At 46.6% G+C, this 57,671-nt stretch carries 42 protein-coding genes (2 of these 42 running past the window's edge); 26 read left to right on the top strand and 16 right to left on the bottom strand.

Going from position 1 to position 57,671, the window contains the following annotated elements; genetic code table 11:
- The 11 genes from AAE250_RS16000 to AAE250_RS15950 form a co-directional block, all read left to right on the top strand.
- Nucleotides 1-488, top strand: partial view of a Fur family transcriptional regulator gene (locus AAE250_RS16000; RefSeq protein ID WP_294600428.1) — the 3' portion only. 1 nt of this gene lie to the left of the window's left edge; the window shows 488 of its 489 coding nt (coding positions 2-489); its start codon straddles the left edge of the window (only 2 of its three bases are visible, at nucleotides 1-2); its stop codon occupies nucleotides 486-488.
- Nucleotides 485-1,756, top strand: a complete 1,272-nt coding sequence (locus AAE250_RS15995; RefSeq protein WP_294600430.1) for an adenylosuccinate synthase — start codon at nucleotides 485-487, stop codon at nucleotides 1,754-1,756. The genes AAE250_RS16000 and AAE250_RS15995 overlap by 4 nt, the downstream gene beginning before the upstream one ends.
- Before the next feature lie 100 nt (nucleotides 1,757-1,856).
- Nucleotides 1,857-3,161, top strand: coding sequence for an alpha-L-fucosidase (locus tag AAE250_RS15990; protein WP_294600432.1), 1,305 nt, complete (start codon nucleotides 1,857-1,859; stop codon nucleotides 3,159-3,161).
- A gap of 134 nt (nucleotides 3,162-3,295) precedes the next feature.
- Entirely contained in the window at nucleotides 3,296-3,991 is a 696-nt protein-coding gene (locus tag AAE250_RS15985) for a zinc metallopeptidase (RefSeq protein ID WP_294600434.1), read from the top strand.
- Between the two features lie 118 nt (nucleotides 3,992-4,109).
- On the top strand, nucleotides 4,110-5,471 hold the full coding sequence (gene hisS, locus AAE250_RS15980) for a histidine--tRNA ligase (protein ID WP_294600436.1): 1,362 nt from the start codon (nucleotides 4,110-4,112) through the stop codon (nucleotides 5,469-5,471).
- Nucleotides 5,472-5,600: 129 nt separating this feature from the next.
- Complete coding sequence (locus tag AAE250_RS15975; protein WP_294600438.1) at nucleotides 5,601-5,759, top strand: hypothetical protein; 159 nt, start codon at nucleotides 5,601-5,603, stop codon at nucleotides 5,757-5,759.
- Nucleotides 5,760-5,777: 18 nt separating this feature from the next.
- A complete protein-coding gene (locus tag AAE250_RS15970; protein WP_294600440.1) occupies nucleotides 5,778-6,518 on the top strand; it encodes an EFR1 family ferrodoxin in 741 nt (246 codons plus the stop codon).
- A gap of 389 nt (nucleotides 6,519-6,907) precedes the next feature.
- On the top strand, nucleotides 6,908-7,180 hold the full coding sequence (locus tag AAE250_RS15965) for a co-chaperone GroES (protein WP_004290132.1): 273 nt from the start codon (nucleotides 6,908-6,910) through the stop codon (nucleotides 7,178-7,180).
- 41 nt (nucleotides 7,181-7,221) lie between these two features.
- A complete protein-coding gene (gene groL, locus AAE250_RS15960; RefSeq protein ID WP_294600464.1) occupies nucleotides 7,222-8,859 on the top strand; it encodes a chaperonin GroEL in 1,638 nt (545 codons plus the stop codon).
- Between the two features lie 265 nt (nucleotides 8,860-9,124).
- Nucleotides 9,125-9,343, top strand: coding sequence for a winged helix-turn-helix domain-containing protein (locus AAE250_RS15955; protein WP_294600466.1), 219 nt, complete (start codon nucleotides 9,125-9,127; stop codon nucleotides 9,341-9,343).
- 155 nt (nucleotides 9,344-9,498) lie between these two features.
- On the top strand, nucleotides 9,499-10,530 hold the full coding sequence (locus AAE250_RS15950) for a threonine aldolase family protein (RefSeq protein WP_294600468.1): 1,032 nt from the start codon (nucleotides 9,499-9,501) through the stop codon (nucleotides 10,528-10,530).
- Between the two features lie 166 nt (nucleotides 10,531-10,696).
- Here the strand turns inward: AAE250_RS15950 and AAE250_RS15945 are convergent, their stop codons facing one another.
- On the bottom strand, nucleotides 10,697-13,207 hold the full coding sequence (locus AAE250_RS15945) for a glycoside hydrolase family 9 protein (RefSeq protein WP_294600470.1): 2,511 nt from the start codon (nucleotides 13,205-13,207) through the stop codon (nucleotides 10,697-10,699).
- A 310-nt stretch (nucleotides 13,208-13,517) separates the two neighbouring features.
- Between AAE250_RS15945 and AAE250_RS15940 the strand changes: the two genes are divergently transcribed.
- Together AAE250_RS15940 and AAE250_RS15935 are read left to right on the top strand one after the other, a co-directional pair.
- The gene (locus tag AAE250_RS15940) at nucleotides 13,518-14,492 is read left to right on the top strand and encodes a J domain-containing protein (protein WP_294600472.1); all 975 of its coding nucleotides are present in this window, start codon (nucleotides 13,518-13,520) and stop codon (nucleotides 14,490-14,492) included.
- 13 nt (nucleotides 14,493-14,505) lie between these two features.
- Nucleotides 14,506-14,799, top strand: a complete 294-nt coding sequence (locus AAE250_RS15935; protein WP_294600474.1) for a chaperone modulator CbpM — start codon at nucleotides 14,506-14,508, stop codon at nucleotides 14,797-14,799.
- 71 nt (nucleotides 14,800-14,870) lie between these two features.
- On the opposite strand, the gene AAE250_RS15930 is transcribed toward AAE250_RS15935, so the two are convergent.
- From AAE250_RS15930 to AAE250_RS15915, 4 genes are all read right to left on the bottom strand, one after another.
- Complete coding sequence (locus tag AAE250_RS15930) at nucleotides 14,871-16,577, bottom strand: acyl-CoA dehydrogenase family protein (protein WP_294600475.1); 1,707 nt, start codon at nucleotides 16,575-16,577, stop codon at nucleotides 14,871-14,873.
- 7 nt (nucleotides 16,578-16,584) lie between these two features.
- Entirely contained in the window at nucleotides 16,585-17,604 is a 1,020-nt protein-coding gene (locus AAE250_RS15925; RefSeq protein WP_294600477.1) for an electron transfer flavoprotein subunit alpha/FixB family protein, read from the bottom strand.
- 4 nt (nucleotides 17,605-17,608) lie between these two features.
- A complete protein-coding gene (locus AAE250_RS15920) occupies nucleotides 17,609-18,502 on the bottom strand; it encodes an electron transfer flavoprotein subunit beta/FixA family protein (RefSeq protein ID WP_294600478.1) in 894 nt (297 codons plus the stop codon).
- A 248-nt stretch (nucleotides 18,503-18,750) separates the two neighbouring features.
- Nucleotides 18,751-19,935 (bottom strand): aminopeptidase C, encoded by a 1,185-nt coding sequence (locus AAE250_RS15915; protein ID WP_294600480.1) that lies wholly within the window; start codon nucleotides 19,933-19,935, stop codon nucleotides 18,751-18,753.
- Between the two features lie 95 nt (nucleotides 19,936-20,030).
- Here AAE250_RS15915 and AAE250_RS15910 point away from each other — a divergent pair, with 95 nt between their 5' ends.
- The 8 genes from AAE250_RS15910 to AAE250_RS15875 all read left to right on the top strand — a co-directional run bounded on the left by AAE250_RS15910 (nucleotide 20,031) and on the right by AAE250_RS15875 (nucleotide 33,157).
- The gene (locus AAE250_RS15910; protein WP_294600481.1) at nucleotides 20,031-20,879 is read left to right on the top strand and encodes a patatin-like phospholipase family protein; all 849 of its coding nucleotides are present in this window, start codon (nucleotides 20,031-20,033) and stop codon (nucleotides 20,877-20,879) included.
- Between the two features lie 103 nt (nucleotides 20,880-20,982).
- Nucleotides 20,983-22,107 (top strand): AAA family ATPase, encoded by a 1,125-nt coding sequence (locus AAE250_RS15905; RefSeq protein ID WP_294600483.1) that lies wholly within the window; start codon nucleotides 20,983-20,985, stop codon nucleotides 22,105-22,107.
- 421 nt (nucleotides 22,108-22,528) lie between these two features.
- A complete protein-coding gene (locus AAE250_RS15900; RefSeq protein WP_294600485.1) occupies nucleotides 22,529-25,600 on the top strand; it encodes a SusC/RagA family TonB-linked outer membrane protein in 3,072 nt (1,023 codons plus the stop codon).
- Nucleotides 25,601-25,620: 20 nt separating this feature from the next.
- Complete coding sequence (locus AAE250_RS15895; protein ID WP_294600486.1) at nucleotides 25,621-27,405, top strand: RagB/SusD family nutrient uptake outer membrane protein; 1,785 nt, start codon at nucleotides 25,621-25,623, stop codon at nucleotides 27,403-27,405.
- 56 nt (nucleotides 27,406-27,461) lie between these two features.
- Complete coding sequence (locus AAE250_RS15890) at nucleotides 27,462-28,949, top strand: glycoside hydrolase family 32 protein (protein WP_294600488.1); 1,488 nt, start codon at nucleotides 27,462-27,464, stop codon at nucleotides 28,947-28,949.
- Nucleotides 28,950-29,123: 174 nt separating this feature from the next.
- Entirely contained in the window at nucleotides 29,124-30,890 is a 1,767-nt protein-coding gene (locus tag AAE250_RS15885; RefSeq protein ID WP_294600489.1) for a GH32 C-terminal domain-containing protein, read from the top strand.
- Between the two features lie 23 nt (nucleotides 30,891-30,913).
- Complete coding sequence (locus AAE250_RS15880; protein WP_294600491.1) at nucleotides 30,914-32,086, top strand: MFS transporter; 1,173 nt, start codon at nucleotides 30,914-30,916, stop codon at nucleotides 32,084-32,086.
- A 183-nt stretch (nucleotides 32,087-32,269) separates the two neighbouring features.
- The gene (locus AAE250_RS15875; RefSeq protein ID WP_294600493.1) at nucleotides 32,270-33,157 is read left to right on the top strand and encodes a carbohydrate kinase family protein; all 888 of its coding nucleotides are present in this window, start codon (nucleotides 32,270-32,272) and stop codon (nucleotides 33,155-33,157) included.
- Between the two features lie 5 nt (nucleotides 33,158-33,162).
- On the opposite strand, the gene AAE250_RS15870 is transcribed toward AAE250_RS15875, so the two are convergent.
- Together AAE250_RS15870 and AAE250_RS15865 are read right to left on the bottom strand one after the other, a co-directional pair.
- Nucleotides 33,163-34,284 (bottom strand): clostripain-related cysteine peptidase, encoded by a 1,122-nt coding sequence (locus tag AAE250_RS15870; RefSeq protein ID WP_294600494.1) that lies wholly within the window; start codon nucleotides 34,282-34,284, stop codon nucleotides 33,163-33,165.
- Nucleotides 34,285-34,461: 177 nt separating this feature from the next.
- Nucleotides 34,462-36,069, bottom strand: coding sequence for a DUF6377 domain-containing protein (locus AAE250_RS15865; RefSeq protein ID WP_294600496.1), 1,608 nt, complete (start codon nucleotides 36,067-36,069; stop codon nucleotides 34,462-34,464).
- Between the two features lie 274 nt (nucleotides 36,070-36,343).
- Between AAE250_RS15865 and AAE250_RS15860 the strand changes: the two genes are divergently transcribed.
- The 3 genes from AAE250_RS15860 (at nucleotide 36,344) to AAE250_RS15850 (ending at nucleotide 43,774) form a co-directional block, all read left to right on the top strand.
- Nucleotides 36,344-38,632 (top strand): TonB-dependent receptor, encoded by a 2,289-nt coding sequence (locus AAE250_RS15860; RefSeq protein ID WP_294600497.1) that lies wholly within the window; start codon nucleotides 36,344-36,346, stop codon nucleotides 38,630-38,632.
- 42 nt (nucleotides 38,633-38,674) lie between these two features.
- Nucleotides 38,675-40,864 carry an alpha-galactosidase gene (locus AAE250_RS15855; protein WP_294600499.1) on the top strand — a complete coding sequence of 730 codons (2,190 nt, stop codon included), beginning with the start codon at nucleotides 38,675-38,677 and terminating at the stop codon, nucleotides 40,862-40,864.
- Nucleotides 40,865-41,014: 150 nt separating this feature from the next.
- Complete coding sequence (locus AAE250_RS15850) at nucleotides 41,015-43,774, top strand: substrate-binding domain-containing protein (protein WP_294600500.1); 2,760 nt, start codon at nucleotides 41,015-41,017, stop codon at nucleotides 43,772-43,774.
- A gap of 66 nt (nucleotides 43,775-43,840) precedes the next feature.
- Here AAE250_RS15850 and AAE250_RS15845 read toward each other — a convergent pair whose 3' ends face one another.
- Together AAE250_RS15845 and AAE250_RS15840 are read right to left on the bottom strand one after the other, a co-directional pair.
- Nucleotides 43,841-44,809, bottom strand: a complete 969-nt coding sequence (locus AAE250_RS15845; RefSeq protein WP_294600502.1) for a ketopantoate reductase family protein — start codon at nucleotides 44,807-44,809, stop codon at nucleotides 43,841-43,843.
- A 23-nt stretch (nucleotides 44,810-44,832) separates the two neighbouring features.
- Nucleotides 44,833-45,666 carry a helix-turn-helix domain-containing protein gene (locus tag AAE250_RS15840; protein ID WP_294600504.1) on the bottom strand — a complete coding sequence of 278 codons (834 nt, stop codon included), beginning with the start codon at nucleotides 45,664-45,666 and terminating at the stop codon, nucleotides 44,833-44,835.
- A gap of 412 nt (nucleotides 45,667-46,078) precedes the next feature.
- Between AAE250_RS15840 and AAE250_RS15835 the strand changes: the two genes are divergently transcribed.
- A complete protein-coding gene (locus tag AAE250_RS15835; protein ID WP_294600505.1) occupies nucleotides 46,079-46,597 on the top strand; it encodes an HU family DNA-binding protein in 519 nt (172 codons plus the stop codon).
- 67 nt (nucleotides 46,598-46,664) lie between these two features.
- On the opposite strand, the gene AAE250_RS15830 is transcribed toward AAE250_RS15835, so the two are convergent.
- The 6 genes from AAE250_RS15830 to AAE250_RS15805 all read right to left on the bottom strand — a co-directional run bounded on the left by AAE250_RS15830 (nucleotide 46,665) and on the right by AAE250_RS15805 (nucleotide 54,830).
- Entirely contained in the window at nucleotides 46,665-47,153 is a 489-nt protein-coding gene (locus AAE250_RS15830) for a DUF4625 domain-containing protein (protein ID WP_294600507.1), read from the bottom strand.
- On the bottom strand, nucleotides 47,150-49,309 hold the full coding sequence (locus AAE250_RS15825; protein WP_294600509.1) for a TonB-dependent receptor: 2,160 nt from the start codon (nucleotides 49,307-49,309) through the stop codon (nucleotides 47,150-47,152). The genes AAE250_RS15830 and AAE250_RS15825 overlap by 4 nt, the downstream gene beginning before the upstream one ends.
- Before the next feature lie 36 nt (nucleotides 49,310-49,345).
- Nucleotides 49,346-49,672 carry a hypothetical protein gene (locus tag AAE250_RS15820; protein WP_294600510.1) on the bottom strand — a complete coding sequence of 109 codons (327 nt, stop codon included), beginning with the start codon at nucleotides 49,670-49,672 and terminating at the stop codon, nucleotides 49,346-49,348.
- A gap of 104 nt (nucleotides 49,673-49,776) precedes the next feature.
- A complete protein-coding gene (locus AAE250_RS15815) occupies nucleotides 49,777-49,965 on the bottom strand; it encodes a hypothetical protein (RefSeq protein WP_294600512.1) in 189 nt (62 codons plus the stop codon).
- Between the two features lie 87 nt (nucleotides 49,966-50,052).
- Nucleotides 50,053-53,613, bottom strand: a complete 3,561-nt coding sequence (nifJ, locus tag AAE250_RS15810; protein WP_294600514.1) for a pyruvate:ferredoxin (flavodoxin) oxidoreductase — start codon at nucleotides 53,611-53,613, stop codon at nucleotides 50,053-50,055.
- A gap of 38 nt (nucleotides 53,614-53,651) precedes the next feature.
- On the bottom strand, nucleotides 53,652-54,830 hold the full coding sequence (locus AAE250_RS15805) for an ATP-binding protein (RefSeq protein WP_294600516.1): 1,179 nt from the start codon (nucleotides 54,828-54,830) through the stop codon (nucleotides 53,652-53,654).
- A gap of 162 nt (nucleotides 54,831-54,992) precedes the next feature.
- On the opposite strand from AAE250_RS15805, the gene AAE250_RS15800 reads away from it, so the two are divergent.
- On the top strand, nucleotides 54,993-56,207 hold the full coding sequence (locus tag AAE250_RS15800) for a hypothetical protein (RefSeq protein ID WP_294600517.1): 1,215 nt from the start codon (nucleotides 54,993-54,995) through the stop codon (nucleotides 56,205-56,207).
- A gap of 81 nt (nucleotides 56,208-56,288) precedes the next feature.
- Here the strand turns inward: AAE250_RS15800 and AAE250_RS15795 are convergent, their stop codons facing one another.
- On the bottom strand, nucleotides 56,289-57,671 hold the 3' portion of the coding sequence (locus tag AAE250_RS15795) for a glycoside hydrolase family 10 protein (protein ID WP_294600519.1). Its footprint extends 78 nt past the window's final position; the window shows 1,383 of its 1,461 coding nt (coding positions 79-1,461); its start codon lies off the right edge, out of view; its stop codon occupies nucleotides 56,289-56,291.

The raw sequence follows: 57,671 nt of genomic DNA, 5'->3' as shown, positions 1-57,671 counted from the left end.
TGGAAAGTCAGAATGTGAAAGATACGGTTAGGCAGATATTCACTGAATATCTGAATGCGAACGGGCATCGCAAGACTCCCGAACGCTATGCTATACTCGACACTATTTACTCCATTGACGGGCATTTCGATATAGACACGCTTTACTCGCTGATGGCCGATCAGGAAAATTTCCGTGTCAGCCGTGCGACGCTTTACAATACCATCATTTTACTTATCAATGCACACCTGGTCATCAAGCACCAGTTCGGCAACTCTTCCCAATACGAAAAATCCTATAATCGCGATACGCATCATCATCAGATCTGCACGCAGTGCGGAAAGGTGACCGAGTTTCAGAACGAGGAGTTGCAGCATGCTATTGAAAATACCAAGTTGAGCCGCTTTAATCTGACACATTATTCCTTATATATGTATGGATTGTGCAGTAAGTGTGACCGCGCTAATAAACGGAAGAAAAAAAATAATAACCATAAGAAAGAAAAATGAAAGTAGACGTACTATTAGGATTACAATGGGGCGACGAAGGCAAAGGCAAAGTCGTTGATGTGTTAACTCCGAGATACGATGTCGTAGCCCGTTTCCAGGGCGGACCGAATGCCGGACATACACTTGAGTTCGAAGGGCAGAAATATGTGCTCCGTTCTATTCCCTCGGGAATATTCCAAGGTGACAAGGTGAATATCATCGGAAATGGTGTCGTACTCGACCCGGCTCTTTTCAAGGCAGAAGCTGAAGCATTGGAAGCATCCGGCCATAATTTGAAGGAACGCTTGCACATTTCCAAGAAAGCACACCTCATCCTGCCTACCCACCGCATATTGGATGCAGCTTATGAAGCAGCCAAGGGTGATGCAAAGGTAGGGACTACCGGTAAGGGTATCGGCCCGACTTATACAGACAAGATAAGCCGTAACGGTGTACGTGTGGGAGACATCCTGCATGGCTTTGATGAGAAGTATGCTGCCGCCAAGGCACGTCATGAACAGATATTGAAGAGCTTGAATTATGCTTATGACCTTACGGAACTGGAAAAAGCATGGTTCGAGGGCATTGAGTACCTGAAGCAATTCCAGTTGGTGGATAGCGAACACGAGATGAACAGCCTGCTGGCTTCCGGCAAGTCCGTTTTGTGCGAGGGTGCACAAGGAACGATGTTGGATATCGACTTCGGTTCTTATCCGTTCGTTACTTCTTCCAATACAGTCTGTGCAGGTGCTTGCACCGGCCTGGGCATAGCTCCTAATAAGATTGGCGAAGTGTATGGTATCTTTAAAGCATATTGTACGCGTGTAGGTGCCGGTCCGTTCCCCACGGAATTGTTCGACAAGACCGGTGACCAGATCTGTACTTTGGGACATGAGTTCGGTTCGGTTACAGGACGCAAGCGCCGTTGTGGCTGGATTGACCTGGTAGCTTTGAAATATGCCATTATGATAGATGGTGTTACCAAACTGATTATGATGAAGAGCGATGTGCTTGACTCTTTTGAAACGATCAAGGTCTGCGTTGCTTATAAGGTGAATGGCGAAGAGATTGATTACTTCCCGTTTGACATCGATGAAAGCATTGAGCCCGTTTACGTAGAATTACCCGGTTGGGAAACAGATATGACGAGGATGCAGAGCGAGGATGAATTCCCCGAAGAGTTCAACGCTTATCTGGCATTCCTGGAAGATCAGCTTGGTGTACCTATCAAGATCGTGTCTGTAGGTCCTGACCGTGAGCAGACTATCGAGCGTTATACTGAAGAATAAAATATACCGATAACCTTCAGGCACGAATTACACGGATTTCGCGGTTTCATCATAAGAATCGTAGGCATCCGAATAATTCGTGCCTTTTTTATTTATTGCCATGAAAACACAACTTATCTCTTTTTTATTGCTATTCCTTTTCTTGTCTTCCGCAAGGTCGCAAACCTATCAGCCGACGGAAGAGAATCTGAAGTCCCGCCAGGAATTCAGAGATAACCGTTTCGGCATCTTCCTGCATTGGGGGCTGTACAGCATGCTGGCAACCGGAGAATGGACGATGACGAACAAGGATCTGAACTATAAAGAATACGCCAAACTGGCCGGTGGTTTCTATCCCTCAAAGTTCGATGCGGCCAAGTGGGTGGCTGCTATTAAGGCATCCGGTGCGAAGTACATCTGCTTCACCTCCCGTCATCACGAAGGTTTTTCCATGTTCCACACCCGCTATTCCGATTACAACATAGTGGATGCTACTCCTTTCAAGCGTGATATTCTGAAAGAATTGGCAGATGAATGCCATAAACAGGGCATCCGGTTGCATCTGTACTATTCGCATATCGACTGGTATCGCGAAGATGCTCCGTGGGGACGTACCGGCCGTGGAACAGGACGTCCGAACCCAAAAGGCGATTGGAACAGTTACTATAAATTTATGAATAACCAGTTGACCGAGTTGCTTACCAACTATGGAGAAATCGGTGCTATCTGGTTTGACGGTTGGTGGGACCAGGATCAGAATCCGGGTTTCGACTGGCAACTGCCCGAACAATATGCCATGATACATCGTCTGCAACCTGCTTGCCTGGTCGGCAACAACCATCATCAAGTGCCTTTTGCGGGCGAAGATATTCAAATCTTTGAGCGGGACTTGCCGGGCGAGAACAATGCCGGACTTTCCGGACAGAATATCAGCGCCTTGCCGCTGGAGACTTGCGAAACCATGAATGGCATGTGGGGATATAAAATTACCGATCAGGACTACAAATCCCCTAAAACATTGATTCATTATCTGGTGAAAGCAGCCGGCAAGGATGCCAACCTGTTGATGAATATCGGCCCGCAGCCCGACGGAGAACTCCCTGCAATAGCTCTGGAGCGATTGGCTGAAGTAGGGGAATGGATGAAAGTATATGGTGAAACCATCTACGGTACTCGTGGCGGTTGCATTGCTCCCCACCCTTGGGGCGTGACTACGCAAAGAGGAAATAAACTGTATGTACACATCCTCGATTTGCAGGACAAAGCACTCTTCCTGCCTTTGCAGGGAAAGAAAGTGAAGAAAGCAGTCGGTTATGCCGACCGTCTTCCGCTGAAGGTTCAGAAGTGCGAGGGCGGTGTGATGTTGTATCTTCCTGAAGTACCGGCTGATATTGATAAAGTGGTAGAAATGGAGATTAGTGATTAATCACTATTTCTTTAATTCTTCCTAAAAGATAAGGGAAACTGTAGCAATGCTCATGGTTTCCCTTTATTTTTGGCAAACTATTTGCTCTACAATAAGAAACGACATAATTATTCATTAAAAAAGAGAAGAAGACTATGACTACAGGAATGATAGGAATACAGTGGATTATTTTTATCGGTATCGCCGTTATCAGTTGGCTGGTACAGATGAACCTTCAGAGTAAGTTCAAGAAATACTCTAAAATCCCTACCGGCAACGGAATGACGGGTCGGGATGTTGCATTGAAGATGTTGCATGACAATGGCATATACGATGTTACCGTAACACATACTCCGGGCCATCTGACAGACCATTATAATCCTGCCAATAAGACAGTGAACCTGAGTGAAAGCGTATATGCAAGTAACAGCATCATGGCTGCTGCCGTTGCTGCCCACGAGTGTGGTCATGCCGTACAGCATGCACGTGCATACGCTCCGCTGACGATGCGCAGCAAACTGGTGCCGGTGGTATCTTTCGCTTCGCAATGGATGACGTGGTTGCTGTTGGCTGGTATCTTGCTGCTGAACTCTTTCCCGCAACTGTTGCTGGCAGGCATCATCTTATTCGCTTTGACTACCTTGTTCAGCTTCATCACCTTGCCGGTAGAAATCAATGCAAGTAAGCGTGCACTGGTATGGCTGAACAACTCCGGTATTACGAATTCGTACAATCATGCACAAGCCGAAGATGCACTTCGCTCCGCTGCATATACGTATGTAGTAGCCGCTCTCGGTTCTCTTGCCACTTTGATTTATTACATTATGATATTCTTGGGACGCAGAGACTGATTTGGTTCTTGATATACAGAAAATGCCTTCTCCATCTGAATTGGAGAAGGCATTTTTTTTTCTTATCAATAAAATACCGTAACTTTGCCGTCCGATTTTAAAAGTAATTGATACGATTATGGCAGCAAAACCCAGTATTCCGAAAGGAACCCGTGACTTCTCGCCCGTAGAAATGGCGAAGCGTAACTATATATTCAATACCATTCGTGATGTATACCACCTTTATGGTTTCCAGCAGATAGAAACCCCTTCCATGGAAATGCTTTCCACACTGATGGGAAAGTACGGTGAAGAAGGTGACAAACTTCTGTTCAAGATACAGAATTCCGGCGATTACTTCTCCGGCCTGACCGATGAGGAGTTGCTGAGTCGCAACGCTGCCAAACTTGCCAGCAAGTTCTGCGAGAAAGGTTTGCGTTACGACCTCACCGTACCTTTTGCCCGCTACGTGGTGATGCACCGCGATGAAATCACTTTCCCCTTCAAACGTTATCAGATACAACCCGTCTGGCGTGCCGACCGTCCGCAGAAGGGACGTTACCGCGAGTTCTATCAGTGCGATGCCGACGTGGTGGGTAGCGACTCCTTGCTGAACGAAGTGGAACTGATGCAGATTGTCGATACCGTGTTTACCCGCTTCAACATCCGCGTTTGTATCAAAATCAATAACCGCAAGATATTGAGTGGTATTGCCGAGATTATCGGTGAAGCCGATAAGATTGTGGACATCACGGTTGCCATCGACAAACTGGATAAGATTGGTCTGGACAACGTCAATGCCGAACTCAAAGAAAAAGGCATCAGCGATGAGGCCATTGCCAAACTGCAACCCATCATCTTGCTGAGTGGTAGCAATGAAGAGAAACTGTCAACGCTGAAAGAAGTGCTTGCCGCCAGCGAAGTAGGCCTGAAAGGAGTGGAAGAAAGCGAATTCATCTTGAAAACCCTTTCCGCTCTCGGCTTGAAGAACGAAATAGAACTTGACCTGACGCTGGCCCGCGGCTTGAATTACTATACTGGTGCCATCTTCGAAGTGAAAGCCCTTGATGTGCAAATAGGCAGTATCACCGGTGGCGGACGTTATGACAACTTGACCGGCGTATTCGGCATGGCGGGTGTATCAGGTGTAGGCATTTCTTTCGGTGCCGACCGCATCTTCGACGTGCTGAACCAGCTCGACCTTTATCCGAAAGAAGCCGTAAACAGTACCCAATTGCTGTTCATCAACTTTGGCGAAGCGGAGGCTGCTTTCTCTATCAACGTATTGGCGCAGGTACGTGCTGTCGGTATTCGTGCCGAAATCTTCCCGGATGCCAGCAAGATGAAGAAACAGATGAGTTATGCCAACTCCAAAGCGATCCCGTTTGTTGCCTTGGTGGGTGAAAATGAGATGAATGAGGGTAAAGTAACTCTGAAGAATATGGAAACCGGAGAACAGAAACTTGTGTCTCCCCAAGAACTGATTAGCGAATTGAGTTAATAAAAACTGAAATACATTTAAAAAGGAGCACTGAATTGCTCCTTTTTTGTTATATTTGTCATAAGAGTGTAGGGGAAATGAAATATTCGGCCTCTACCTTTGCAATGACAATAAAAAAGGAGGTTTTTTATGGTTTCCATTGAATTCGGACAAGAAAAGCACAATGCTCTCGTCAGTTTTTTGATGATTGTCATAGCGGTGTTGTTTCTGCTCTATATGGGCAGTTCGTTGGTACATTCTACTAAGGCGTTCTGGGAAAGCTGTTCCATAGAGGAATTGCTGGAGTAGAAGCAGATATAATAATATATGATACTCTATTTTACCGGAACCGGAAATTCTCGTTGGGTTGCAGAACGGCTTGCAGAGGCTACGCATGATACAACCCTTAATATTGCTGATTATCTGAAAAACGATAGTGTACCCGAAGAGCTTGCCAATGCAGACAGAGTTGGTCTCGTTTTTCCGGTACATGCTTGGTATGCACCGCGCGTAGTGGTGCATTTTTTGTTACGACTCCGGTTGCCGCATTGCAAGTACCGTTACGCTGTGTGCACTTGTGGTGACGATATGGGTAAGGGAATGAATCGTTTGGCAAAACGTTTTCCTTTGGATGCAGCCTGGTCTGTAGCTATGCCCAATACTTATATCCCTATGTTCGATTTGGACGACGACGCGCTCTGCCATCAGAAGATAGCAGATGTAAGGCACGCCATTGCCTCGATTGCCGAAGATGTGCTTCAGCAAAAAAAGGTGTGGGCGGTGCACGAGGGCGGTGCACCGTGGCTGAAGACATACGTTCTGAATCCTCTGTTTGTGCGTTTCATCATTACTTCCAAAGGTTTCCATGTGGATGAAGGCTGCATTTCTTGCGCCAAATGCAGCAAGGCGTGTCCGGTGGAAAATATACAGATGGTCGATGGTCATCCGGTTTGGGAGACACATTGCATCCATTGCATGGCTTGCCTGCACATCTGTCCGCAGAAGGTGATACAATACAAGAAGACTTCCCAGAAGAAGGGACGATATCACTTGGCCGACTATTTATAGCCTGTATTTCCTATACATTTTCCTTTAATAAGCTAAAATCATTGTTGCGGATGATTAGTGTCCTTATCTATTAATACTAATTCATTTCTTTATAGGGAAATATTCATACCACTACAGTGGTACAAATATTTCCCTATGGAGGAACGAATATTTCTTTGTAGAGGAATGAATAAATGATAGGAACGATTTTCTTTAGTGACTGCATTGCCGTTTCTCCTTTATAGCTGCTTTCCTGATAAAGGTTTTTCTGCTTATTGTCATTTTGTCAGTTCTTCCCTGTCAAACGAACAGTTTTTCCCTTTGGCACGGTTTTCGTAAGTTCTTTATCGCTTGCTTAAAGCAAAATTACTACTATAATAAATGTATAACATATTAAATTAAAAAGAACTATGAACATTAAACCATTAGCAGACAGAGTGCTGATACTCCCTGCACCTGCAGAAGAGAAGACAATTGGCGGTATCATTATTCCTGATACAGCGAAAGAGAAACCTTTGAAAGGTGAAGTAATTGCGGTAGGCAACGGAACAAAAGACGAAGAAATGGTGTTGAAGGTTGGTGACACAGTGCTGTATGGCAAGTATGCCGGTACCGAACTGGAAGTTGAAGGAACCAAGTACCTCATCATGCGTCAAAGCGACGTACTCGCTGTATTGGGATAATTAATTAGTAATTAGTAAACCGTAAAATAGTAAATAACATTATGGCAAAAGAAATATTATTCAATATCGATGCCCGCGACCAATTGAAGAAAGGTATCGATACACTGGCAAATGCAGTAAAAGTAACTCTCGGCCCCAAAGGTCGTAACGTTATCATCGAAAAGAAGTTCGGCGCTCCCCACATCACTAAAGATGGTGTGACAGTAGCAAAAGAAGTAGAACTGGCAGACGCTTACCAGAATACCGGTGCACAGCTGGTGAAGGAAGTTGCTTCCAAGACCGGTGATGACGCAGGTGACGGTACAACAACTGCAACGGTTCTGGCACAAGCCATCGTAGCCGAAGGACTGAAAAACGTAACTGCCGGTGCAAGCCCCATGGATATCAAACGCGGTATCGACAAGGCTGTTGCCAAAGTGGTAGAATCTATTAAGAGCCAGGCCGAAAAGGTGGGCGACAACTATGACAAGATTGAACAAGTAGCTTCTGTTTCTGCCAATAACGACCCTGTTATCGGTAAGCTGATTGCCGATGCTATGCGTAAGGTTTCCAAGGATGGTGTTATCACGATCGAAGAAGCTAAGGGCACGGATACTACTATCGGTGTAGTAGAAGGTATGCAGTTCGATCGCGGTTATCTCTCTGCTTACTTCGTTACCAATACGGAGAAGATGGAATGCGAAATGGAGAAACCGTATATCCTGATCTACGACAAGAAGATTTCCAATCTGAAAGATTTCCTGCCCATCCTCGAACCAGCTGTACAGACAGGCCGTCCTCTGTTGGTTATCGCAGAAGACGTGGATAGCGAAGCTTTGACTACGCTGGTTGTAAACCGTCTGCGTTCTCAGTTGAAGATTTGTGCTGTAAAGGCTCCGGGCTTCGGCGACCGTCGTAAAGAAATGCTGGAAGACATCGCTATCCTGACCGGTGGTGTAGTTATCAGCGAAGAAAAAGGCTTGAAACTGGAACAGGCTACCATCGAAATGCTGGGTACTGCCGACAAGGTAACTGTTTCTAAAGACAATACAACCATCGTAAACGGTGCCGGCGACAAAGATGGCATCAAGGAACGTTGCGAACAAATCAAGGCTCAGATTGCTGCTACCAAGTCCGACTATGACAAGGAAAAATTGCAGGAACGTCTGGCTAAGTTGTCCGGTGGTGTAGCTGTGCTCTATGTAGGTGCTGCTTCCGAAGTTGAAATGAAGGAAAAGAAAGACCGTGTAGACGATGCTCTGCGTGCAACCCGTGCTGCCATCGAAGAAGGTATCGTTCCGGGTGGTGGTGTAGCTTACATCCGTGCGCTCGAAGCTCTGAACGGTTTCAAAGGCGACAATGCCGACGAGACTACCGGTGTGGACATCATCAAGCGTGCCATCGAAGAGCCGCTGCGTCAGATCGTTGCCAATGCAGGCAAGGAAGGTGCAGTTGTTGTACAGAAAGTGCTCGAAGGTAAGGGAGACTTTGGTTACAATGCCCGTACCGATGTGTACGAGAATCTGCATGCTGCCGGTGTGGTAGACCCTGCTAAGGTGACTCGTGTAGCTCTTGAGAATGCTGCTTCCATCGCAGGTATGTTCCTGACTACCGAATGTGTAATCGTAGAAAAGAAAGAAGATAAGCCCGAAATGCCGATGGGCGCTCCCGGAATGGGAGGTATGGGCGGAATGATGTAAAGAATATCATCATTTTTTCCCTGATTTCTTGATTCAATAGATGTGGCTGCGGTGTCTTCGCAAGAAGATGCCGCAGCTTTTTGTTCTGTATTTCTTTATCTTTGTCTTTTTCTACCGTATAATATTACAAAACTGTTGCAAAAGTGATTAATTTTTATGACTTTTGTCTGCAAAGAAATGTTTTTTAAATAAAAAATGATACCTTTACCTCCGTAAAGATAACCTAATCAACAATAAACTATTAACCTATTAACTTAAAGAGAAAATGAACAAAAGCGAAATTGGACTTAATGCAGGCAAGGTTTGGCAGTTACTTAGCGACCATGCCAGCTGGAGTTTTAACTCTCTGAAGAGAAAGTCCGGATTGAAAGACAAAGAACTGGGAGCAGCCATAGGCTGGCTTGCCCGTGAGGACAAGATTGAAGTGTACCAGGAGGAAGATGAAATTTATGTTTCATTGGGGGTAAATGTTTATATCGGATAAAAAGAGCCGATTGAATTTACAGATTAAGAAGCACCGATTTTGCAATGTGGAAAGGATTTCCGCGAAGTTGTGAAATCTGTGCTTCTTTGTTTTTTCATGTTGCGGAATATTCTTTCCTTTGCATATTCTTTTTTAATAAACAAAATAATATAGCTATGAGAAGCTTTGCATCAGACAATAATTCCGGTGTGCATCCTTTGGTTATGGAAGCGCTGAACCGGGCAAATCAGGACCATGCCGTAGGGTACGGGGACGATCCGTGGACAGAGGAAGCTGTTCGGAGAATAAGGGAAGTGTTTACTCCCGATTGTGAGCCGTTGTTCGTATTCAATGGAACGGGCAGTAATGCAGTGGCACTGCAACTTTGCACGCGTCCCTATAACTCGATTATTTGTGCAGAGACGGCACATATTTATGTAGACGAGTGTGGTTCGCCTGCCCGCATGACAGGTTGTCAGATACGTCCGGTGGCTACCCTTGACGGTAAGCTGACCCCCGATCTGATTCGTCCTTATCTCTGTCACTTCGGCGAGCAGCACCATTCCCAGCCCGGTGCCATTTATATCTCCCAATGCTCTGAACTGGGTACTATATATAAACCCGAGGAACTTCGTGCCCTTACGGAACTGGCCCACCGGCATGGCATGTACGTCCACATGGATGGTGCCCGCCTGGCAAATGCCTGTGCTGCCCTGAACCTCAGTTTCAAGGAATTGACGGTAGATTGCGGAATTGATGTCCTCAGCTTCGGCGGAACAAAGAACGGCTTGATGCTGGGTGAAAGTGTGATCGTGTTCAATCCGGCTTTGAAGAAAGAAGCTTATTTTGTGCGTAAGCAGTCGGCACAACTTGCTTCCAAGCTACGCTATCTCTCTTGTCAGTTCACGGCTTATCTGACGGACGATCTTTGGCTGAAGAATGCCATGCATGCCAACCGCATGGCAAAGATACTCTATGATGGATTGAAAGACTTGCCGGGTGTACGCTTTACGCAGCCCATGGAGAGCAACCAGCTTTTCCTGACGATGCCCCGTCCGGTAATCAATGAGCTTCTGAAAAGCTACTTCTTCTACTTTTGGGATGAATCGATCAACGAAATCCGCTTCGTGACGTCCTTTGATACTACCGAGAAGGATATCGAGGAGTTACTGCAATCGGTGAATACACTTCTGCAGAAGAGTTTGTAGAAAAGAAAAGCTCCTGACCTTCACAGGCTGGGAGCTTACTTTGAAACATTCCCCTCTTGGGGGTGAGGAGAATGTTTACTGAAAACAAACCGATTGAATATTTACCTTAATACCTTCGCATGATAACCTTTTTAACTAACCTTTTATAAACTTTTTGTTAGAGTATTTATATACCGGTCGCTTCACGGACCGGTACGAAAGTATATCCTTTCCGCTTCAGCGTCTTTATCATTTTGTCCAGATAGCCGTTATAGAATTTGTCCGTCCGGCGGTCGTCCGTTCCGAAGTGTATCAGCATCAGATGTCCGTTCAGACCTTCTTTCTTTTCTACTTCCATGATTTTGTCGTAGATGAACTGGCTGCTCCGATATTTCTTTCCCATGTCCGGCGTGGTGTAATCTGCGTTGCTCATGGTGCCGGGGGTGTAGTTGATGACCTGAATGCCCATGCTCTTTGCCCAGGCAGAGATTTCCTTGTTATAGTATTCGTAGGGAGGAATGTAGACCGGTGCATCCTTGTATTCGATACCTGCTTTGCGCAACGTTTCGTAACTTTTCAGCATGTCCTGCTCAAATTCCTCGCGGGTGACTAACAATGAATCGCGGTCTTCCCACGGCATGTACAACAGATGTCCGTAGCTGTGGCTGCCCACGTAGTGTCCTTCGGCGAGCAGGCGTTTCACTACTTCCGGGTAGAGTTCATAGAATTCGCCGGTAAAGAAGAAGCCGCCTTTGATGCCATGTTTCTTCAGGGTGCTGATGATGGCATCGGCACCGTCTGCTTTGTCGGCGGCAGTGAACACCAGTGTGATTTGCTTCTTCGATGGATCGGTGCGGATGATGCCGCCGTCTACGTATACGTTCTTGTCGTCCCGGATGTTGGCTTGCTTCATTCCTTCTTTCTGCATGGCAGAGAGATAGTAAGTGAGGCAGGCTGTTCCGTCCATGGTCGGTTCGTTGGTGGAATAGTCGTGGATGGCGTCATGGTAGACCATCTGGTCCGGTTGGAAGCGTTCGTAATCTTGACCGGGAGTACCGGGAATGCCCGTCATGTTTACGCCTCGCAGGCTTTCGAAGATGGTACGGTAAACGGGGCCGTCCACCAGTCCGCCGGTAGTATTGCCCACACCTGCATTCAGCAGGGAGGAGTGGGGCTGTGAGGGATAGTCGCCATAAAGCGGAAGTTCCACAATCATGCTGGTTCCCCAAGGGTTGCAGCCGAACAGCCAGTCGCGGAGGGCAGCCTCCATTTCTGCATAGGTGTTGTCGCCGGTTGTTTCGCGATAGAGGCGGCACTGGGTCAGCATGGCGGTAGTCAGGTTGTTGGAACACCATATATAAGGTATGCCGTGCAGGAAAGGAGTTTCCACTGCCTTTTCGTAAGTGCGTTCGATGCCCGTACGCATGTTGCGGATAAATTCTTTGCTGATGCGGTCGTTGCTTACTTGGGCAAGGTGGTAATGTCCCATGTTCATGAAGGGGTACCATTGGTAATGGCGTGCGCTGTCGGCGCCCATCCAGGGGGTGACCGGTTCGCGGCGTCCGTATTCAAGGGCTTGATCCAGGTATTTGCGGTCGCCGGTTGCTTTGTACAGTTCCATAGCGCCCAACTCCATGTCGTCCACCCAGTTGTCTTCTTCGTAGATGTAAGGAGACATGACGGAAGCGGTCTGGCATGCTCCCGGTTTTCTGACTCCTTCCTGATAGGCAGCATCTGCCTTTGCTTCTATTTCGGCTGCAAATTCGGGGTAGAAATCTTTCAGTATCTTGGCGCCCAAGGCAAAGCAGGAAGCAAACTTGCCGGCTGTACTGGCTACGCCGGTAGTGGTATTCTTGAACTCTCCGCGTACTTGCGGTTCGCCGCTGCAGAAGTAGACAGGGCGTCCTTTGCCCGGTCCGTATCCGTAATCTACCATATCTTTATTAGGAAGGCGCATGCCGGCATGGTCACGGTCATCGGCAATCTGGTTGTACAGTTCTCCCGGAGCGGGATTCATGCGGTTCAGCCAATCCAGTCCCCATTTTATTTCGTCCACAATGTCGGGGATGCCGTTAGCTCCCGGATGTCCGTTAGCATCGTATGCATCGCCGAATGATTCCGGATTCTCCTGATAGGCAAACATCATCTGATAGATGGCATTGGCGGAAGTGGTGGTATATTGCAGGTAGTCCGTTGCATCGTGCCAGCCGCCGCGCACGTCGATGTGCCGACCGGTTTTGGTGGGATGATATACGATATAGCCATCGTGTACGTGGCAGCTATCCTTTAAGAATGGATTATAGCCGCAACGTTGCTGGCGCATGTAGTTCAGCAGAAAATCTGCCGTACCGTTGTAGACGTGTGTATTGATGGGGAAGCGGGGAGAGATGGCTTTCCCGGCTTTCAGATAATAAGTGCCCGGTTCTGTGAAGTCACTGAAGTCCAGCCGGTAAGTACTTTTCATACCTCCCATTTTGCCGGTGGCTTTGGCTGCTGTGAAAGTACGTATATCCTTTCCGGTGAAGGCGTCTACCAATGTATAATTCTCTACATTCGTTCCTTCTTCACTCATGAATACAGCCACTTTGACGGATTGAGGCAGGTAGCCGAGTTGATTGATTCTGATCCACTCGTCCGCTTTGCCCGGCAAGGCGATGAAAGCTAATATTGCTGTTAATAGCCAATAATTATTCTTCATAAAGGGACTTCCTAATTTAAGGTTGGTATTTGATCTCTAAAAACAGGTTTTATCCTTTACAAATAAAGTAAATTCCATCTATTTTAGGAAGTTTTAGAATGAATAATTAGATTGTGTTATATGTCGTTTACAATATTTTAGTATTTCGTGGACGTGAAATGAACGATAGGCTAATTATAAGATGTTGTTTTTCATTTGTTTATCCTTATGTGTTATTCTTTTTAATTATCGTTTACATGTTTTAGTGATCAGGGAAACAAATTGGCGTGTTATTTGTTTTATGATATTTAGGATATAAAATTAGTAAACTATGGCTTATATTGATTATTATCAAGTCCTTGGAGTGGACAAAACGGCATCTCAGGCTGATATCAAGAAGGCGTACCGCAAACTGGCGCGTAAGTATCATCCTGACTTGAACCCGAATGACACTACAGCCAAGGATAAGTTTCAGGCTATCAACGAGGCAAACGAAGTGCTGAGTGATCCTGAGAAGCGAAAGAAATATGATGAATATGGCGAGCACTGGAAGCATGCCGATGAATTCGAGGCACAGAAACGGGCACAGCAACAGGCCGGTGCAGGAGGCTTCGGCGGATTTGGCGGTGGCGGTTTCGGTGGCTCCGGTGCAGGCTTTGGCACGGATGGAGGAGGTACCTATTGGTATTCTTCGGACGGGCAGGAGTTCTCGGGCAGTAATGCCGGAGGATTCTCTGATTTCTTTGAACAGATGTTCGGACATCGTACACGCGGTGGAGGCGGTGCTAATGCCGGTTTCCGCGGGCAGGATTTCCATGCGGACCTCAGTCTGTCGCTTCGTGATGCTGCGCAGACCCATAAGCAGATATTGACTGTGAATGGCAAGAATGTCCGCATTACGATCCCTGCCGGTGTGGCAAACGGTCAGGTTATCAAGTTGAAAGGCTATGGTGGCGAAGGTGTGAATGGTGGCCCTGCAGGCGACTTGTATATTACCTTTGTCATTGGAGAAGATGCTGTCTTTAAACGTCTGGGTGATGACTTGTATGTGGATGTTTCCATCGACCTGTATACGGCTCTCTTGGGTGGTGAACAGTTGGTAGATACGCTGGACGGTAAGGTGAAACTGAAAGTGAAACCCGAAACTCAGAGCGGGACTAAAGTACGCTTGAAAGGCAAGGGATTCCCCGTATATAAGAAGGAAGGGCAGTTTGGTGACCTCATTGTGACCTATTCCGTGAAGTTGCCGACGAACCTGACGGAGCAGCAGAAAGAGATGTTCCGCAAAATTCAAAGTATGAACTAAAAATGTCAGCACTATGCAGAACGAATTAATCATAGTAAGTGAATATTGCAGCAAGTGTCACATAGAACCTTCGTTTATAGACATGTTGCAGGAAGGTGGTCTGATAGATATTCAGACGGAGGAGGGGGAACGCTATCTGCTGTTTTCCCAGTTGCCGGATGTGGAGCGTTACAGTCGTATGTACTACGATTTATCCATCAATATGGAAGGTATCGATGCCATCCATCATTTGCTGGAACGACTGGAAGAGATGCAACAGGAAATACATTCTTTGCGTAGCAGGTTGAGGCTGTTTGGAGAATTTTGACTAAAGTAACCTATAAAAAAACGTTCCACCCGGTGAGGGTGGAACGTTTTTTATATAGTGAAACAGATTCGTTATTTGCGATAGCTTTCCAACTCTTCCGCTTTGAACTTGCGGATGAAGTTGAAGTGCTTTTCTACTTCAGCTTCTGCATAGTTTATGTAAACTACGGCGGACTTGGCGAACAGTTCAGGAGCTTTTGTTCCATCCTGGATAATGAGATGAGACATGATGCACACGGCAGCCATTTCGTAGAGGCGACGGGCAACGAAGTCAAGTAACTCCTGGCTTTGGGCTTCTTTCACGGCATTGGTACAAGCTTCGAACTTGTTGGTCATTTCCTTTACACGGTCCATCAGCGATTGCATTTCTGCACTGCATGGGATTGCTTCATAGTCGCGTAGGGTTGCTGCATACGAGCCGTTCGTTACATAACGGATGGCAGCTACGGTCTGCAACTGAGTGGTGCCTTCGTAAATGGAAGTGATGCGTGCATCGCGATAGATACGCTGGCAGGCATATTCCAGCATGAAGCCGGAACCACCGTGAATCTGGATGCTGTCGTAAGCGTTTTGGTTGGCGTACTCGGAGTTCATACCTTTTGCCAGCGGAGTAAAGGAGTCTGCCAACTTGGCATATTTCTTCTGTTCCTGGCGCTCTTCCGGAGTAAGTTTGCGCTCGCGGGCAATATCGTCCAATGCTTTGTAGATGTCTACATAACGGGAAGTCTGGTATAACAAGGCACGGCCTGCATCCAGTTTGGCCTTCATGATAGCCAGCATGTCATAAACAGCCGGGAATTCGATGATAGCTTTGCCGAACTGCTTGCGGTCTTTGGCGTATGCCAAGCCCTCATTGTAAGCAGCCTGCGAGAGACCTACCGACTGAGCGGCAATACCCAGGCGGGCGCCGTTCATCAAAGCCATTACGTATTTTATCAAACCGAGTTTGCGGTCACCGCAAAGTTCGGCTTTTGCATTCTTGTAAACCAGCTCGCAAGTAGGAGAACCATGAATACCGAGCTTGTTCTCGATGCGGCGTACGTTTACACCACCTTCGCGCTTGTCGTAGATGAACATGGAGAGACCACGGCCGTCTTTTGTCCCTTCTTCCGAACGGGCCAGCACGAGGTGAAGATCGGCATCACCGTTAGTGATGAAACGTTTCACACCATTCAGGCGCCAGCAGTTGTTGGCTTCGTCGAAGGTTGCTTTCAGCATGACGGATTGCAGGTCGGAGCCGGCATCCGGTTCGGTCAAGTCCATAGACATGGTTTCGCCCTGGCAGATGCGGGGGATGAAACGGCTGTGCTGGTCTTCGTTACCGAATTCGTACAGAGTTTCGATACAGTCCTGCAAAGACCAGATGTTTCCGAAGCCTGCATCGGCAGCAGCCACGATTTCGGCACACATGGTATAGGGAGTAATCGGGAAGTTCAGACCACCGAAGCGGCGCGGCATGGTCATACCGTTCAGGCCGGCTTTTACCATGGCGTCGAGGTTCTGCTTCGTTCCGCTGGCGTATTCCACGCGGCCGTTGGCGCAGTGGGGACCTTCTTCGTCCACGCCTTCTGCATTCGGTGCAATGATTTCGCCGGTAATCTCACCGGTGATTTCGAGCACCTTATCGTAAGAGTCCATTGCGTCCGCATAGTCCTGCGGGGCATAGTCATACTTGTCTTTGTCTTCGTAACCGCGTTCTTTCAGTTCGCAGATACGTTCCATCATCGGGTTGTCCAAGTGATACTTGAGTTCCGGTATATCTGTATAAAAATTAGCCATAGTTTTCTTACTTACTATTCTGTTTGTAATACTTAATCATCTTCGGGATAACCTCTTCCACTGTGCCATTGATAACATAGTCGGCAATCGTATTGATAGGAGCATTCTCATCGTTGTTTATGGAGATGATGATGCCACTTTCCTGCATACCGGCAATGTGCTGGATTTGTCCTGAGATACCACAAGCGATATACAACTTGGGACGCACCGTTACACCCGTCTGACCGATCTGGCGGTCATGGTCGGCATAGCCTGCATCGACGGCAGCCCGGCTGGCGCCTACTTCGGCGTGAAGTTCCTTGGCCAGTTCGAACAGCATGTTGAAGTTTTCTCTGCTGCCCATGCCGTAGCCACCGGCAACAACGATAGGAGCACCTTTCAAGTTGTGTTTTGCCTTTTCTACGTGGCGGTCGATGACCTTTACTACGTAGTCCGTTTCGGGAACGTACTTGGCAACGTCGTGGTTGATGACTTCACCTTTGTAGTTGGCATCGAGAATTTCTTTCTTCATCACACCCTCACGCACGGTAGCCATTTGCGGACGGTGTTCGGGATTTACAATCGTGGCAACGATGTTACCGCCGAAAGCGGGGCGTATCTGATACAACAGATTTTCGTAAACCTTGCCTTCTTTCTTATCTTCGTGGTCACCGATTTCAAGAGAAGTACAGTCGGCCGTCAGACCGCTGGTCAAAGCTGAAGAAACACGCGGGCCGAGGTCGCGGCCGATAACCGTAGCACCCATCAGGCAGATTTGCGGTTTCTCTTCCTTGAACAAGTTGATGAGGACGGAGGAGTGGGGAAGGGAAGTATAGGGAAACAAGCCCGGAGCGTCGAATACATGGAGTTTGTCTACGCCGAGAGGCAATACTTGCTTTTCAATGCCTGCCAGATTGCTACCGGCAGCAACAGCTTCCAGCTGGCAACCCAACTGATTAGCCAATTTACGACCTTTGGTCAAGAGTTCGAGACTGACGTCGGCAACTGTAGTGCCTTCTATCTCTAAATATACAAATACATTATTCATAATCTTATCCTATCGTATGGTTAGCTAACAGTTCAACAATCAAATCTTCTACATCCTTGTCACTGCCCGTCAGCGTCTTGCTTTCTTTGGCTTGGAACGAAATGTTCTGAATGGTCTTTACCTTCGTGGGCGAACCGCTCAGACCACATTGTGCGAGGTCACCGTTTACATCGGCCACGCTCCATTCCGTGATGTTGAGATAGGGATATTTCTCATAAAGGGCTGCGTAAGCCAGTTCGGCACCTTCTTTGGCGATGGCTGCTTTCTCCTGGGCGCCGAGGGCACGTTTGTATTTCTGCACCAGTTTGGCGTTGCGCGGGCGGCAGGGGGCTGCACTTCCGTTCACAGTGATGACGATAGGCAGGGGAGCTTCCACGGTTTCTACACCGCCGTCGATATGACGTTTCACGGTAATCTTTTTCGCAGCTTTGTCTACGTTCAGAATCTCTTCGGCATACGTCACCTGCGTCAATCCCAGTTTCTCGGCAACCTGCGGACCTACTTGTGCGGTGTCACCGTCGATGGCTTGGCGTCCGCCGATGATAACATCGCAGTCACCAATTTTTCGGATGGCAGTGGCAAGGGCATACGAAGTGGCGAGGGTATCTGCGCCGGCAAATGCGCGGTCGGTTAGCAGATAACCGTTGTCGGCACCACGGTAGAGTCCTTCACGAATGATTTCGGCTGCGCGTCCCGGTCCCATGGTAAGGATGGTTACAGTGGAACCCGGATATTCATCTTTCAGTCGAAGTGCTTGCTCAAGGGCATTCAGGTCTTCGGGGTTGAAGATGGCAGGGAGTGCCGCGCGGTTAATGGTTCCGTCGGCTTTCATGGCATCTTTCCCAACGTTGCGTGTGTCGGGAACTTGTTTTGCCAATACAACAATTTTCAAACTCATGCTATTAATTATTAGTATTAGTATTCTGTACGTCAGTGCCGGGAATAGGAGTAGTAGAATCCTGCTACTGAAATTATCCGGTTAACTATCAGCGTGCAAATTTACGGAAAGTGTTGGTTTTGACAAGTAAATGGAGCGAAAAATGCACAAGTTGGAGGTTTTTGCGCAAAAAAAGGCCGCTACGTAGCTCTGCGTAACGGCCTTTATTATGTGTTAACCACGCAACTTAATGGCGTAGTTCCTATATTTTATTTAATTCCCAGCTTGTTCAGGATTGCTTTGGGAACGGCATTTTTATGTACCAGGACGTTGATGGTCTTGTAGGCAACGAACGGTTTGGAAGCATACCAGGTACCTTTGTACGGGTTGTTTGTTCCCCAAGAGTTCTTTACCATATAGTATTCTTTACCATTCTGATCTTTGGCAATACCGTAGATAAGCATACCGTGGTCGTCAGTAGTTTGCCAGTTGTCGAATGCTTCCTGGCGCATTTCCTGTGTTACGGTGATTTCGGGCATCGGGCGGGAAGTCAGTTCTTTGCGCTTGTCTTCGGCTTTCAGTCCCAACCAGTGTGCCATATCCGAACCGGTAAGTTCGGCACCACGTGCTGCATCCGGCATTACGGCAATACCATCACGCGTGAATCCGTCTTCGCTTACATCGCTGCCCCAAGCTACGGTATAACCGTTGTTCACAGCATTTTCAATCACTGACATGAACTCCATCAGCGGCAGATTCCATGACAGGCCGTTACGCCAATTGTCCTGGATTTCGATGTTCATCTGAGTATAGAACGGGTGGTGAGTGAAAGAAGTCAATGAGATATAATCGTCCGGATTGATACCGAGGGATTCGCCAAAGCTCTTCGGAGTATATTCTTTACCTTTATAGGTGAACTTATCCGGACACTTGCCAAGATAGGTGTCATAGATGGCACAAACTCCCTTTTTCCATACCGGAGTCAATTTCTTAAAGTTGCCTTTGGCTATGGCTTTTACATAAGCGCCGGCTACAGCATCCAGCTCGTTATGCACGGGCAGAGTGTCGCCGTACATGATGCCAGGCATAGCTTCCTGCGGCACCATTCCATAATTGCGGAGGCAATACATCACATCGTAGAAGCTGCCGCCGGGGGAGAAAGAACTGTCACCGTGATAACGTACATAGTTCTGTGCGCGGTCTACCATTGTGTGGTGAACGACAAACATTTCAGAAAGGTCGTATTCACCTTTGCCCATGCGCAACAGTTCGCTTTCCAGGAAACCGATACTTGAGAAGCTCCAACATGTGGAGGAACGGTTCTGATTCTTTACGGAGGTAATGGGGTTTTCTTTTACAGTAGTAAAGACGAAACCCTCTTCTTTCGGAGTGTTTTGTGCCATCATGTTCAGGCTCAACAATCCCAGTGCTGCAATTAGTAGTGACTTTCTCATTATTATTAAAATGTTATTAAATTATAGTTGCAACCGCAAATATAGGTAGAATCTCGTAAACAAAAGCTATATTTGGGGTGTTAATTGTGCAACTTATGGAAAATATTATACGTATTGACGACCGTAGCGGTCTGGTTCTGGAAGGGGGCGGCATGCGCGGCGTCTTCACTTGTGGTGTGCTCGACAATTTTATGGACCGGGGCGTCCGATTTCCTTATTCAATCGGTGTCAGTGCGGGAGCATGCAACGGGCTTTCTTATATGTCCGGCCAGCGTGGCCGTGCCAAGTATAGTAATATTGACCTGCTGGAGAAGTACAATTACATCGGCTTGAAGCATCTGCTGAAGAAGCGTAATATCCTGGACTTCGACCTACTGTTCCAGGAATTCCCCGAACACATATTGCCTTATGATTACGAGGCTTACTCCCGTTGTCCCGAGCGTTTTGTCATGGTGACGACAAACTGCGAGACGGGTGAGGCGAACTATTTTGAGGAAAAGCAGAGTAAGGCACGTATCATCGACATTGTCCGTGCTTCGAGCAGCCTGCCTTTTGTTTGCCCCATTGCTTATGTAGACGGTGTTCCTATGCTCGACGGTGGCATTGTGGACAGTATTCCCGTGATGCGTGCGCGCCAGGATGGTTTTACTCATAATGTAGTGGTGCTGACCCGCAACCGTGGCTATCGAAAAGAAACAAAAGACATTAAGATACCTTCTTTCCTTTACCGGAAATATCCTAAAGTGCGCGAAGCGCTGAGTCGCCGTTGCCGTGCGTACAACGAACAACTAGAGTTGGTGGAACGCTTGGAAGATGCCGGGGAAATCATGGTTATCCGTCCGCAGAAGCCCGTAGTGGTAGACCGTATTGAACGGGATATCCGGAAGTTGACGGAATTTTATGAAGAAGGGTATCAGTGTGCGGCACAGTATACGATTGCCTGAAAGTGATTGCCAAATAATGATTGCTGTTTTATGGCAATCATTATTTGGCAATCACTTTCTTTATTCATATCTTTGTGAAATCTAACCATTAGAGGTGTTATTTATGCAAAATCCATTTGTTACTAACGGTTATGTTTCTCCCAAGTATTTCTGTGACCGCGAAGTGGAAACAGAAGATATCACTACGCTGCTGCTCAACGGAAACAATATAGCCTTGATCTCTCCCCGTCGTTACGGGAAGACAGATTTGATACGTCACTGCTTTTCGCAGCCTGACGTAGCGGAGCATTACTATACATTTATTGTCGATATCTATGCAACCCGTTCTTTGCGCGATTTGGTAAACAAGCTGGGTAAAACTATACTTGATGCATTGAAGCCCCGGGGGCGTAAAGTGTGGGAGATTTTTGTCAATGCTATCACTTCTTTGCAGGCAGGTATTACGTATGATATAGGAGGGGCTCCTACGTGGAATATCAGTTTGGGAGATATTAATAATCCGGCGGCTTCACTTGATGAGATCTTTCACTATCTTCAGCGGGCAGACCGTCCGTGCTTGTTAGCTATTGATGAGTTTCAGCAGATAGGGAAGTACCCTGAAGACACGATTGAGGCCACATTGCGTACTTATGTGCAATATTGCAGCAATGCCCGTTTTGTTTTTTCCGGTTCACAGCGACACTTGATGGGGAGCATCTTTACTTCACCCTCCCGTCCTTTTTATCAGAGTGTTACTATCATGAATCTTCCGCCCATTCCTCGGGAGAAATATACCGAATTTGCTGTTCGCCACTTCCGTGAGTCCGGCAAGACGTTGCGACCCGAAGTGATAGATATGCTTTATGATCGCTTTCGTGGTGGAACATTCTATTTGCAGAAAGTGATGAATATTCTTTTTCTCCGGACACCTGAAGGCGGTACGTGCGGACCGGAAATGATAGAGGGGGGTATCGACTACATTGTCAACTTTACGGCAGATACGTATGCCGAATTGCTCTATCAATTGCCCGATAAGCAGAAACAAGTACTCATTGCCATCAACCGTGAAGGGCAGGCGCGTAATGTTATCTCCGGTGCATTTTCTAAACGCTACGGGTTGGTATCTCCCAGTTCAGTACGCTCTGCATTGGCGGGTTTGCTTGATAAAGACTTCATAACAAAGGAGCGGGATTACTATCAGGTGTACGATCTCTTTTTTAGCATTTGGCTGGCGAGAGAGGAACATTGATAAGAAATAATCCAGCCTGTACTCTTCACTCTACCATAACTACTTCTGAGAGGGGGATCTCTTTGGCACCGAGGAAGACAAGGTTCCCCGGTGTGGGAAAGGGTGTTTCCCGGTGCCGAACTTTTCATTCCCCGGTGCTGGAGAAATTGGAAACTTACCTCATTCCTGAAACTGTAATGAATTAATTCTGCTAATGGAATTTGTTCTCATGCTTTTCTATTGATGGAAATCACAGCTAAAACAAAAGCTCATTTAGCAAAAAAAAACATGCCTAGAGTGCCTTTTAAGAGGAGATGTATCAAAAATACTACCTTTCGTAACATTTGTTATATGCCTGATAAATGCTTTGCCTTACTTTTGCCAGCACAAAACCCATTTAGGGCTCAATAATAGATTTTTTATTAACTTTAAACTAATAAGTATGTTGAAAGACATTAGTCTCAGGATTTGCACATTAATTGTGCTTCTCTTAGCGGGCATTACTTCATTTGCCCAGCAAATTCAGGTGAAAGGTACTGTTGTAGAGAAATCTACCGGTGAGTCGATTATCGGTGCTTCTGTATTGGAAATCGGCTCTGATAGCAACGGAGCGATAACGGATATTGATGGTAATTTTACCCTCTCTGTTGCTTCCGGTGCTACATTGTCTGTATCTTATATCGGGTACAAGACGGCTACGGTGAAAGCTCAACCAATCTTACGTATCGAGTTGGTAGAAGACTCGCAAATGATTGATGAGGTAGTGGTAACCGGTTATATGGCTGAAAAGAAAGCCAGTCTTACGGGTTCGGTTGCTGTTGTGAAGATGAAAGATGTTGCTGATATCCCGACCGGTAATGTTCTGTCGAGTTTGCAAGGGCGCGTAGCAGGTATGAACATTACCACCGATGGCACCCCGGGTGGTGGAAATACTTCTACGCTGGTTCGTGGAAAATCATCTTTCCGTGATGGTGCTAACTCTCCTCTTTATGTAATAGACGGTGTGATGACACGTGAAAACATCTCTTCCATTCTTTCTTCCAATGATGTGGAATCCATTCAGGTATTGAAAGATGCTGCTTCTGCTGCTATCTATGGTGCACAAGCTGCCAATGGTGTCATCATCATCACCACTAAACGTGCCAAGAAAGGAGAAACGCGTGTTGATTTTGATATGTCGTTGACAATGCAGACTTATCAATGTGGCTTTGATATGCTGAATGCTGATGAGTGGGGGCAGGTTTACTGGCAGGCCTATAAATACGCTAATAACGGTGCTACTCCGAGTAGTGAAATATATGGTAACGGTGCCACTCCCAAACTTCAGGATTATATTGGCCTGAATGGTGTAAAGGTACATGCTGTCGATACCGATTGGCGTGATGTAATTTACCGTACGGCTTTGATGCAGAACTATAGTGCTACACTTTCCAAAGGCTCTGACAATGGCTCTTTTTCGTTGGCTTTGAACTATCTCGACCACGATGGTCTGGTGAAGAATACTAATTTCCAGCGTATCAATACCCGTATCAGTTCTAACTATCATTACCTGAATAATCGTCTGCGTATCGGTGAGAATGTTGCCATCAATCGCTGGACACAAACGCTCAGTCCCGGTGGCGTGGATGAAAATGCCATCAAGCAACATCCGGCCAAGAGTGTTTACGATGAAAATGGTGGTTACAATGATGCAATCAACGATGTTTTGGGTGATGCTCCCAATATGGCCCGTCTGCTTGAAAACGAAAAGCAAAACAAGCATGAATATTGGCGTATTTTCGGTAATGCATTCCTTGAAATAGAGCCGATAAAGAATCTGGTGTTGCGTACAAACTTTGGCTTAAACTTTTACGACGAAACCAATAAGGTTTTTGAACCTGCTTGGGCGCGTGATGAAGTTAATAAACTGACTCAGGAATCTAAGAAGAACCTCGACTGGGTGTGGACGAATACTGCCACTTATACCACGTCGTTCGGTAAGAACAACATAACTGCATTACTTGCTACGGAAGCCAAGAAGAACCATTCGGAAACAATGTTCGGTTATGGTACAGGACTTGCGGTAGAAAATGAAGATTATATCTATCTTGATGCTGTGACAGCTGGTAAGAATGTGGGTGCAGGTGCTTCTAACTATGCTATGGTTTCTTACTTTGGTAAAGTGAATTATGATTATGAAGGACGCTATCTGGCATCCGTTACGGTTCGTCGCGATGCTTCTTCACGCTTGGCAAAAGGCAATAATGCGGATTATTTCCCCTCGGTTTCGGCAGGTTGGCGTATTTCGAGCGAGAGGTTTATGGAATCTACTCGGAATTGGCTGACGGATTTGAAACTTCGTGCTTCCTGGGGTATTAACGGCAATGATATCATTGATAACGAAGCTCCTTACACAAAGTATCTTATCAGCTTGAAAGATGCCAGTTATAATATGAATGGTGATGGCACTACTCTTGCTCCCGGTGGCTATAAGGTGAGGTCGACCAATCCTGATTTGAAATGGGAAAGTACGAGACAAACGAATGTTGGTATAGATGCTGCTTTTCTGAATGGACGTCTGAGTGCTTCTCTTGATTATTTTGATAAGAAGACAAGTGATATGCTTGTTGAGAAACCATATATTGCGGTAATCGGTGAAGGTGGTTACTGCTGGTATAATGGTGGTACGATGAGTAATAAAGGTTTTGAAATGTCTTTGAGTTGGAGAGATAAAATCAAGGACTTCCAATACAATGTGGACTTCAACCTTTCTTATTATAAGAATGAAGTTACTGAGCTGACCGAAGAAATCTACTATACTTATGGCGGTGGTAATGGCGTTGACAAGACATTGGTAGGCCAGCCTTTCGGTTCTTGGATGGGATTCAAGACAGACGGTGTATTCCGTACGCAAGAAGAAGTGGATGAATACAAGTCTAAGTATAATGTACAATTCGGTGCTCCTGCTGTAGGACGTATCAAGTATGTAGATGCCGATGGAAATGGTGATATCAATACGAACGATCGTGTATGGTTGGGATCTGATAATCCGAAAGTGATTGGCGGTCTTACTCTTGGTGCATCATGGAAAGGTTTCGATATGAATGTGTTCTTCAACGGCATGATTCGTGATGCTTACAATAATGCTAAATATTATACGGATTTATTCCAATGCTGGAGCGGTAACCACTCTACCCGCTTGCTCGAAGCGATGCATGCTTATCAGAATTTTGAGAAAACCGGTGTTTACAATAGCAATGTGCCTGCCTTGACTACTCTTAATAGCAACAATGAACATGAAGTATCGCAATTCTATATTGAAGACGGCTCATATATTAAGCTAAAAAGTCTTACATTGGGTTATTCACTTCCGAAGTCAGTTCTTGATAAGATGAAATTGCGCAATGCACGTGTTTATTTCCAGGCTCAGAACCTGTTTACAATTACCGGTTATACGGGTGCGGATCCTGAAGGTTTGGGTTATCCTTATCCTTTGCCCCGTTCGTTCTCTTTAGGATTATCATTTGGTTTCTAAACTTTAAAATCAATATTATCATGAAATTAAAATATATATGTATGTTTAGCGCTCTGGCGCTGATGACGGCAAGTTGTGATGAAGATAGTTTCTTGGACTTAAAGCCCCAAGGCAGCTTGAATGAAGATATTATGACATCGACTGAAGGTGCTGATCTGCTTGTAAATGCTGCATATGCAGCTTTGGGGGGGGCCGAAGGACAGACCTGGAGTGTGTGGTGCCATCCCACTTCTAATTGGACTTACGGTGAAGTACGCTCTGATAATGCCTATAAAGGTGGTGGCGGTGTAGGTGACCTGAATGAGGTGCATCGCATGGAAACGTTCGACATGGATGCAACTAATGGCTTTCTTGATAGCAAATGGTATCATTTGTATTGTAGTGTACAACGTTGTAACTCCGCTCTGCGCGTGTTGAATGCTGCTACGGACGAGCAAATCAGTGGGCGTACATCCCGTATTGCAGAAATGAAGGTGCTCCGTGCCCACTATTACTTTGAATTGAGCCGTCTTTTCAACAAGATCCCTTATTTTGATGAGAATGTTGAAATCTCTCAATATCCTAATATTTCCAATAATGAATTTACGCGTAATGAAATTCTGGATAAACTGGCACAAGAAATGCTTGATGCGGCAGCGCAGCTACCGACTTCTCAGCCTGAAGTAGGACGTATTCATAAGTATATCGCCTTGGCTTATGCTGCTAAAATAAAGTTATATCAGGCTTATGAGCAAGATGAAACGACTCATGCCGTGGTCAGCATCAATAAGGAGTTGCTTCGCGAAGTAGTATCACTCTGTGACCAGGTGACAGCCAGCAACCGCTATGGCTTGATCGATGATTTCCAGGGTTTGGATCTCATAGCAAACGAAAATGGTAAGGAGTCTGTTTTTGCTATCCAGTATTCCATGAACGATGGTACTGAAAGCGCCGGTCGTATTAATTGGAGCAACCTGTTGAACTCTCCGGGCGGTGGCAGTCCTTATGGTGGCGACGGTTTCTTCTTGCCGAGTCAGGACTTAATCAATGCTTATCAGACAGATGCAAATGGCCTGCCCGATTTTAGCTATCAAGTAAAGGCTGATTATAGCAAGGCAGTTTTATCTAACGGTGTTTATACTCTGGAAAACACAAATCCGAATGTGGACCCACGTCTTGATTTTGTTGTAGGACGTCCTAATATCACTTGGAAGACTTATACGGAGAAGCCTTGTGAAGGTTGGGTACGCGATAAGGAAACGTATGGTTACAATTGTGCAAAACGTTTCTGGGTCTCTCCCGAAAGCAGTGACATGTTTAAAGGCTGGCCTTGGGGTGCTTCTCAGTTGAACTGGCAAATTATCCGTTATGCTGATATTCTTCTCTGGAAGGCTGAGGCTCTTATTGAACTCAATGAAGGGGATGGCCTTGACATGGCTCGTGGCTTGATCAATGAAATTCGTAACCGTGCTAAGAATAGCCCTTATGTGAAGGATTTCAATGATAACTCCAAGTATGCCGCTCACTATCTCATTAATTCTTATCCTGCTGAAGGGTGGAATCAAGATTATGCCCGCAAGGCCCTTCGTTGGGAGACTCGTTTGGAAAAGGCATTGGAAGGAGAACGCTTCTTCGACTTGGTGCGTTGGGGTATTGCTGAAAACACAATGAACAATTATATTGCAGCAGAAAAAGATAATCGTATCTACTATGGTAATGCACAGTTCACTAAAGGAAAAGACGAATACTATCCGGTTCCGAACAACCAGTATGGTTTCTCCGGTGGTAAGTATGTGCAGAATCCGGGTTATCCTGCTTTCAATTAAATAAGAAAGGAAGGGTGGCATAAAACCATCCTTCCTTTAAATAAACTTCTATTACTATGAAATATTATCTCTACTCTTTACTGGGTGGTATTATAAACACTCTTTTATTGGCAGGAACATTGTCTGCCGGTGCCCAGAACAATACGGATAGCTTATATCGTGAACCGTATCGTCCTCAATATCATTTCAGCCCGCAGAAAGGTTGGATTGGCGACCCTTGCGGATTTATGTACTATCAGGGTAAATACCATATGTATTGGTGGGGCAAGGTAGAATCTTCCGATCTGGTACATTATCAGGAAATCACTCCTTATGCCATGACGGGAGCGGATGCTAATATCGGTTATTTCACCGGCTCTGCCGTAATAGATAAAAACAATACAGCGGGTTTTGGCAAGGATGCCTATATTGCTGCTTATACTGTTTTTGAGAAAGACTCAAAAAAGCAGGCTCAAGGTATTTCTTTTAGTCATGACGGGAAAACGTTTCATTATTATGAAGGAAACCCGGTCATTGATATTTGGAGTACAGAGTTCAGGGATCCTACTGTGTTTTGGTACGAACCGACTCAACAGTGGGTAATGGTGGTAGCTAAGGCTTTGGAGAAGAAAATAAAGTTTTATACATCTCCGGATCTGAAGAACTGGACGTGGGCTAGTGACTTCGGACCGGTAGGCGATAGCGAGAAATCTTGGGAATGCCCCGATCTGTTTCAATTGCCTGTTGATGGAAATTCCGATGAAAAGAAATGGGTGATGGTGGTATCGGTCAATTGGGCGCAAGAACAATATTTTATTGGAGACTTTGACGGGATTTCTTTTAAATTGGTGGAGAATCATCCAACAGAACCTCTATATGTTGATAAAGGATTGGACTTTTATGCATCCCGTACTTTCCGTGATTTTGATCATACGCTTGATTCTACCGTTTCTATGGGCTGGGTAGCAACGTGGGATTATGCCCAATTTGTCCCGTCAGAGTATGGCAAAGGCTTTTGGTCTGTCCCCCGTACCTTAGAACTGAAAACATACAAAGAAGGACTTCGGTTAATCCAACAACCCGTTGAACAGTTGAAAAAGCTCCGTTATCAGCCGGTTGCAGTAAACCGTTCTTTATCACCCGGAGTACAAAATATTCCGGGATTCGCTCCCGGGGAGAATATATATGAGCTCGACGCTTCTTTTTCGACAGATGTTTCCAATGTCTTTGGCTTTAATTTATGTGTAGGAGATGGACGTAAGGTTGTAGTCAGCTACGATACAGACTCACATAACTTGGTTATTGATCGTACTCATTGTGCCGCCGTATCTATTCCTAAATTCAGTCGTATGTCATATACCCGGGTTGAACCGATAGATAATAAGATTCGTTTGCATATCTTTGTGGATAAGTCGAGTGTAGAGATTTTCGCAAATGACGGAAAAGAAGTTTTTACCTTATTGACCTATCCGGGTGAATCCCAGACTGGCATTGAGGTTTTTGCACAACGAAAAGGCACCAGAATGGTACTGAATGCTTGGATGCTCCGTTCCATCTGGAAATAAAAATAAGCCGGATGTAACATTTGTAGTATAGTTTGAAACGAAAGAGATAGGCTCTGATACTCTAACGGCGTATCTTTGCAACGTTGTGAATATATAATCAATTTAAAAATCTTAATACCTAAAAACATGAGTTATTCAATGAATGGATGTATGATGTTTAAATTTCTATCTGTTATGCTTTTGAGTATTTGCTCTTCGATAATGTCTGCTCAGAACGCCGATACACATTTAAATATTAAGCATCTGGGAGATCGGCAGACAATTGTCCGCTCTGAAGAGAATCAGAAATATCTGTTATTGCCTATACAAGAGAAGGCACATGAGGCCCGTTTGTATATGATTGTCGATAATGACGTAGTGAAAACTATTAATGTCCGCCTGGCTGTAGATAGCATCGACTACTATGTACCTTTGGAACTGTCTGCCTATCAGGAAAAAGGTGTTGCCTTTAATATTCAGTTGGTCGATGACTCGGCAGTATGTTGGCAAACGATGAAGCTTTCGGACACATTCGATACTGCTAACCGTGAGGATTTTCGTCCGGTCTATCATTTTACTCCTGCTTACGGTTGGATGAACGATCCGAACGGAATGGTATATAAGGATGGAGAATACCATCTGTTTTATCAGTATAACCCTTATGGCTCGATGTGGGGAAATATGCATTGGGGGCATGCTGTCAGCAAGGACTTGTTGAAGTGGGAGCATCTGCCGGTTGCTATTGCTCCGGATGGTTTGGGTACTATCTTCAGTGGCTCTTGCGTGGTAGATAAGGATAATACTGCCGGTTTTGGTGCCGGTGCTATTGTAGCTTTCTATACTTCGGCCGGTGAACGCCAGTCGCAAAGTATGGCCTATAGCCTTGATAATGGGCGTACTTTCAAGAAATATCCACTCAATCCGATCATTACTTCCACGCTTCGCGATTTCCGCGATCCGAAAGTGTTCTGGTACGAAGATACTAAAAAGTGGGTGCTTATTTTGGCTGCCGGTCAAGAGATGCAGATCTACTCTTCGTCCGACTTGAAGGAATGGACGATGGAAAGCTCCTTCGGCCAAGGACAGGGAGTACACGATGGTGTTTGGGAATGCCCCGACTTGTTTGAACTCCCCGTAGAAGGAACGGAATTGAAGAAATGGGTATTGGTATGCAATATAAACCCCGGTGGGCCTTTCGGTGGTTCGGCCACACAGTACTTTGTCGGAACATTCGACGGAAAGAAGTTTGTAAATGAGTCTCCGGCTGCAACTAAATGGATGGATTTCGGTAAAGACCATTATGCCACTGTCACTTGGAGCAATGCTCCTGCCGGACGCTCCATTGCCTTGGCATGGATGAGCAACTGGCAGTATGCCAATGATGTTCCTACCCGGCAGTATCGCAGTGCCAACTCTGTTCCGCGTGACTTGAGCCTGTATACAGCTGATGGTGAGACTTATCTGAAGTGTACTCCCTCACCCGAATTGTTGAAGATGCGCGGGAAAGCAGTGAAAAAGCATGCTTTCAAGGTAGACCGTACCTATAACTTGCAGCAATTACTGAAAGATAACACGGGAACTTATGAGATAGAGATGACCATTAAAAACAGGAATGCGCAGGAGATCGGTTTCCAGTTGTATAATGCTGCGGGAGAAGAGGTGGACTTTACTTATGATCTTTCTGCCCGTACTTTTAAGATGGATCGTACAAAGAGTGGACTGACCATTTTCAACAAGGATTTCCCTGCTGTAACGGCAGCGCCGTTCGAGGCAAAAGATGAGTTAACGCTCCGCTTATTTGTCGATAAATCGAGTATCGAAGTCTTTGGTGACGACGGCAGATGGTGTATGACGAACCTGGTGTTCCCGTCGGAACCATATAATCGCATCAGCTTTTATGCCAAAGGTGGAACTTACAGTGTGTCGTCTTTCACCGTATATAAGTTAGCCTTCAACGAATAATCTAATATTAATGATATAGTAGTATGCAAAATTCGAATACTTCCGCTTCTCTTGCAAAGCTCTTCCCAGTCATGCTTTGCTTCTTCGCCATGGGCTTTGTAGACCTTGTAGGCATTGCCTCCAACTATGTAAAAGCCGATTTGGGCTTGACCGATTCGCAGGCAAACATTTTTCCTTCGCTCGTATTCTTCTGGTTTCTCATCTTCTCCGTACCCACGGGTATGCTGATGAACCGCATCGGGCGCAAGAAGACTGTCCTTCTCAGTTTGGTCATCACTTTTGCCTCCCTGCTTCTTCCGGTCTTTGGTGACGGGTATGTGCTGATGCTGCTGTCGTTCTCGTTGCTGGGCATCGGCAATGCATTGATGCAAACCTCTCTTAATCCGTTGCTTTCCAACATTGTGAGCGGCGAACGATTGGCAAGCTCACTCACCTTCGGACAGTTTGTCAAGGCGATTGCTTCGTTCTTGGCACCCTATATTGCCATGTGGGGCGCTACGCAGGCCATTCCTTCGCTGGGCATGGGCTGGCGCGTACTGTTTCCTGTTTATATGGTGGTGGCGGTTGCTGCTATCCTTTGGCTGAGCGGCACGTCCATCCGGGAAGAAAAGGAAGAGGGGCGTCCTTCTACCTTTGGCGAATGCCTTGCCTTGCTGGGCAAGCCGTTTATCTTGCTCTGCTTCCTGGGTATCATGTGCCATGTCGGTATCGACGTAGGTACCAATACCACTGCGCCTAAGATTTTGATGGAACGTTTGGGAATGACTTTGTCCGATGCCGGTTTTGCTACCAGCCTTTACTTCATCTTCCGTACGGCGGGTTGTTTCCTGGGAGCGTTCATCTTGCAGAAGATTGCTGCGCGAACCTTCTTTGGCATCAGCGTGTTGTGTATGCTGGTGGCTATGGTGGGACTGTTCATCTTCCAGGACAAGACAATGATTTATGTCTGCATCGCCCTTATCGGTTTCGGCAACTCGAATATCTTCCCTGTTATCTTCTCGCAGGCATTGCTGGCGATGCCGCAGAAGCAGAACGAGGTCAGTGGGCTGATGATTATGGGACTCTTCGGAGGAACGGTTTTTCCGTTGGCTATGGGCTTGGCAAGTGATGCTACCGGTGGGCAAAGTGGTGCCGTAGCAGTGATGACGGTAGGTGTGTTGTATTTATTTTTCTATATGACAAAGATAAAACGCTGACATCGGCTGAAGTGGCCCTACAGTACGTTCTGAGCGGGGGGTATCTCACTATACGACAGAGATACCCTAAGTATACGACAGAGGGTACCTCTGTATACGACTGAGACTACCTCACATAACGACAGAGACTATCACTATCAAGGAACGGTGTAAAATAATAGAATTTATTAAAATATAATTACCATGAATCAAATTATCGTAGGTATGGGCGAAGCACTTTGGGATGTGCTGCCCGAAGGAAAGAAAATAGGTGGTGCTCCGGCGAACTTTGCCTATCATGTATCACAGTTTGGTTTCGACAGTCGCGTGGTCAGCGCCGTAGGTGCCGATGCCGATGGAGACGAAATAATGGATGTGTTTGCACAGAAAGGGTTGCGTACGCAGATAGAGCGCGTGCCTTATCCTACGGGGACGGTGCAGGTGACGCTCGATGCCGTAGGTGTGCCTTGTTATGAAATAAAGGAAGGGGTTGCTTGGGATAACATCCCTTTCACGGACGAACTGAAACGTCTGGCCCTGAATACCCGTGCCGTATGCTTCGGTTCGCTGGCACAGCGCAATGAGGTGAGCCGTATTACTATCAACCGTTTTCTCGATACGATGCCTGACACGGGGGATGAACTGAAGATTTTTGATATCAACCTGCGCCAGGGATTCTATACACAAGAGATTCTCTGCGATTCGATGCACCGTTGCAATATTCTTAAGATCAACGACGAAGAGCTTGTTACCATTAGCCGTATCTTCGGTTATCCGGGCATTGACCTGCAGGATAAGTGTTGGATTCTTCTTGCCAAGTACAATCTGAAGATGTTGATCTTGACCTGCGGCACGAATGGCAGTTATGTATTTACGCCGGGAGTTGTTTCTTTCCAGGAGACTCCGAAGGTGCCCGTTGCCGATACGGTGGGGGCAGGTGACTCTTTCACTGCTGCTTTTACAGCTGCCATCCTTAGCGGAAAACCGGTACCGGAGGCTCATAAGCTTGCTGTAGAGGTGTCAGCCTTTGTGTGTACGCAAAGCGGTGCTATGCCGGAACTGCCGGAGATACTGAAGGAGAGACTGAAGTAAGTCTTTCAATGAGTGGCACTGTACCAGCCTGTATTTGTCTTACCATTGGTCAGGATGTTGGTGCTCGGGTCGGAAACGGTGATGCCGGAGAAAGTATTTATCTTATAATCAGTGTTCGTAAGTGCGGAGTAATAATATTCCGTATGTACATGGTGAGGAACAGTGCGTTGGAGCTGTTCCTCAAATTTTTTCAGTAGTTGCGGGTCGTCGCACAGATGTGCCACGTAGTCGCCAAAGTCGTAAAAGATAACGGGAAGATAACCGTCGAGGCGTTGCAGGGAAGGTCGTAAGGTGGTGTCGAATGTATATCGGGTGTTTATCTCTTTCATCACAGATGCCAAGGCATCTACCTCGGAGCAGTCCGTAACGCCCAGTGTGCCGCAAGGCTTCAGGGTATATGTGGAATAGAATGAGTAGAAGTCGTTGCAGATGGCTTCATAATCCGGTTCGCCCAGCAGATACTTCCCCATAGTGGCATAAGGCATGCCGTAGGCCATGATTTCGCTGGTACAGGCTATCAGGTAGCGGGTTACTTTCCGAAGGTCATAAGCTACTTCGATGTTGGACATGTAGCAGTCATCAAAAAGTAGATATTCCAGTTTCAATCCGGCACTTTCAAGACCTTCGGCCAGGGTGGTGATATCTGTCTGGTAACTGCTGCTGATCCCTCCGAAGTAACGGGTCTGTACTGTACCTTCACTGTCCCAATGGAACTTGAAGGAAGAGGCTGCTCTCGTCAACGTACTGCTGACGGGTATCCAACCCATGCCATGGCATCCGATAATCATGGAATAAACAGACGCCGGGGCATTGCTTTTGACATCATTCAGAATAGAGGCTATGCCATGGGCAGTAGTGAAGGGGGGATCGGTGTATTCTTTCAAGGTGGTGCGTTCGCATTTGCCCTTCTTGCAAGTTATCTCAAACAGAGTGGCTTCTCTCGGGGTAGTAGACAGGAACACGATGACACGCTGGTTCTTCAGGCCGTTCCGGCTGATGGAGGTTTCCAAGTCCACGAGATTCGTCTCAAAATTCTCGAGCAGGTTTGTCGACCAAGGCATATAGATGAATAAGGTCTTTTCGTTTTCGGAGTTCAGTTCCGGCTCATCTTTTTGGCAGGATGCCATAACGAGAGATAGGATTATCAGACAGCATGACAACTTTGTCAGCCTGCCAAATATGAGGTGTAACTTGTTCATCATTCTGTTGTTGCAGGTTATGTTCGAGGGGATAAAGATAATGCTTTTTCTCATACGGAATACTATGCAGTGGTTTTACTCTCGTTATTTGTAGGCAAAAGTTCGCTACATGACTGTGCAAAGTTCCTCTACCTGCTTCTCAAAACTATCCCTCATCTTCGCTCGGTTTTTTACTGCACTCCGGTGGTTGTAGATGGTTTGTGGAGAGTAGAATAGCAACGTGGCTATCTTGGAACTATCTTTGATTCCCATACGTATCAAAGCGAAGATACGCAATTCCGTATTTAGTATCTCACCTCTCTTGGGGATAATCTTTTCATCTTCGCGGAGCAGGGCATTGAAGGCTTCGATGAAGTTAGGATACAGGTTCAGGAATGCCGTGTCGAAGTTTACGAAGAATTCTTTGGCATCGGTGTCGGACAGCCTGGTGGCATTGACCAGTTTCAGCAGGTCATCGGTTTGCTTGGCTTTTACTTTGCGCTTTACCAGATCCTGATACTTGTTCAGTTTGTCGATGTAGGCGGCGCATAGATCCATGAAGAGGCTTACATATTCTTCACGAGTGTGGTTGGTTGTCACCAGTTCTTTGTTCAGATGTTGCAGTTCTGCATTCATATCTGCCAGTATCTTTCTGCGTTTGCGGAGTTGGTGCATTTGCCGGTATATGTAGATGAGAGAGATTACTAATCCGATGGATAACAGACTGATACATACCAATGACCATTGTAAGCGTTTGCTCTTGATGAGGTTTTGTTCCTGATAGGAGAGTACAATGGCGGGAAATTTCTTGGCTATTTCGAGCATGCGTAACCGATTGTTGTAGAACAGTGCATCTTCCATGGAATAGCCGAGGTAACGGTTGGCGCGTGCCACTTCTCCACTTCTGTTTTTAAAGATGTACAAGGCCAGTTCTTGTAAAGCCAGATTCTCCTTTAACGGGCATACCTGGTCTGAGATGGCTGCTTTGATCAGATAATGTTCGTACTCATCCCAATTGCCAGTCCGTGCATAGACCAATGCCAGTCCGTATGTGACCATGGCATATAGGCGGACATTAACCGGAAGTCCTTCCAATGCTTTTTTATAGTCTGATTCCGCATCGGTATATCTTTGATGACGGTAGTAATTCTCTGCCTTCCAGTAATGCTGCAGGGGCGAACCAGCTGGCAGCACGTTGATGAGGGAATCCTGGTAAAGTATCTCCTTCTGATAATAACGTGGAGCATATACTTTGTCGTTGGAATACTCGGCCCACATGCTATAGGCCCATTCATAAGCTGTGTAGTATTCTATCAGTAATGTATTGTCCAGTGTGTTTGCATCTATCTGTTGCAGGTTCTGGATGGACTCGCTGAAATAGCCGGAAGTGGAAAGGAGTATGGAGCGGTGAATAATACTCAGATTACGATACGAAGGGTTGGAAAGCTTTATGGCCGTTGCTTCCTCCCTGTCTACATATTGCATGGCCGAATCGAAACGGTAGGTATAATACTCTTCATAAATGGAATTATACAGTTGGAAGAGTTTGTCTTTCTCCATGGAAGGATATTGTAGAAGCTTCAGGCTGTCAATGCGGTTTTCTTTTTGGCGTGAGTAATGGGCGCGTTGTTTCAGAGCGCTTTCCAACTCATCAAACAATGCCGGATTGTTTGCAATTCCGGTTGCCGGAAGGACAAATACTAAAAGTAATCCTAATAACAAGTTCTTTTTCATAGGATGTGTTTTTAAAAGTAGACAAATACAAAGATATTAAAAGTTTTCGGCAAATGGGTATGTCTACCTGCTTTTATATAAAGGCGTTGTGCAATTGCTTTATTATTAGTGAATTATAATTGCTGCTGGCTCATTGCAGTCTACCTGACAACTACCTTCGATGCCGGTGTGTTGTTTTGACCACTAATTTTGCTCCCGCTAAAGACGAGGAACCGGTTCTCCGGAATCTTTGAAGCATTAATCCGAACGTTTAATTTTAAATCCAAGTAATATTATGAAACGAAAACTTTTCTTTTGTGCTTTGTTGGGTGCTACGCTATCCAGTATTTCTGCAATGGCAGCTAACCGGGTGGAAGTGAATGACACCATTAGTTCCAAGAAAGCGGACGAAGGCGAACGCAATGTGATGCTGAACGCTTCGGATGCCAACAAACCTCGTGAAATTCAAATCGGGCTTCCAAGTGAAGATGTTAATGTATACGAGAACGGATTGCCCGCCGTATATTCTTCGGCTGTACATAAACTGGCAACGCATTGGCGTAGTGATGCCAGTTTGGGTGAAGTTGGACTGATGAATCCATCGGAATCGGCCATTACTACCGGTAATATTGCTTATTCCGTAGATGCTTTCTCAAAGTTAGGTCAGAAGGAGTTTAAAGGGGTATTGAATTATCATACCAATCATTTTGGCTGGCAGAATATGGACATGAATGTATCGGGAGGTATCGGTGAACGTTGGCTGTATACTGCCTCCGTCTATCAGAACTTTGATCCGGAAAGTTTCAGCCCTAAGTTTGAGAACTTTAGTGACCGCACGCAGCTCTATCATGCCGGACTAACCCGTGTCTTCAACAATAACCGGGGCAAACTATCGGTCGTCTATAAATTCTCGAAGAGCAATGCGCTTGGTTCTATGATTAATGCCGCTCCCTTTATTTATGTGGGCGATGGCAGTGTAAAGGAGCTTCCGGGATTCAAACTTGGTACTTCTTCGTATGCTCCCGAAGGCGGCCGCTTTGAATATATGGATGTAATGGATGGCAAGATGAAAAGTGGCCGTTTCGGCGATTTCACCGGAAACAAGGCGCACGAAGTAGCCCTGTTGTTCGACTATACTTTTAAGAATGATCTGAAGTGGACACTGAATGTCAAATTCATGAATGCTCCCGAAGCCAATTATGTAGATTTCGGCGGCAGCAATATCAGCGAAGCAACCGCAGAAGACGGTCTTTTCCCGGACGGATCGAATGATGCTTATACCGGACTGGTAGAGGGAAGACGCACCTGGCTGCATCTCGGTAAGGTAAAAAATGCCTTGCTCACTTCGGAACTGAAAAAGCAGTTGGGCAACCATAATACGAGGCTGGGGCTGAACGAATGGTATTATCATTTGGACTATCATTCATCTTCCTTTCAATGGATAGGTACTGTCACCGAATATCCGCAGATATTGGGCAGTAAGGCGGCCGACGGAAGTATCAGTAAGTTCCGTGGCTTCAATGAACTGAGTCCGGAATATACCAAAGGATACGAGAACAAACTGGCTGTTTACTTTACCGATAACTGGCAGGTGACTCCCAAATTCAATGTCTATTACGGAGCACGCCTGGAATACTACCGTATGGCGGCAGATCAGATTCCTTACGGCCGTTATGCTGGTTTCCATATTGGCGATACTCATACTTATACAGACAATGAAGGCAATACCCTTTCCACCGAAAAGATTGAGCCGCACAAGGTGGTGAAGGATAAACTGAACTATGCGGCAACAGCACAATTCACTTACAATATAAGCGGGAACTTCGGTCTTACAGCCGACGGAACTGTTGCTACCCGCTTTCCGCGCATCAACGAATATGCAGGTACGGGTCCTACGGAGGAGCAATACAAGCGTGTCACTATTCCGTTGCTGCGTGGAGGATTGTTCTATCATAACGACTGGATCAACCTGACTTCAATGGTCACCTATATCTCCAAGTCGAATAATATTGACCAGCAGAACGTAACCAAGCCCGGAACCACACAATCCAAGACCACTCTGCTGATATATGATATCAAGACGTTGGGATGGACCACTTCTGCCGAAATTGATCCTTTTAAGGGATTCCACTTGCATGCCTTGTTCACTTACCAAAAGCCGACGTACAATAATTATTTCATCAAATCACCGTTTGAGGGTGTGCCTGATTTGAATGCCAATGGTAATATTGTGAAAGAGATTCCGCAAATACTTGTTGAAGTTGATCCCAGCTATAATATTACTCCAGATTTGCGCGTATGGCTCAGCTTCCGCTACTTCGGAAAGACCTATGCCAATCTGACCAATGCCCTTTACTTCAACGGCCGTTGGGAAACCTTTGGAGGTATCAACTGGAAAGTAAATAAACACCTCTCACTGGGGACAACAATCGTAAACTTCCTGAATCAGAAAGGAGCCAGCGGAACTATCAACGGTGCCGAACTCTTGAGCAAGGAAGAAGCCGGAAAATTCAAAGACCATTATATGAGCGGCAACTATTTACGCCCCTTTACATTGGAATTCAGTGCCAGTCTTTCATTTTAAATCATATTTAAACTATTTTTGTGACTAAATTTATTGTAAACCATGAAAAATTTACTCGTAACTCTCTTTGCGTTCGCATCCCTTACGTATGCCAATGCAGCGGATAACAAAATAATCCGCATTTCTACAGAAAAAAACGACCTTGTGCTCCAGGTAGCAGAGAACGGTCGCTTGTACCAGACTTATCTGGGTGAAAAGTTATTGCACGAGCAAGACTTGCAGAACTTCCGTTGGGATGTACATGCCGGTTCGGATGGCAGTGTAACCAAACGCGGTTGGGAAGTATATAGCGGTTCGGGCAATGAAGATTACTTCGAACCTGCTGTAGGCATCACCCACAATGATGGTAATCCGTCTACGATTCTGTATTATGTTTCTTCGTCTTCCAAGGCCGTTGAAGGCGGTACGGAAACGACGATCAACCTGCGTGATGACAAGTATCCGGTGGATGTGACGCTGCATTATGTGGCTTATCCGAAAGAAAATGTCATCAAGACGTGGAGCGAGATAAAGCATCAGGAGAAGAAGCCGATTGTGCTGTCTACGTATGCTTCTACGATGCTCTACTTCTATAATTCCAGTTATTATCTAACTGAGTTCAGCAGCGACTGGGCCAAAGAAGCACAGATGAGCAGCCAGCAGTTGCAGTTCGGCAAGAAGGTGATTGATACCAAGCTGGGCAGTCGTGCTGCCATGCATACCCATCCTTTCTTCGAGGTCGGACTGGATCAGCCGGTCAGCGAGCATCAGGGCAATGTACTGATGGGCACCCTGGGCTGGACCGGAAACTTCCGTTTCACCTTTGAAGTGGATAACGTGGGCAACCTCCGGGTGATTCCTGCCATCAACCCTTATGCTTCTATTTATGAACTGAAGCCTAATGAAGTGTTCACTACTCCTGAGTTTATCTTCACTTTGAGCTCTAACGGCGCTTCACAAGGCAGCCGCAACCTCCACGAGTGGGCACGCAATTACAGCCTGAAGGATGGTAAAGGCAGCCGCCTGACTTTGCTGAACAACTGGGAGAATACCGGTTTCAACTTCAATCAGGAGATACTTGCCGAACTGATGAAAGAAGCCAAGCATCTGGGTGTGGACATGTTCCTGCTGGACGATGGTTGGTTTGCCAACAAATATCCGCGTAAGAACGATCATGCCGGTCTCGGTGATTGGGAAGTGACCCACGATAAACTGCCCGGCGGTATTCCTGCCTTGGTCGATGCTGCTAAAGAAGCCGGTGTGAAGTTTGGTATCTGGATTGAACCGGAAATGGTGAACCCGAAGAGCGAACTGTATGAGAAGCATCCCGATTGGGCCATCGAACTGCCTAACCGTGATACCTATTACTACCGCAACCAGTTGGTATTGGATCTCAGCAACCCGAAAGTGCAGGATTACGTTTACGGCGTGGTAGAAAACATTATGAAGGAGAATCCCGATGTAGCTTTCTTTAAGTGGGATTGCAACAGCCCTATCACCAATATCTATTCTCCCTATCAGAAGGATAAGCAGGGACAGTTGTACATCGACCATGTGCGTGGCGTATACAATGTGATGAAACGCGTAAAGGAGAACTATCCCAATGTTCCGATGATGCTCTGTTCCGGTGGAGGTGCCCGTTGCGATTATGAAGCACTAAAGTACTTTACAGAATTCTGGTGCAGTGATAATACCGATCCTGTAGAGCGTATCTTTATCCAATGGGGCTTCTCCCAGTTCTTCCCGTCGAAGGCAATGTGTGCGCACGTGACGAGTTGGAACAAGGCAACGTCTGTGAAGTTCCGTACGGATGTGGCTTCCATGTGCAAGCTTGGTTTTGATATTGGCTTGAAGGAACTGAGTGCTGACGAACTGACTTACTGCCAGACAGCGGTTGCCAACTGGAAACGGTTACAGAATGCCATTATGGACGGTGATCAGTATCGCTTGGTTTCGCCATACGAAACGAATCACATGGCAGTGAACTATGTAAGCAAGGATTTGAATAAAGCCGTATTGTTTGCTTACGATGTTCATCCGCGTTTTCAGGAGAAGCTGTTGCCGGTGAAACTGCAGGGACTGGACCCGAACAAGCAATATAAGGTAGAGGAAATCAATCTGATGCCTGGTGCAAAATCCGGGTTAGGTGCCAACGGTAAAGTTTATTCCGGTGATTATCTGATGAAAGTCGGTTTGGATGTTCTTGGACTGGCTGCTACTCAAAGCCGGGTGGTAGAGTTGACTGCACAATAATGTTTTCTTGAGATACTACTACTGATTGTAGAGGAATTTATTTCAGGCTGTTTCTGCAGTGCCCATTGAAAAAGGCATGCTGAAACAGCCTGTTTTATTTCATTTTCCACTATCTTTGCTCATCTGCAATCTTAAATCAACAGAAACAGGATGAGACGATATAACCTTCGTGTTTTATTTCTTTGGTTCGTGCTTTTGGGAACGTTAAGTTCTTGCTCTCACCGCGAGCCTCATTTCCGTATTGGTATTTCCCAGTGTAGCGATGATGAGTGGCGTCATCAGATGAATAACGAAATGTTGCGCGAAGCCCTTTTTTATGATGGAGTGGAAGTGGAGATACGTACAGTCAAAGATGATAATATACAGCAAGAAAAGGACATTCGTCGTTTCATGAAGGAAGGAGTAGACTTGCTGATCGTTGCTCCTAATGAAGCCGAACCCATCACTCCGGTTGTAGAAGAGGCCTACAATCAGGGAATCCCTGTGATTGTGGTAGACCGTAGAATCCTTTCCGATAAATACACTGCTTATGTGGGCGCCGATAATTACGAGATAGGTAAAGCTATCGGCAAATACGTTGCCAATGTGCTTCATGGCAAAGGTACGGTAGTAGAAATTGCCGGTTTGTCCGGCTCCACGCCTGCCATGGACCGTCATCAAGGCTTTATGAACGTTGTAGCCGATTATCCCGATATCCGCTTGCTGGCCAAAGAAGATGGTGCCTGGCTACGCTCCCAGGCAGAAGAGAAGATGGATACTCTGCTCGACCTTTTTCCGCAGATCGATATTGTCTATGCCCAGAACGACCGCATGGCCGCCGGTGCATACGCTGCTGCCGCCCGCCAACATCGTGAGAAGGAGATGCGCTTCATCGGTACAGATGCCTTGCCCGGCGAAGGCTATGGGGTGGAACAAGTGCTTGCAGGTGAGTTGGATGCAACTTTTATTTATCCTACGGGCGGCGACCGTGTGATGCAGATTGCCATGGATATTCTGAACCACCGTGACTTCCCTCGTGAAACCCTCCTGAACACTTCTGTCGTCGATCGTGACAATGCCCTTATCATGAAGATGCAGACAGCCCATATCAGTACTCTTGACGAGAAAATAGAAACATTAAATGGGAAAATCAATCAATATCTGGCCCGCTATTCCACCCAGCAAGGTATTCTGCTTGTCAGTCTGGTGGCGCTCTTGTTGGTCATAGGCCTGCTGGTTGCCGTATATCTTTCTCTGCGTGCCAAGAATCGTCTGAACCGCGAACTTTCCCTGCAAAAGAAGAAGCTGGAGGAGCAGAAAACGCAACTGATACATCAAACCGAATTGTTGGAGCAGCAGAAGTCGCAATTAGAACAACTTTCCCGTGAACTGGAAGCGGCAACCCATGCCAAACTTGTTTTCTTCACGAATATTTCTCATGACTTCCGTACCCCGTTGACTTTGATTGCCGACCCTATCGAGCAACTTCTTGCCGATACTTCCGTCAGTACGCAGTCTCGTCAACTACTGGAATTGATGAAGAAGAATGTACATATCCTCCTTCGTCTGGTCAATCAGATTCTCGATTTCCGCAAAGTGGAGAACGGGCGTATGGAGCTTCGCCTTGAACCTTTCGACTTGCTCGACAGCTTCCGTGGCTGGAACGATTCCTTCCGCATGGCTCTGCTGAAGAAGCATATATCTTTCAGTTTCGAGACCACTCCCGATGCGGACTTTCGTATGATGGCAGATGCGGAAAAGATGGAACGCATCTACTTCAACCTCTTCTCTAATGCCGTGAAGTACACGCCGGAGAATGGAAAAGTAATCATACGCCTGGAAATGGCAGAGCAGAACTTCCGCCTGGAGGTATTCAATTCCGGCAGCTATATTTCATCGACCGATGTGGAGGCTATCTTCGAACGTTTCTATCAGGTCGATGGTCACCAGGCTGGTACGGGTATCGGCCTTGCCCTGGTACGTGCTTTTGTCGAAATGCATGGCGGAAACATTACTGCACATAGCGATGAGAAAGGAACGACTTTCACCGTAACCTTCCCCAAGCAGGATATCTCTCTATATCACCCCACAGTGGTGACTCTGCCTGCCGAAGAGAAAGAGGTTTCTTCTACTTTAGTCGATGCCGAAATTTCCACAGAGGGGGAAGTGGCAGAAGCTGATTGTCCCACTGTACTCGTTATTGACGACAATGCCGATATTCGTACTTACGTGAAGTCGCTGCTTTCAAAAGACTATCGCGTGCTGGATGCGGCAGACGGTGCAACGGGTATTCGTCTTGCCATGAAGTATGTGCCTGATGTTATCGTCTCCGACGTCATGATGCCCGGTATGGATGGAGTAGAGTGTTGCCGTCGCTTGAAGAGTGAGTTGCAGACCAGCCATATCCCGGTGATTCTGCTTACGGCTTGTTCGCTTGATGAACAGCGTATTCAGGGCTACGACGGTGGTGCCGATTCTTATATTTCCAAACCTTTCAACTCGCAATTACTTTTATCCCGCGTCCGTAATCTTATTGCAAACCGTCGCCAACTGAAACAATTCTTCGGAGATAACCAGACGATTGAGAAGGAGACTATCAGCGATCTCGATAAGGACTTCGTCTCCCGCTTTAAATCTCTTGTCGAGGCAAAGATGAAAGACCCCGACTTGAATGTCGAAGATCTGGGACGCGACATGGGTATGAGTCGTGTGCAACTATACCGTAAACTAAAGTCGCTCACCAACTATTCGCCCAATGAATTGCTTCGCCAGATGAGGCTGAAACGAGCTGCCTCTCTGCTTGCTTCTTCCGAAATGACAGTAGCCGAGATAGCTTATGAAGTGGGCTTCTCGTCCCCTTCGTATTTTACGAAGTGCTATAAGGAACAGTTTGGTGAAAGCCCTACGGACTTCTTGAAGAGAAGAGGGTAGAGTGAATTGGATTTTTCTCTAATATTATAGAATTCACTTTTCAAAAAGCGAATATTGAGTCGATTTTCACTTTTTGAAAAGTGAAAAAGTATCATATAGTCTCTTTAAGTAAACTGTTGGAACGGAATATTTGCCCCCATCAGAAAGAATCTGGTCGATCAGCATTGTTATCTCATCAGTTGAGTGTCTCAGGAATCCGTTGAACATGGCTTGCATAGAAGTATCACTGAAAATCTTCTTTATAATAGGAACACTAATGAATAAAGGTAGATAATATAGTTTGTTCACTTTCTCTTTTTTAGGATTGATTCCCAGTTCTTTGCATATATGGAAGCTTTCTCTGATTCCCATGATTGTTTCTTTGATAATAGGAGTATTATTGAGAAAAGCTTCCATCGTATTTCCTGCTTTGAGGATGCCGATTGAGAGTACGGTGATAAAGGCACAATGAGGAATGAGCCAAGTCTTTATCTCTTTGGAAATGAATGGTCTCATATTTGCTTTTGCCATTGCTTCTGCTATCTTTTGTATTCGGGGTGTTATTTCACCATCAATTTCGCCAAGCATTGTTTTGGAATATTTAGAGCCGGAAATAATGCTGGTGAGTTCTTTTTCATTTTTTCCGCCTCCTGCCATAAAGGGGAAACCGAAAAAGTATTGTCCGCTTGTGAGAGTAGTGTTTATCTTTTCAAGATCATTATACCAAATATTCTGGAAGAAAAGGATATGGGCCTTTCCTGCCGAGTCTTTCAGGCTTAGTAATACTTCCTCTAAATTAAGGTGGTTTGTAGCGACGATAATATATTCGAAATCATTGTTAGAAGTAAGGGTATCAATGATCTCTGGACGAAAAACGATCTTTTCGGTTACTTCTTCGCCATTCCTATAATCGCAACAATAAATGCTAATTCCATTTTGCTCGATAGTCTGTCTTTTACTTTTTCTGACCAAAACACAGATCTCGTGTCCTGCTTTGGCTAGTTGCCAGCCATAAGTACAACCGATAACTCCTGCTCCGTAAATTAAGATTTTCATGATTATGTATATTTTGATATTTGTTATTCGAGAGGAAGGTTGATAAACGCCGAACGAAATAATCCGTGATAGGCAGAATAGGTGGGATCGCAAGCTTCAAGAAGTTCTGCAGGTGTAAAGCCGGAGAATTCTTTCATCTCTTTAATCAAGTGTGATTTATCATAATATCCGCATTCATCGGCCAATTTGTCTAATGTCATGTCAGTGTGTAATTGTAATAGGTGATGAACTTTCTGAAAGCGTATAATTTGTGAGAAATCTTTTGGATTGATACCGATGCTTTCAAGGAAAATACGTTTAAACTGTTTATAACTTAGACATACTGCCTCAGCCAAATGATTGACATCGGTTGGCCCTTTATAAATCATATCTATAGCAGCATTCATTCGTATATTGTTATATTTATTAAGTTGGCTGATACGCTGGTATAGAAAATGTTCGATAAGCTGAGTGCATGCCGAATCATTTGCTGTTTCATTGAGCTGCCGAGCTAATTCGGATAATTCAGAATCGCCTAAGATATCAAGTGGAATGGGGGTGGCATTGAATTCATTGAGGGGCATTTTAAAAAACGCTTTGGCTCCCGCAGGCTGAAAAATGATACAGATAAAATCAATTAACCCGGAGAAGGAGAGATTCGTATAGTTTGTTGTTATACCATGCAGGTGTGACTGAGGTAAATAATCATTTTCGAGCGATGAATAAGTGCGGTCTCCCTTATGGAAGCTTAATGCTGTACATCCGAATGGTACAAGACGTTGTGAGGTCAGCGTAACATCTTCTATTGTTACGAACCAATATTGCTTCACGTATGGTGCAAGTGGAGCTGATGGTTGTATGGCTTTAAACTTATTCATTTGTTCACAAAGATAAGTGCTTTGTTTTATTGGATGGGTGTAAAAAAGGGACATTTAAATTGTTTGTTTTCTCCTTTTGAATGATTTCAGAAAACATTGCTCCAATGATTTCTGAGATTATTGCAGCAATGTTTTCTGAAATCATTGCTGCAATGAGTTTGTACCTTCTTTCATACCTTCTACATATCTTTTGATTCCAGCCTTTTCTGGAAATATTTCATTTTTCTGAAAGTTTTTTTTGATTCTTGATTATCAATGCCTTGGCACCTCATTTCCCCTTCTTTTCGTTTCCTCGAAAGGACAAGTAAAGCCATTTAAAGCACCATGCCGTTTTCGGCTGTAGTATCTTCGCAACCGTAATCGATTACAGAGAGTATCAACAGAAATTATTCATTCTAAAAAAATTAGTATTATGGCATTATTGTACAAAGCAGTTCAATCGGCAAAAGAAACGAAAGATGGTAAGAAGTTGTGGCACATCAACCTGGTGAAGTCAAAGAAAGTAGTGACTACCAATGAGCTTGGTGAGTTGATTGCAGAAAAGTCTATGGCAACTCCGGGTGACGTCCACGACGTAGTGAGAAACCTGATGAGCGTGATGCGGGAACAGTTGCTCAACAGCCGCACGGTCAGGCTGGATGGGTTGGGAACTTTTACGATGCGTGCACGCAGCACCAGCAAAGGAGTAGAGACTGCCGATAAGGTGAGCCCGCAGCAGATTACGACGTTGTGGTGCCAGTTTACACCGGAGTATAGACGGCCTGCTACGGGTGGCGGGGTGACACGTGCTATGCTGAATGGGGTAAGTTTTGAAAATGTGGCAAACCTGGGAGGAGGCTCATCCAATGTCGGTGGTAATGGCAATACCAGCGGTGGCGGAAATGAAGGAGGAGGCTCTGATGGTGACCAGGGCGAAAATCCTTTAGGATAATCGGAATAAAAAAAATGATTGTCGGGACTTAGTACCCGGCAATCATTTTTTTTAGAGTGTGCAACGTTTAGTCTTCATCATGGTCATGATCTTCCTCCGCCGTCGTACTCAGCTTGATGTTGCGGGCAATGTAAGTTTCGTTCTTGGCGGCATCCGTACAATAAATCATCAGATGATAGTTTCCCGGCGTTGCATTGGCGGGAATCTTGATGTCATGATTGTGTACATGATGATTTTTCTTGCCGGCAGCATCGTCATACACTTTGTCGAATGTGAAGGCTACGGTTCCGTCGTCTGCTTTGGTACTCGGCGTATGGCCGTGATTGTCGAAGTTGCTGTGTATGTTGATTCTGTAAGATTGCAACTCAACGTCGTCCGACAGATCCATTTCAAGATGTACGCCGTTCGGGCTGCCTATCAGCAGTTCCTGTCCTTCTTCGGGTTCTATCAAGCTGATGGCGGGAGGCGTTACATCTCCTTTATCGTCGTCGCAAGAAGAGAAGAATGTTATACTGGTTAATAGGCACAATGCAGTGATAAATAATCTTGCTTTCATTTTAGAATTTGTTTAAATGGTACTTTAATAAATAGCTGGAAGTTACGTCCCGGTTCCGGGATTTCTACCTTCCTGTAAAAACTCAGATGATTGTAATACTTCGTATTCAATAGATTGCGGGCAGTAAGGGACAGCTCTACTTCCGTTCCGGCTATCGGCAGGCGGAGGCTTCCACCCAGGTGCAACAGATTGGCTCCGGACGTGGGATCTTCATTCCGTGCGATACGGTTTTGCGAAGCAATGCCCTGGTGTTCTACATACAGCTCATATCTCTTCCGGTGCCACGTCAGTGTATTGCGCATGGAGGCAGGCGGCGAGAAGCTGAGTGCCGTATGGTCATCACGATTGTAAGTATAGACGTATTCACCGCTGAACCGATAGTTCAGACTGCGGAGGATGTCAATGCTTACGCTGGTTTCACCTCCCAGGAAGACAGCCCTTGCACCGGTGTAACGGTAGATTTGTCCGGCATGGGGCAAAACAGACCATTCACCTGTGGGTTGCAGGTAGATGTAATTGTCAAACCAACTGGCAAAGGGCGACAGTGCAAAATGCAAGCCCTTGTACGTGAAGTCATAAGAAGCATCCAATTGCCACCCATGCTCGGAATCGAGGGAGGCATCCCCCTGTTCGTGACGGAACGTACCATGATGCACCCCGTTGGAAGCCAACTCATTAGCTCCCGGCAAGCGGAAGCTACGGCCGATGTTTACCTTCAGCATGTGCATGGCAGACGGATTCCACACCATTCCGATAGAGCAGGAGTAGTCTCCGAAACTTCGGTTGACCGGATAGCTGCGCCATTCATTCTCGGCTATTTTATCTTCCGGATAGCCTTGCTCCCGAAGATATTCTTCCAGATAAGGATCTTGGTATGGCGTAATGTCTATCTTTCCGTAGTCGTATCGCACTCCTCCACTGATGGAAAGCCGATTGCTGGGACGCCAGGTCGAGAGCCAGAAACCGCCGGTAGTCAGCCGCTTGTATTCCGGCAGCAGGAACGAATATCCCGCAATGGTATTCTTCTGTCCCTGCATATCCCATCCCAGTGTATGTTCCCACGAAGAAGAACGGATGATGCGCAGCTTCAGCGAAGCACTGAGTGTGTGGAGCATGAAGGCCAGTTCCTTGTCCGGGTCTTTCTCCGGTACGGGTTGCGTGCCATAGTGGGTATGAAACGAGCTCCATTCTTCGCGGTGGTTATACTGATAGCCCAAGTCACCGGAAAGGATCAGCCCATCCCACGCATACTGCTGGTGTGTACTCGCTTTGAGGTGGTTCACCCAACTGTTGGGCAGGTCGATGTTCCGGCTGTCGCCGTCGTCTTGCAGACGGGAGATATCAGGAATGCCATGTGCTCCCGGAAAGAATCCCATCTTTTGGTAGGCGTTGCTGACGGAATAGTCCGAACGGTATCGCTTCTTGGCATCATAAGATGCAAAGAAGCTGGCATTACGTTCATAGCCGGCGGTATTCTTCAGCCGCCTTCCATATACAGGCATTAGCTGAGTCAGGTAAACGACGGTATCTGTGGGCACACGGTAATCACCGAAATGCTGTTCCGAGAATCGTCCCCGTAGCAACCACGGGCCTTTCTTCACGCCCAGCATCAACGAACCGCCAAATCCATCGTTCACGGACTTATATAGAAAGGACGCTTCTCCAAATACTTGGTTCTCCATCGGCATCGCAGCCGGAAGTATCTCGATGACACCTCCCATGGCATCGCTTCCATACAGCAGCGAAGACGGACCTTTCAGTATTTGTACTCCTTCCACATTGAAGGCATCGATTTCCAATCCATGATCGGCACCCCATTGTTGGCCTTCCTGTTTTATTCCATTCTCGGATACGGCAATGCGGTTGAATCCCAATCCTCTTATCATAGGTTTGGAAAACCCTGCACCGATATCCATCGACTGTACACCGGGAACGTTCTCTATAGCTTGTACCAGATTGCCGGTGAAGTGCCTGTTCAGGAAGTCTTCCCGGAGCACGTCGACCGTAAGCGCTGTCTTTTTACTTTGGGCATGGCGGTATGATTCCGTCACAACCACTTCGGACAAAGACACACTCTTGACAGAGTCAGCAACCTGTGAATAAGCTGTTGAGGTGATACAAATTCCCAGCGTACCCAAAATATATCTGATACGCATAAATTCCAATCATTCTAAATTAGTTGATAGAGAGAGTTATAATATGAAAGATTGGGTGGGAGGGGCACGCAGATGATAAGGATAGAGCATAGTAATGCAGTCCTTATCCGTATAGTGGGCCGGTTCGAGATCAAAGACAGAAACAAATACGTGAATTTGAAGCGATTCGGCCTGGGTGAAAGGAGAGAGCGTAAACTGGCAGATGAGACATTGGTCGCCGGGGCTGTGAGTATGCCCTTTGGTAGACTGGCAGGCAGACGTCTTACTATCGTGGAAATGGACAGCCTTCACCACGAAAAGTGGCATGAGTGTTATGAGTAACACCCATGCGATGACAATTCTGCTTTTAGCCTTTATCTTCATCCGTTTGCTCGTTAAGTCGGGGACGAAGATAAATACTTTTATTGAGAATGAAACAATGACTTATGTTATTTCTTGTTTCATCTCTTGCACGGAAAGCTTAAAACTTACTTCAATATTTGCGGTAAGTTCTCTCTTCCCCAGAAGTAGTAAACGGCTAAGCCTAACCAACTGGTGATCAATACAAGAATGGCTACGAGCAATTTTTTTACTCCGTCCACATTCCACTTCATAATCTCGAGTACAGCTTTTACGGCCAGTACTACACCGATAATCCAAACAATAAGTCCAATCATAATATTACATTTTTTATGGTTATTAACAAATAAAGGCTGCATCCGGTTCACGGAGCAGCCTCTATTACTTTATTTTAATTCCTGGAATTATTCAGCAACTTCAGCGCCCCAGTTTTCTTTGGACAGACGCTTGTAGCTGTTGTAACGCCATTTAGCATTCTCTTCGGCTGCTTTGAACAGTTCGTCAGCTTCTTGCGGATATTGTTTCATTACGGATGCGTAACGAACTTCACCCTTCAGGAAGTCTTGGAAACCACTCCAATCCGGTTCTTTGCTATCGAGCTGGAACGGATTCTTGCCTTCAGCTTCCAAAGCCGGGTTGTAACGCCACAAGTGCCAGTAACCGCACTTCACGGCTTTTTCTTCTTCAGCCTGGCTCTTACCCATACCTTGCTTCAAACCGTGGTTGATACACGGAGCGTAAGCGATGATGAGTGACGGACCGGGATATGCTTCTGCTTCGCGGATAGCCTTCAGAGTCTGAGCCTGGTCGGCACCCATAGCGATTTGAGCAACATATACATAACCGTAAGTAGTAGCCATCAGACCGAGGTCTTTCTTGCGTACACGCTTACCGGCTGCAGCAAACTTAGCGATTGCACCTACCGGAGTAGCCTTGGAAGACTGACCGCCTGTGTTGGAGTAAACCTCAGTATCGAGTACCAGGATGTTAACGTCCTTACCGCTGGCAATCACGTGGTCCAGACCACCGTAACCGATGTCGTAAGAAGCACCGTCACCACCGATGATCCACTGGCTGCGTTTAACCAGATATTGAGTCAAGCCTTTCAGTTCCTTGCTAATCGGGCAACCTGCTGCTACACCTTGTTCGATGATAGCTTCGATTTGCGGAGCGAGTTCCTTCGTCTTGTCTGCATCGTACATGTTTTCAATCCATGCTTTCAATACTTCCTTAGCTTCGGCAGGAGCATTGTCCTTAGACAGGATTTCGTTGAACAACTTCACGATACGTGCACGCATCTTTTCGTTGGCAAGTTCCATACCCAAACCGAATTCACAGAAGTCCTCGAACAGTGAGTTAGCCCAAGCAGGACCGTGACCTTGTTCATTCTTGGTATAAGGAGTGGAAGGTACTGAACCGGAGTAGATAGAAGAACATCCTGTAGCGTTGGCTACCATTTCACGGTCACCGAACAGCTGAGTGATCAACTTCACATACGGAGTTTCACCACAACCGGAGCAAGCGCCGGAGAATTCGAACAACGGAGTTGCGAACTGAGAGTTCTTCACGTTGGCCTTGATGTCAACCAGGTGTTGTTTGCTCTTCACGTTCTCTACGCAGTAAGTCCAGTTGGCAGCTTCGGAAAGCTGGCTTTCAAGATGCTTCATAGTCAAAGCCTTGCCACCCTTCTTCGGGTTACCCGGACAGATGTCGGCACAGTTACCACAACCCAGACAGTCGAGAACGTCTACCTGAATGCGGAATGTCATACCGTCGAATGCCTTACCCACTGCTTTCAGTTGAGCGAAGTCAGCACCCTTCTGCTCTTCAGCATCGAGTACGAACGGACGGATAGAAGCGTGAGGACAAACGTAAGCACACTTGTTACACTGGATACAGTTTTCAGGATTCCATTCGGGAACGAAAGCTGCTACACCACGTTTTTCGTATTGAGAAGTACCTTGTTCCCAAGTACCGTCTTCAATGCCCTTGAATGCAGATACCGGCAACAGGTCACCGTCTTGTGCATTGATAGGACGAACTACTTCGTTGATGAATGCCGGGTCGTTGTTTTCAACCTTTGCATCGTCAGCCAGGTTAGCCCATGACGGATCAACGGTCAGCTGCTTGTATTCACCACCACGGTCAACGGCTGCGTAGTTCTTGTTTACGATATCTTCACCCTTCTTGCCGTAAGACTTAACGATGAATTTCTTCATCTGTTCTACAGCCAGGTCAACAGGAATTACACCCGTGATGCGGAAGAATGCAGATTGCAGGATGGTGTTGGTACGGTTGCCCAAACCGATTTCCTGTGCAATCTGAGTTGCATTGATATAGTAAACGGAGATATTGTTCTGTGCAAAGTATTTCTTTACCTTGTTAGGCAGATTCTTAGCCAGTTCTTCGCCTTCCCAGATGGTGTTCAGCAAGAATGAACCATTCTTACGCAGACCGCGGGTTACGTCGTACATCTGCAGGTAAGCCTGAACGTGGCAAGCCACGAAGTTCGGCGTATTTACCAAGTATGTAGAACGAATCGGAGTATCACCGAAACGCAAGTGAGAACAAGTGAAACCACCTGACTTCTTGGAGTCGTAAGAGAAGTAAGCCTGACAGTGTTTGTCGGTATTGTCACCGATAATCTTTACAGAGTTCTTGTTGGCACCTACCGTACCGTCAGCACCCAAACCGTAGAACTTAGCTTCGAACATGCCTTCGCCGCCCAATGCGATTTCTTCTTCCTGGGGAAGAGAAGTGAAGGTAACGTCGTCTACGATACCGATTGTGAAGTGGTTCTTCGGCATCGGCATAGCCAGGTTCTTGAATACGGCGATGATTTGAGCAGGAGTGGTGTCCTTAGAACCCAAACCGTAACGGCCGCCCACGATAACCGGAGCATCGGCTGCACCATAGAAGCAGTCTTTAACGTCCAGGTAAAGAGGTTCACCGTTAGCACCCGGTTCCTTCGTGCGGTCAAGAACTGCGATGGTCTTAGCAGTCTTAGGCACAGCAGCGAGGAAGTGCTTGGCAGAGAACGGACGGTACAAGTGTACGGCAACCATACCTACTTTTTCACCGTTGGCTACGAGGTAGTCGATAGCTTCGCGGGCAGCTTCCGTTACAGAACCCATTGCGATAATCACGCGTTCTGCATCTTCGGCACCGTAGTAATCGAACAAACCGTATTTACGGCCTGTAATCTTGGACAGTTCGTTCATATATTCTTCTACGATAGCAGGAACTGCTTCATAGTAGTTGTTGCATGATTCGCGGTGTTGGAAGAAGTGGTCGGGGTTTTCAGCCATACCACGGGCTACCGGTTTTTTCGGATTCAATGCGCGGGCACGGAATTCGGCCAGAGCTTCCTGGTCGATGAGCGGAGCGAGGTCTTCGTTCTCCAACATCTCGATCTTCTGGATTTCGTGAGAAGTACGGAAGCCGTCGAAGAAGTTAACGAACGGAACGCGGCTCTTGATAGTAGCCAGGTGAGCAACACTTGCCAAGTCCATCACTTCTTGTACGGAACCTTCGGCCAGCATGGCAAAACCTGTTTGGCGGGTAGCCATTACGTCCTGGTGGTCACCGAAGATACACAGTGCGTGGCTTGCGAGCGTACGGGCCGATACATGGAACACACAAGGCAGGAATTCACCGGCAATCTTGTACATGTTCGGAATCATCAGCAACAAACCTTGGGAAGCAGTGTAGGTGGTAGTCAGTGCACCAGCCTGCAAAGAACCGTGAACGGCTCCGGCAGCGCCGCCTTCCGACTGCATTTCCTGTACCAATACTGTTTCGCCGAAGATGTTCTTGCGACCTGCGGCAGCCCATTCGTCTACGTATTCAGCCATCGTAGAAGAGGGAGTGATAGGATAGATGGCAGCTACTTCAGAGAACATATACGAGATATGTGCAGCGGCCTGGTTACCATCACAAGTAATGAATTTCTTCTGTTTAGTCATAACTAAATTGAATTTATTAAGTTGAAAATTATCTCTTGTCAATACAAAAAGCCAAACAACCATAAGGGAATCTGATTGCCCCGGCCTATCTCGGCCTTATGCAATGCGTAGGTCACCCCCGGATTATTCTTTATCTTCATGCCTTCCGGACATATCTTGAAAGGCATCACTTCGTCTACCATAAACGAGATGTTCTTGTCTCCCTTGTTCACTTTGTGGTCTTTCCACATGGCGTTCACAAAGAAAGTGTCCAGCACATCTTGCTCTTCTACCTTCACGGGATAGATGGAGTACATCAGATTTGAATTATGCATCATTATCTTCGACGGCTTCTTGGGGAATTCTTCTCCCTTGGGGTACACCATATTAATAAGGCGCGCATCGGCCAGATACTTGATGTAATTCATAACGGTGGCGCGGGAAGTCTGTATGTCGTTAGCCAGTTGGCTGACGTTTGGAGCTTTCGGTCCGTCCACGGCCAGCAAATATAATAATTTTTTTATCTTCGAGAGGTATTTTAGTTCAATTTGTTTGATTAATAAAATATCTACCTCCACCATCATGTTCATTGTCTTGAGCAGATTCTCCGAAAAGTTGCGCTTTTCGAGGAAGAAAGGATAGAATCCGTGGTGCATGTAGTCCTGAAGATAGTCCAGCGGGCGTACTTTGGAGAGGATGCCTTTGGCTATCTGTTCATGGTTGCTCAGGATCTCTTCCAGGGAATAGGCACGGAACTTCATGTCCGTTTGCAGATTCAGATATTCGCGGAATGAGAAGCCGCGGAGATTGTAACTCTTGACGATATCGCGCAGTTCCAGATTTTCTTCTTTCAAGCGCATCACGGACGAGCCGGTGAATACGATTTTCAGGTTTGGAAAACGGTCGTAGCACATGCGCAGTTCCTTGCTCCAGTCGGGGTGCTTGAATACCTGGTCTATCAACAATACTTTGCCGCCACGGCGTTGGAACTCGGCAGCGAACTCTACGATTCCATGTCCGGAGAAGTAGAAGTTGTTCATGTTGATGAAGAGGCAGGAGCGGTCTGTACCAAATTTCTCTTTCGCATATTGCAGCAGGAATGTGGTCTTGCCTACACCTCTTGTACCTTTGATACCGATCAGACGGTCGTTCCAGTTAATCTCGTCCATGAGGTCGCGACGTACGGGAGCATTGGTGTGCTCTACGAGATAAGCGTGTGTACGGTAAAATGCTTCCATGCTTTAAATTCGGTTTATCGGGGGGCAAATATACTGCTTTTTTATTGATTTGCAAAGTAGAGATAGCAAATTATCGCTATAATAGTTAAGTTTTATATATTTGTAGGTTGTTCTTTTTCTCTGTAAGTTTGCAGTCACAAATAATTAGGAATTGTTAATCAGATGGAACTTTACGTTTTCAATCCCGATGCCGACCTGGCACTCGCTGATAATGAGGAGAATTACATGGCTCCGGCTGCTGCCCGCGGCATGGCGCAGGATCTGGCTTTGCTTCCGGTTTGGTATGCCCGTCCCGGAAGTGCGGTATTGGCAGCTTCGGCTTATAATGCTGATTTTTTGAAACGCATGCAGCAAGTTTTCTCTTTGCAGGTACAGCAGATCACAGAACCGGAGTTACCCGATTATGCCGAAGCGCAGGTGATTCCCTGGGGGTGGAACCCTTCTTTCCGCAAGCGGATGCTGAAGAGTGGAATTGCGGAACACGCTCTGCCGTCAGCTTCATCCTTACAAACCTATCGCGAACTTTCCTCGCGCAAGCGGGCGCTGGAAGTGCTGGATACGTTTCAAGGGATGGAGGCATGTTGCGGCAAGTGCGATTGCCTGCAGGACTTGGATGCATGCCGGGAGCGGGTGGAGCAGCACGGCAATTATGTTTTCAAGGCTCCCTGGTCGGGCAGCGGAAAGGGATTGTTATGGTGTTACGGTCATTTCCCAAAGTCGGCCGCCAATTGGTGCGGGCATGTTTTGAAGGAACAGGGCTGCCTGATTGGTTCTGCTATATATAATAAGGTGGAAGATTTTGCCATGGAATTTTATTCCGATGGGCAGGGCACGGTGCGCTTTGCCGGTTATTCCTTGTTTACTACTAATGGGAAGGGTGCTTATCTGGGTAATGTGCTGTTGCCTGACAATGCGATAGAACAGCAGCTGGCGGAGTACGTGCCTCTGTCTGCCCTGACGCAAATACGGGAACATCTGCAAAGCCGGTTGACGGCACTGTACGGCACTTTGTATACCGGCTATCTGGGTGTCGATATGATGATATGCAAGTGTGCCGGAGATGCAGGATATGCCGTTCACCCTTGCGTGGAGATTAATCTGAGAATGAATATGGGTGTGGTTGCCCGACTGTTTTACGACCGCTTTGTGGCTGCCGGAAGCACGGGGCATTTCTTCGTCGAGTACTACTCCTCCAATGAAGAACTACAGGCAAAGCATGCGCAAGATTCCATGAATACGCTTGTTGTGGAGGGAGGCAGGCTTGTATCGGGTTACATACCCTTGGTTCCGGTGACGAAGAATAGCGCTTACCGGGTATATGCCTTACTCCTTCCATGCACAAGATGCCATCTTGAGCAGCATAAGATGCCATCTTGAGCAACACAAGATGCCATCTTGTGCATGAAGGGGAATAGTGTTCTATTTGTTATGCTCCTATGTTTCGGCCGTCAGCAAATATTATTCAGCACTAAAGGCGGCTTTGCTTTCGTTGCCGCATCGGTCTACGGCGGTAATGGCGAAGTATTTCCGGGCGGTCCACGGACGAATGGGGGCGTAGATATATTCTGTGCCCTGTACGCGTTGAGCCAGGATATTTTCCGGGTTGGAAGTGTCTACGGGATAGGTGTCAGAGCCATAGATTACGTAAGTCGGGGCATTTCGCTTGTCATTGTCTGTTGAAGGATTCCAACGCAGAAGGGTATAGCCGTCGGACTGCTTTTCAACGCTGAGGGTGGTGGGGGCGGTGGGAGCTACATTGTCTATCCACGGCATGGCGGGCTGCAGGGCAGGGGCGGTATAGAAGCTTTCTTCCAGCATGTCGCATAGCCCTTGGGTGTTATCCATCAGATACTTTACGCGATAGTGCGCTTCGCCTGCCAGACCGTGGGCACGGATAAAGTACATTTGCCGCTCTACTTCGTCCAGCGTCCAGTTGCCTTCGCTGGAGTCGAGGAAGTAAATGCCCAATCCGGGGATGACTTGACGTCCGTTGCTTTGTTCCTGCCAGTCGAGGGCGAAGGGGTAGAAGTGGTTGCCGCGGAAATACTGCATCGGGTAAATCTGGTCTTGAATGCCTTCTCCCAGCCAGCCTTGCACGTCTTGATAGACGGTATGGAAAGCGTTCCAGCCGCGGGAGGGGTAACGGGAGGTATCGCGATACTTGCCTACGGGACAGGTACTTACCTTGACCCAGGGTTTTAATGCTTTCACTCCTTTGTAGATATACCGCACGATTTCTGTCAGATTATCCCTCCGCCACTGGGCAAGGCTGCGGCCTTTGCTGTATTTGCGGTAGTCGTAGCTGTCGGGAAAGCGCAAGGCATTCTCGGGGTAGCGCAGATAGTCGAAGTGCACGCCGTCCACGTCGTAGCGTTCCACCACTTCGCGGACAAGGCCCATCAGGTACTCCTTGGTTTGCGGATGTCCGGGGTTCAGGAAGTATTCGCGCTTGTAGGGCACGCAGATAGCCGGTTTGCGCTTGGTCACCGACTCCTTGCCGAGGGAGGCGACATGCTTGCGATTGCCCAGCGGGATGGTAACCATCCAGGCGTGGCATTCCATGCCGCGCTTATGGCATTCCTGTACGGCAAAGGCCAGCGGGTCGTAACCCGGATCGCCGCCTGCTTTTCCGGTTAATATCGAGTTGTAGGGTTCGATGGACGATTTGTAGAGAACATCTCCGCGGGTGCGGGTTTGGAACAGTACCGTATTGAAGTTGGCAGCTTTCAGTCTGTCCAGTATTTCAATCAGTTCGGCTTGCTGTTTGCGGATACCTTCGGGCGAAGTGGCGCGGGTGCGGGGCCAGTCCAGACCGTAGACGGCGGTTATCCAGGCAGCGCG

Origin of the sequence: Bacteroides sp. GD17 (genome assembly GCF_038448625.1) — a bacterium.
GTDB lineage: Bacteria > Bacteroidota > Bacteroidia > Bacteroidales > Bacteroidaceae > Bacteroides.
Note: the sequence above shows the minus strand (reverse complement) of the source record. Positions and strands in the feature narration are given on the sequence as shown.

Coding starts and splice junctions, on each gene's coding strand:
- AAE250_RS15880 (WP_294600491.1), top strand. CDS start 30,914: ATGCAAAATTCGAATACTTCCGCTTCTCTTGCAAAGCTCTTCCCAGTC.
- AAE250_RS15800 (WP_294600517.1), top strand. CDS start 54,993: ATGGAACTTTACGTTTTCAATCCCGATGCCGACCTGGCACTCGCTGAT.
- AAE250_RS15925 (WP_294600477.1), bottom strand. CDS start 17,604: ATGAATAATGTATTTGTATATTTAGAGATAGAAGGCACTACAGTTGCC.
- AAE250_RS15815 (WP_294600512.1), bottom strand. CDS start 49,965: ATGATTGGACTTATTGTTTGGATTATCGGTGTAGTACTGGCCGTAAAA.
- nifJ (WP_294600514.1), bottom strand. CDS start 53,613: ATGACTAAACAGAAGAAATTCATTACTTGTGATGGTAACCAGGCCGCT.
- AAE250_RS15970 (WP_294600440.1), top strand. CDS start 5,778: ATGATACTCTATTTTACCGGAACCGGAAATTCTCGTTGGGTTGCAGAA.
- AAE250_RS15875 (WP_294600493.1), top strand. CDS start 32,270: ATGAATCAAATTATCGTAGGTATGGGCGAAGCACTTTGGGATGTGCTG.
- AAE250_RS15850 (WP_294600500.1), top strand. CDS start 41,015: ATGAGACGATATAACCTTCGTGTTTTATTTCTTTGGTTCGTGCTTTTG.
- AAE250_RS15805 (WP_294600516.1), bottom strand. CDS start 54,830: ATGGAAGCATTTTACCGTACACACGCTTATCTCGTAGAGCACACCAAT.
- AAE250_RS15945 (WP_294600470.1), bottom strand. CDS start 13,207: ATGAAGAATAATTATTGGCTATTAACAGCAATATTAGCTTTCATCGCC.
- AAE250_RS15935 (WP_294600474.1), top strand. CDS start 14,506: ATGCAGAACGAATTAATCATAGTAAGTGAATATTGCAGCAAGTGTCAC.
- AAE250_RS15995 (WP_294600430.1), top strand. CDS start 485: ATGAAAGTAGACGTACTATTAGGATTACAATGGGGCGACGAAGGCAAA.
- AAE250_RS15985 (WP_294600434.1), top strand. CDS start 3,296: ATGACTACAGGAATGATAGGAATACAGTGGATTATTTTTATCGGTATC.
- AAE250_RS15835 (WP_294600505.1), top strand. CDS start 46,079: ATGGCATTATTGTACAAAGCAGTTCAATCGGCAAAAGAAACGAAAGAT.
- AAE250_RS15910 (WP_294600481.1), top strand. CDS start 20,031: ATGGAAAATATTATACGTATTGACGACCGTAGCGGTCTGGTTCTGGAA.
- AAE250_RS15920 (WP_294600478.1), bottom strand. CDS start 18,502: ATGAGTTTGAAAATTGTTGTATTGGCAAAACAAGTTCCCGACACACGC.
- AAE250_RS15870 (WP_294600494.1), bottom strand. CDS start 34,284: ATGGCATCCTGCCAAAAAGATGAGCCGGAACTGAACTCCGAAAACGAA.
- AAE250_RS15860 (WP_294600497.1), top strand. CDS start 36,344: ATGAAACGAAAACTTTTCTTTTGTGCTTTGTTGGGTGCTACGCTATCC.
- hisS (WP_294600436.1), top strand. CDS start 4,110: ATGGCAGCAAAACCCAGTATTCCGAAAGGAACCCGTGACTTCTCGCCC.
- AAE250_RS15905 (WP_294600483.1), top strand. CDS start 20,983: ATGCAAAATCCATTTGTTACTAACGGTTATGTTTCTCCCAAGTATTTC.
- AAE250_RS15825 (WP_294600509.1), bottom strand. CDS start 49,309: ATGCGTATCAGATATATTTTGGGTACGCTGGGAATTTGTATCACCTCA.
- AAE250_RS15895 (WP_294600486.1), top strand. CDS start 25,621: ATGAAATTAAAATATATATGTATGTTTAGCGCTCTGGCGCTGATGACG.
- groL (WP_294600464.1), top strand. CDS start 7,222: ATGGCAAAAGAAATATTATTCAATATCGATGCCCGCGACCAATTGAAG.
- AAE250_RS15900 (WP_294600485.1), top strand. CDS start 22,529: ATGTTGAAAGACATTAGTCTCAGGATTTGCACATTAATTGTGCTTCTC.
- AAE250_RS15890 (WP_294600488.1), top strand. CDS start 27,462: ATGAAATATTATCTCTACTCTTTACTGGGTGGTATTATAAACACTCTT.
- AAE250_RS15885 (WP_294600489.1), top strand. CDS start 29,124: ATGCTTTTGAGTATTTGCTCTTCGATAATGTCTGCTCAGAACGCCGAT.
- AAE250_RS15840 (WP_294600504.1), bottom strand. CDS start 45,666: ATGAATAAGTTTAAAGCCATACAACCATCAGCTCCACTTGCACCATAC.
- AAE250_RS15830 (WP_294600507.1), bottom strand. CDS start 47,153: ATGAAAGCAAGATTATTTATCACTGCATTGTGCCTATTAACCAGTATA.
- AAE250_RS15845 (WP_294600502.1), bottom strand. CDS start 44,809: ATGAAAATCTTAATTTACGGAGCAGGAGTTATCGGTTGTACTTATGGC.
- AAE250_RS15930 (WP_294600475.1), bottom strand. CDS start 16,577: ATGGCTAATTTTTATACAGATATACCGGAACTCAAGTATCACTTGGAC.
- AAE250_RS15915 (WP_294600480.1), bottom strand. CDS start 19,935: ATGAGAAAGTCACTACTAATTGCAGCACTGGGATTGTTGAGCCTGAAC.
- AAE250_RS15865 (WP_294600496.1), bottom strand. CDS start 36,069: ATGAAAAAGAACTTGTTATTAGGATTACTTTTAGTATTTGTCCTTCCG.
- AAE250_RS15855 (WP_294600499.1), top strand. CDS start 38,675: ATGAAAAATTTACTCGTAACTCTCTTTGCGTTCGCATCCCTTACGTAT.
- AAE250_RS15955 (WP_294600466.1), top strand. CDS start 9,125: ATGAACAAAAGCGAAATTGGACTTAATGCAGGCAAGGTTTGGCAGTTA.
- AAE250_RS15965 (WP_004290132.1), top strand. CDS start 6,908: ATGAACATTAAACCATTAGCAGACAGAGTGCTGATACTCCCTGCACCT.
- AAE250_RS15950 (WP_294600468.1), top strand. CDS start 9,499: ATGAGAAGCTTTGCATCAGACAATAATTCCGGTGTGCATCCTTTGGTT.
- AAE250_RS15975 (WP_294600438.1), top strand. CDS start 5,601: ATGGTTTCCATTGAATTCGGACAAGAAAAGCACAATGCTCTCGTCAGT.
- AAE250_RS15940 (WP_294600472.1), top strand. CDS start 13,518: ATGGCTTATATTGATTATTATCAAGTCCTTGGAGTGGACAAAACGGCA.
- AAE250_RS15990 (WP_294600432.1), top strand. CDS start 1,857: ATGAAAACACAACTTATCTCTTTTTTATTGCTATTCCTTTTCTTGTCT.
- AAE250_RS15820 (WP_294600510.1), bottom strand. CDS start 49,672: ATGAAGATAAAGGCTAAAAGCAGAATTGTCATCGCATGGGTGTTACTC.